The organism is Paenibacillus sp. EKM10P, assembly GCF_011800655.1.
Taxonomy (GTDB): Bacteria; Bacillota; Bacilli; order Paenibacillales; family Paenibacillaceae; genus Paenibacillus; species Paenibacillus polymyxa.
This window is the reverse complement of sequence record NZ_JAALET010000007.1, coordinates 115,344-173,014: the sequence shown is the minus strand read 5'-3', so window position 1 is coordinate 173,014 and position 57,671 is coordinate 115,344. Positions and strand designations below refer to the sequence as shown.

The following is a 57,671-nucleotide window of genomic DNA, read 5'->3' as shown; positions in this document are numbered from 1 at the left end:
TTGTGTGTACGTAATCCCTTGATATATGCTATTTTTTAATAAAAATTTGTAGTTCCTTCTTCTATAATTAGAATGACTCTCTTTTGTTTTTAGTTCAAAATTTATTTAAAAAATTGCTTTTTTCAATTGACAATACTCAGTGATATTCATTATCATTCTCTTATACATAAATGAAAATGATTATCATTATTGTTTAACTTGAAAATTGCAGGAGGAATAACATGAAATCTTATGTGTTGTGGTCGTCCGCAGCGCTTTTATTGGCAGTTACCGGATGTAGTAATGGTACCTCCGCAGATCAGAAACCAGCCAGCGTTTCCGTATCTACCGCTTCAAGCACGACAAGCGGCGCGACGATTCAAGTTACTGATTTTTCAAAACGGACGTTGGCGTTTCAAAAGATCCCTCAACATATCGTTGCGCTCAGCAATGGCGATCTGGATATTATTTACGCATTAGGCGGGACAGCCGTGGGCAGACCCAACTCCAATGGACCTTCCGTCGTACCTGCTGCTGAAAACGTTCAGCAAATAGGCTCCACCCATGAAGTGGATCTGGAGAAAATTACGATGCTCAAACCGGATGTCGTGCTAGGCAATTATCCTATGAATGAAAAAGACATTCCAGCTATTGAAGGAGTCGGTTCACAACTGCTGCTGACTGGGGCCAATTCCGTTCAGGATATCCAGTCACAAATTACGCTGTTCGGACAATTACTGCAAAAGCAGGCCGGGGCCGTAAAGCTGAACCAACAAATTGACCAACAGGTAGTCAAGCTGCAAAAAGAAACAGCCTCTACCTCCAAACCAAAGGTGTTGCTGGTTTACGGAGCCCCGGCCACGTACATGGCGGCGCTGCCGAATTCTCTAGGCGGAAATATTTTGGAAGTTGCAGGTGGCTCCAATATCGCCGCTGATTTTCCGGGCCTGCAAAATTTCCCGCAATATGCGCAGTTGAACACAGAACGCATCGTACAAGCTGACCCTGATTACATTTTCATCATGACCCATGGTAATACGGAAGAGGTTAAAGCCGCATTTATAAAGGAAATGCAGGAAAATGCAGCTTGGAACGGAATCAGGGCAGTCCAAAACAATCAGGTCGAAGTTTTACCTTCAGATTTGTTCGGGACGAATCCGGGGACACGGGTCACTAAAGCGCTGGATTTGATGCACCAAAAGCTGTATCCGGCGAAATAGGCGATGACGATGAACAAACTACAGCGCACCAGAAGACGCACCATCGCCTGGATTACCCTTCCGATCTTACTGCTAGCTGTCTCTGTGTACGGTCTGGCCTACGGTTCGGTGTCGATTCCACTTCAAGAAATCAATCAGGTTTTGCTACATCATGATGAATCCACATATCACACGATCCTAATGGATCTCCGACTACCCAGAGTGTTGGTGGGTTTACTGGTAGGCGCTTGTCTTGCAGCTTCAGGAGCACTTCTTCAAGGCGTCATGAAAAATCCATTGGCTGACCCAGGCATTATTGGTGTATCGGCTGGAGGTGGGCTTGCAGCCGTCATTACGATGGTGATGCTTCCACAGCTTAGTTACCTTCTTCCGGTAACCGCCTTTTTGGGAGCCTTTCTGAGTGCGATCGTCATTTACCTGCTGGCTTGGGACCGAGGGGCTTCCCCTGTCAAAATTGTACTGGCTGGTGTTGCAATCAACGCGTTGCTGGGCGCGCTCACCAACGGAGTAATGGTCATGTACAGTGACCGCGTACAGGCTGTACTTCCTTGGCTATCCGGCGGGTTAAATGGACGAAGCTGGCAACATCTGGAGTTCATGGCTCCTTACGCTATCATTGGCTTAATCGCCTCTTTGTTTGCCATTAAGCCTGCGAATTTGTTGCTATTGGGTGATGATTCAGCACAGTTGCTGGGCCAGCGGGTAGAGCTTCAACGGATGCTCATTATCTTGCTTTCTGCCCTGCTCGCCGGCACGGCGGTCAGTGTAGCCGGGCTGATCGGGTTCGTAGGACTGGTCGTTCCCCATGTTATAAGGCTGCTCATCGGGGAAGATTATCGTTTCCTCCTCCCCCTTTCCATCGTGGGCGGTGGGACACTGGTTGTCCTAGCCGATACAGTGGCACGCTCTTGGTTTGATCCGATTGAATTGCCTGTCGGTATTTTGCTGGCCGTCATTGGGGCACCGTTCTTCTTAATCCTACTCAAGAAACGGGGGAATTTCGGATGACAGCCATTCAGGGTGAGCATCTTTCCTTACAACGCGGATATTTCCAGCTGGACGATGTGAACATTACCTTGCCCGCTGGGCAACTTACTGCCATTGTCGGTCCCAACGGCTCAGGCAAGTCTACACTTTTACGGATTTTGACCCGTCTGCTCAAGCAGGATCAGGGCAAGGTTTCCGTACTGGGCAAGCCCATAAAGGAATACAAACGGCGTGATTTTGCCCAGACGATTACCATGCTGCCGCAAATGAAGGATATGCTGCCGTTATTAACAGTCCGTGAGCTGGTCGCTTACGGAAGATCCCCTCATACCAAGGGTTTGAGGACAAGTCCTACCAGACAAGACCAGCATATTATCGACCATGTCATGGGAATCACAGGCATCAAGCCCTATGCAGATCGGATGTTCCATACTCTATCGGGAGGTGAACAACAAAAAGCGCGAATTGCAATGGCCTTGGCCCAACAAACGGGTATTCTTTTACTCGATGAACCAACCACTTTTCTGGATATCGCCCATCAATTTGAAGTTATGGATATGCTGCGGCGTATCAATCACGAGTCCGGCTTGACGATTGTTATGGTACTGCATGATTTGCAGCAAGCTGCGGCCTATTGTCATCATATGATTGCGCTAAAAAAGGGACGGATCGCCGTTGCTGGCGAACCCCGTCAGATTTTGACGTCTGCTTTTCTTCGCGACATTTATGAAATGAACGCTACCATCAAATTTGAGGATGGCTATCCGGTTATTATACCGACCATACCACATCATTCAGGAGGAATTTAATATGGTTATCGTTACAAATACATCTAAAATTACACCGGGCAATGCCCACCTGCTCATCGAAAGATTTAACAAAGAAGGACAGGTTGAAAAAATGGAAGGCTTCCTCGGTCTGGAAGTGCTGCTGACGGAAAACACGAAGGGTTATGAGGAAGTAACGATTAGCACACGCTGGCAGGAAAAAGAGAACTTCCAAGGCTGGACGAAAAGTGAAGCGTTCCGCGAATCCCACAACCACCGTCAAATTCCAGACTATATTATTGAAAACAAAATCACATTTTATGAGGTTAAAATCGTTCGTCATCCCATCTCGAACAATGATTCCTCTTTGGCGAGTGATATCGAAGCCGTTTAATTCTGAACGGTAGCATAGAACTAAAAAAAGCGGCTCGGCAGACAATATTAATTGTCCGCTGGGCCGCTTATTGGATTTTTGCAAAATCCTCTTATATACGTATTTTATTGAATCCCTCAGATTCTGGTTGAGCAACGGCGCCCAATTTTCAGCGTCTCTCCGTGCCCCAGTACATGGATGCGTTCCTTTGCAATCCCCAAGCGCTCTCGCTCCACTTCAAGACGATCCAGCGCCTCTCTCGGCGTATCGTCCGCCAGCTTAAAGGCTCCATAGTGCATCGGGATCATCTGATCTGCGCCGCAATCCACAAAGCCCTGCAACGCCTCCTCCGGTGTCACATGCTGTGAGGTCATGAACCATTCCGGTTCATACGCACCAATCGGCATAAAGGTCAGATCAATAGCAAAGCGCTCGCCAATCTCCTTAAACCCACGGAAATATCCGGTGTCTCCCACAAAATACAACGTAGGTGCCTCCCCCTCCGCTGAGTCTGATTCTGCGTGAGCATCTGAGCCTGCAACAGACGTGGCAGAAGCGATCATCTGCTGCTCACTTTGAAGAACGTATCCACCCCAATGTGAAGTATTGGTATCAAACGGCGTACGCCGTGTCCAGTGCTGTGCCGGAACAAATGTAATCCGCACTCCACCTACCGTAAAATGCTCCCACCATTGCAGCTCATGGCAGTTGCGAAAGCCTTTGCGGATCATTTTCGACTTTAACCCCGAGGGGACGAGTATCAATGTATCTGCACGATATAACTTCCGCAACGATGCCAAATGTAAATGATCATAATGCGAATGTGACAGCAGAATGATATCCAGCGGTGGCACATCCTGAATGTGAATGCCGGGCGGAGCCAATCTTTTATCAAAAGCCATACGCTCTGCCCACACCGGATCGGTGACTATATTCAGCCCAAGGTACTGAATGAAAAAGGTGGAATGGCCCACCCAGGTCGCCGTCGCCATTTCCCGATTACTATGCAGAAACTCCAGCTCCGGGAGATGGTTGGGCACAACGAACGTGTAATCCTTTATTTTGCTGCGTCTCTCCTGCCGCCATTGTCTGAATTGCTTGATGGTTTTATCGGTATTTACATGATCCATATTGTTAAAACGCACTTTAGGCATGATGCAGCCCCCTCCCTGACAGACCCGTTCTCCAAAAAACACAACGGTTCAATTTAACTATATATTGTCACTCAAATGTGATCATGAAATGATGCAACATCCTGAACTATGTAAAGTATAATTCAATCACATCTGTAAAGGAAATTCTGCGATAATACAGCAAAAACAGACCTCCCGGATCTATCAGAAGGCCTGCTCCACATGTTATTGTCAGTCCTGTGGATTTTTAAAGCGTGCCGAATAAATAAACAAAAACACAATCGCCACCACGATAATGATTGGCGACTCATACATGATCGTAAAATGCTCGAAAGCAACCACTCTAACTCACCCCTTCTTTCCCGCTTGTCCTCGTACATACTTTGCATCGAACAGAAACAATCTCAATATCAGGATCAGCGAAGGAATCAGCACCAGCAGACCCGCAACAAACGCCGTAATCAATGCATACGCCATCGTAGAGTTCGTAAAGCTGTTATATACATTAATGTAGGGATACAGAACATACGGAAGATGTGAGCGGCCATAGCCATACCAGGCAAATGCAAATTGCAGCATCACCAGGATGAAGGAGATACCCAAATGCCGCCGCTGCCAGACCAGATACACTGCTCCCACAAAGCATATGAAGGATGCGACAAACATCCAGGCCATACTAAGCATATTGGCAAAATGGTCTGGATTTTGTTTGTTAATCTGGAAAAATGCGAACAAACTCGCCAAAATCGTAGGAGCACTCCAGAGTAACGCGTACCCTCGTACGATTTCAAAAGCGACCTTGTCCCCTGCCCTTTTGGCATAAAAGGACAAAAACATCGCCGATATATACAATACACTCACCAGCGCCAGAATAATAACTGCCCACGTGTAAGGGTTGCTTAATAGCTGGCCCCATTGCAGATGAACACCTGTGCTGTTCTCTATAATAATGCCGCCTTCTGAAATAGCGAGGACCGTCGACAGTGCTGCGGGAATCAGCAGCCCAGTCGCACCGTACAATGCCATGTAGACGATATTATTTTTACCCGAATGCCCATAGGTATTGTAAGCATAATATACTCCCCGGATCGCGAGCAGCACAATCGCAATACTGCCGGGAACGAGTAACGCCGTACCATAGTAATAAGCCGCATCCGGGAAGAACCCGTTTAATCCCACCACAAAAAAGATGAGAAATACGTTCGTTACCTCCCATACCGGAGACAGATATCGTTGAATGATATTGTGGATTTTATTCTGGTGGCCTGTCAGCACGCTGTAAAAGCTGAAAAAGCCTGCACCAAAATCAATGGACGCCACAAGCAAATATCCAAACAGGAAGGTCCACAATATAGCGATACCTACAATTTCATAGCTCACTTGCCTTCAGCCCCTTCCAGGCCCAGCTGTCTTATCTCTTCCACGGCATCCTTATTACGGAATAGCTTGCTGAGTACCTTGATGGCCGAGAAGCACAACACCAGATACAAAATAACAAACAACACTAGCATCCACCCAACACTTGTAGAAGTGGTTGCTGCTTCGGACACCTTCATATATCCGCGTAAAATCCACGGCTGTCTGCCGACCTCTGCAAACATCCAGCCCAGCTCAATAGCTACCATCGCCATCGGTCCGACCAGAATGAGCGCTAGCAGCAGCCATTTGGGGTAGGGTTTGCGACCTGGCAAACGCTTACGGATCAGATACAGCAGTGGGATGACGAGAATCAGCACTCCTGTGGTGATCTTGAGGTCAAACATATAATGAATAGACAGCGGCGGACGCTCCTCCACCGGATAGTCATTTAACCCCTTAACCTCCGTACTAGGCAAATTACCTGCCAGGATACTAAGTGCATAAGGCACTTTCAGGGCATATTTGATTTCACCGTTTTCGTCCATAAAGCCGCCATATACAAAGGGGGCGTGCGTCATCGTATCAAAATGCCATTCGGCAGCAGCCAGCTTCTCCGGCTGATATTTGGCCAGAAATTTGCCGGATGCGTCTCCAATCAGCACTGTGCTGATGGCAAATACAATGGTACAGGTGGCCGTCAGCTTCAGCGCCTTTTTAAAATAAGGGTGATTACGCCCCCGCAGCATGCTGTAAGCAGCTAGCCCCATCAGCACCCCTGCGCTCAATGTATACGAGGAAGCCAGTACATGGGACACTTTGGTCGGCGTGGCCGGGTTTAGCATAGCCTCGATGGGATGAATATTGGTCATGACTCCATTTTTGAGTGTAAAGCCTTGAGGTTGGTTCATGAACGAGTTCACAGTCGTAATAAAAACCGCTGAGGCAGACGAGGCAATCGCCACCGGGATGAGCAGCATCAAGTGAAAATATTTACTTTTAAACCGATCCCAGGTATACAAATAGATGCCTAGGAATATTGCTTCGATAAAGAAAGCAAACGTCTCTAAAAACAGGGGCAGCGCAATCGCTTGTCCGGCCACCCGCATAAAGGTAGGCCACAGCAAACTGAGCTGTAGACCAATGGAGGTGCCTGTCACGACGCCCACGGCGACAGTAATGACAAATCCCCGAGCCCACCGCCGTGCCAGCAGTGTATAATGCGGATCACCAGTTCGCAGCCCGCGCCATTCTGCAAGTGCAATCATTAAGGGTACGCCAACGCCGATGGATGCAAATACGATATGAACAAACAGGGTAATTCCGGTCAGCATCCGGCTTAGCAATACAGGGTCCAGTGAAGACAAATGGGTTTCACTCCTTCATTTCACGTTTTTAATAGGGAAAACTTCGAATTCACTCATGATTACCAACTAGGGAGTCAAGCGAGCTATGCTTTTAATTACGGCATATAGCATAATGGCCGCAATTACTATACATACAATAATGAGCGTTCTTTCCTGCTTGCGGAACATAGGAACGCCTCCTTCACTTATCTTTTGGGGCATTTTGGTAACCTATTTACAGTTTGGTTCATTCAGCTGATTTTTAACCCTGCTTCTGTATTGAATGTAGCAGTATTTCTTTCTAGATATTGTTTTATTCATGACAATACGTTATATTGATAAATAGTTAGATAACCTAATTATATGAAAAGAGTGAACTTATGCCGCCAAAACAAAGTAAGCGGGACTTCATCCAGCAATCTCTTCCTCGTCTGGGCCCAGAACCTTATCTAAAGTTAATGGATCAAACTGCCCTTGCAGAAACAGACCGGCGACTTGCCCGTATTGGTCTCTTCTTGCTATGGACAGGTGATAATGTGCTCGACGCGGTAGATTTGGATCTAGCTGCTTACGGCCTGACAGAGAGTAAGCTAGATTTATTGTTGCTATTGACATTGCACCAATCCCAGGCTCAGATGAGCCCCTCTATGATTGCTGACCGTCTAGGCATCCGACGTGCATCTGTAACATCCCTCCTGGATTGGACAGAGCAACGAGGCTGGATTATCAGAGAACATAGTTCTACAGATCGGCGCAAAATTCATGTACGCATTACAGAAGCGGGTTCTCACCTTGTACAGCAAGTGCTCCCTGTATTTTGGTCTTCCTGTGCTTCCCTAGCGAGTATTTTGGAGCCCGAGGAACAGATCATTTTTTCGCGGATTATAGAAAAAATCCATCATCATATGGAAGACAAGCTGGGGGTGGGCAGGTAATTTTTTTTTGAACATATAATTAGGTTATCTAATATATTCAATTGTTTGTATTTCAAATTACTTATTTGATGATGAAGGAGTGTTCTATTGATGAGTAAACTACGAACAAAAGATACCGTTATCCAGAAGGAAAATGTTGCTCTCCCTTATGCATGGATGACCGTAATCCTATGCTGGTCAGCGGTTGTCGTCATGTCCAGCCTGTATGTGACGATCCCTTTGGTCCCTCTCTTTGCTAAAGTATTTGGAAAAACGCTAGCTGAAGCAGCTCTGCCGGGAAGTATCTTTTCCTTAGGCTTTGCGGCGGGATGTCTTATTTATGGAGGATTGTCTGATCGCTTTGGACGCAAGCAGATTATCGTCGCTGGATTGCTCGCATTGACGATCCTTTCGTTATCCCTCAGCTTAACCAGTCAGTATTCTGTATTAGTTGCACTACGATTGCTTCAGGGCTTGGCGGCAGCCACCTTTTCCCCCGTTGCTCTCGCATACGCCGTAGATATGTTTCCAACCGAAAAACGGGTAACAGCCATCGGCTTTATCAGCACCGGTTTTCTAGTGGCAGGTATTGCCGGACAGGTATTTAGTATTATCATCAGCGAACAAATCGGATGGAATATGGTATTTCGGATGCTAGGTGTTTTGTACGCAATCACCTTCCTGATCGTTCTTTTTTTCCTGCCTAAAGCTCCCTCCCCGCAACGAGGGGTTCGCATTTGGGCAGCCTTCGGTCAGTTGGGGACCGTTCTGCGTTCGTATCCTTTATGGTTAAGCTACACGATTGCTTTTGTTCTTCTGATGTCATTTGTGAGCATGTATACGGTTTTGGGAAGCTACCTTGGCAGTCCCGAATTTGGCCTGAATAGTAGACAGATGCTATATGTCAGGTCGGCTGGCATCATCGGCATGCTTCTCTCACCCTTCGCCGGAAAATTGGCCCTGAAATTCGATGTACACCTTGTATTACGTACAGCTCTTCTTCTTTCCATCCTTAGCTTGGCGCTGATGGGAATGACACATTCTCTAATAGCTATCGTGGTATTAAGTGTATGTTTTGTCAGCGGCATTGCCCTGAGTGTCCCTTCACTCATTACAATAGTTGGTCAGCTCGGCGGGGCAGCAAGGGCCATAGCGGTCTCACTATATACCTTCATCCTGTTTGCCGGTACGAGTATAGCTCCTATGCTTTCCATTCGTTTGATGGGGAATGGCGGCAATCAGATGACTACATTTATGCTGCTGGCGGCTGTTCTGTCTGTGGGACTTATCGCCTCCCTGCTCATTCGCCGCCGTCAAAACGATCCACTGGAGCGGGATGCATAATACAACATCAAACTAAAATCGAACTTAAAAGTTACCTATAGCGCCACTGCGCAATCGGATGGTACTTCCCATCGCCACCGCCCCCGGATTTCTAGAATAAAACCTATGAAATACTCCTATTTAACAGGTATACTCATCTAAATCATGTGATATATGTCATTGTGTTTTCTCTATAAACGAAAACTCTCTCTTTGGAGACCTACGCAGAATGAGGTACAATACAGATAAGCGATATATGATATATGGAGAACTTTTGAACAGGAGGCTGTACCGAGCTATGAAGATAACATCTATCGAGCCAACTCCCAGTCCTAACACCATGATGCTGCATCTGGATGAGCGACTGGAAGCGGGTATCCGCAGAACATATACACGGGACAATGAGCGTTCAGCTCCCCCATTTATCCGGCGTATGCTGGCCATTGAAGGGGTCAAAAGCGTGTTTCACACGACTGATTTTGTAGCCCTTGACCGTAAAGGAAATGCCGATTGGTCTACTATTCTGGGTCAGGTCCGGGATCAGCTAGGCGAGGAAGGTGCTGACGCTAATTGGGATTTACCAGAGGAAACCTCTGGGGAAGCGTTTGGTGAAGCACAGGTTTTTGTACAATTTTTTCGCGGCCTTCCCATGCAAATTCGAGTTAAAGCGGGTCAGCAGGAGGAACGAATTTCCTTGTCCGACCGCTTCGTGCAAGCCGTTACCCGCGTAGCGAGTGCAACGCTGATCAAAGAACGTAAGCTGAGTGATTACGGCGTCCGCTACGGTGAACTGCCGGATATTGCTCGCGAGGTTGAGCAGGAATTGGAGGCAGCCTTTCCGCAGGATCGGCTGGAACAAATTATCCAGCAGGCGATTGCCCACGGCGCGGACAACAGCGAATTCGTGGAGGAACGCCGCGAGTGGAGCGATGCCGAGCTGAAGCAGGCCCTGCAACACGAGGACTGGCGCACACGCTACGCTGCACTGGATCGGCTGGAGCCGACGCCCGAGCATTTGCCGCTGATCCGGCAAGCGCTGCATGACGACAAAATGCAGCTGCGGCGGCTGGGAGTCGTCTATCTGGGCGATATTCGTACACCGGAGGCGATGGAACTGCTGTTCGAGGCGCTGCGCGATCCTTCAGCGGCAGTCCGCCGCACTGCTGGCGACACGTTGTCGGACATTGGCGATCCCGTCGCTACCAGTGCTATGATCGGAGCCCTATCGGACAGCAGCAAGCTGGTTCGCTGGCGTGCAGCCCGTTTTCTATACGAGGTTGGAACCGAGGATGCGCGTGATGCGCTGGAGAAGGCCGTCGATGACCCCGAATTCGAGGTCAGTCTACAAGCTAAAATGGCGCTGGAGCGCATCGAATCAGGCGAGCAAGCCGCAGGTACGGTTTGGCAGCAGATGGCCAAACGGAACTCCTGATTTAAGAATCGATAAGTGGATTTTCAAAAAATTGTCGATTGTCAGAAGGTGTACAGGTACGATATACTGTAGTTCGCTATACAATATAATATCATGTCATACACCTCATCAACCTGTTTTATGATGAGGTAGAGGTCGCGGATGTAATCAGTACACTGGAGGAGACGCCAAGAGCCGTCTGAGATTCCAGTAGAAAGGTACACCCGCCGAAGTATGCGGAGCTGACTCTTTGTAAATACTCCGTATGCTGGGGCTGCTAACCGAAAGGAGCAGAACTGTCACGCGATGTCCTAACACAGACACGTGTGTTGAGCTATCTTGTTATAGAAGAAGGTATGGTGCGGAATGCATAGACAAGACCGCAGGCGTATTCCCTGCGGTCTTTTGATTTATATACTCCCCCTCCTTCTGGCTCTTGCCCTGACATGAAATACAATTTCATGAAGGAGTGTTTGAACGTGCAACACAAAGCAACACCTGACGCAACCTTGCGTAAAAGTCTCAAAGCCCGCCATATGACGATGATCGCCCTCGGTGGCTCGATCGGAACCGGTCTGTTCCTCGCCAGTGGAGGCGCGGTCGCCGAAGCCGGACCCGGCGGTGCCCTGCTGGCTTATGCAGCAGTTGGCCTTATGGTCTACTTCTTAATGACCAGCCTCGGTGAGTTGGCTACGTTTATGCCTGAATCCGGCTCTTTTAATACCTATGCAGGTCGCTTCGTCGATCCGGCTTTCGGTTTTGCCATGGGCTGGAACTTCTGGTACAACTGGGCAGTAACGATTGCTGCCGAATTGGCAGCAGCAACCGTGCTCATCAAATACTGGTTTCCAGAAAGTCACTCTGCCTGGTGGAGTCTGTTATTCTTGGCCATAATCTTCTTGCTGAACGCGTTGACGGTCAAAGGCTACGGTGAGTCCGAATACTGGTTCGCGATGATTAAAATTGTGACTGTAATCATCTTTTTGGCCGTAGGGGTGCTGATGATTTTCGGCATCATGGGTGGTCCTGCGGTGGGCTTTGCCAACTTCACGGTAGGAGATGCCCCGTTCCATGGTGGATTCTTCGCTGTATTGGGCGTATTTATGGCTGCGGGCTTTTCCTTTCAGGGAACCGAGCTAATTGGGGTAGCCGCTGGCGAAAGCGAAAATCCGCGTGACAATGTGCCACGTGCTATCCGCCAGATCTTCTGGCGTATCTTGTTCTTTTATATTCTCGCGATTCTCGTTATTGGTTTGATCATTCCGTATACGAATCCGAATCTGTTGCGAGGAGATATCAGTGATATCGGAGTCAGTCCGTTCACGCTCGTATTTGAAAAAGCGGGGCTTGCCATTGCTGCCTCAGTCATGAACGCCGTTATTTTGACTTCCGTATTGTCGGCAGGCAACTCGGGTATGTATGCAGCGACTCGGGTACTGTACGCTTTGGCGCGGGAAGGTAAAGCCCCCCGTTTCCTTGGGCGTATCAATCGACGCGGCATTCCTATGAATGCACTTCTGATTACGACTGCTGTTGGTATGCTGGCTTTTCTCGCCTCCCTGTATGGAGACGGTGTAGTCTATAACTGGCTGCTCAATGCCTCTGGAATGTGCGGATTCATTACGTGGGTTGGGATTGCAGTCAGCCACTATCGTTTCCGCCGTGCCTTTACTGCACAGGGTCACAGTCTGAGTGAACTTCCCTACAAAGCCCGCTGGTTCCCGTTTGGACCGTTGTTCGCCTTTGCTCTATGTATCATTGTCATTATTGGGCAAGGGACGGATGCTTTCACCGGACAGGAGATTGACTGGAAAACGATGATCGCTACGTATATGAGTGTGCCGCTGTTCCTTCTGCTGTGGCTTGGCTACAAATGGATTAAACGTACTAAAATCGTTCCATTAAAAGAATGTGATTTGAGTTCAAATCCGCCTTCGGATAAATAATAGAATACCGTGTGTGATAAAAAGCCCGTCTCCACATATCAGGGAAACACGCTGATACACCTGGTCCCAAGACCGTTATCCGCATGTTCCCCTGTATATGCCCGGAGACGGGCTTTTTCTGTTTATTTGGAAGAAGCAGCTACTTCAGCTGATAAAGACATAGATAAGGCACGACGACTAAAAATACCGTATATGACAGCAATCAGTGTCAAGACTGCTGAAAACAAGTACAAATTAACGATACCCAGATGATCTGCAATCCAGCCCATTAAAAGCAGCGAAATACAAAACGTCAGGCTTGTCAGCGTAGCCTGGGCGGACAGCACCTTAGGCAAATCATGTATCGACACACTCATTTGCATCATCGTGCGGCGGGAGACGACCGACATTTCCGCAGGTAGCCCCATCAACAGCACGATAAGCAGCGTTAGTGGCGGTAATGTGTTCAGTGCATACCAAGCTGTCAGCAGTCCATAGCCTGCCATTCCTGCCAGCATGGCGGGCAGCAGTCTGCGCTGCAACAGCTTGACGCAGGCAAGAACTACGATGCCGCCACCAATCGCCCCTGCAAAATACGCGGCATTGATGTATCCCCACCATGCCTCGCTCTTGTGCAAGACCTGCTGAGCGAAGGCAAGCGTGAACGCGCCTACCCAAACCGATCCCCCCAGCAGGTCAATCATATCCATAAAAATAAGAGCCTTCAGTCTGCGACTGGCTCCGATGAGACTCCAACCTTCTCGCAGTATTTCCTTTTTACGTTTAGGAGGCACCGACGGACTCTCTGATTCCGGACCATACAGCTTATCTTCCAACTGTGCGGGAGGCAAGTCATGGTGCCCTTGTCCCGGCTCGGTTACAGCCTCATAAGCTGAGACATCTCCATTTTGCACCCTTGTTCCAGGCTGAAGCAAATAATGGGCTTTGCCTTCTAGGGGATCTCGAATCAAGCTCGTGAAGATCAGCGCTATCATATACAGACCGCCAGCCACCAGCAATGTTTTTTCCGAGCCCAGCATAGCTACGAGCACACCACTAAGCCCCCACCCCGCTAATTGCACCGTCTGATCGCTGACCGATACCAGACTGTTTGCCCGCATGAGCCCTTCCCCCGAAGCAAGGCGGGGAATCAGCGCGTTGCGCGCAGGTGTAGTCCAGCCGTCCAGAAAGGACATGGCTGTCACCAACGCAAACACAATCACCCATACGGGCTCCGTGCCCGCTGACCACAAGTGGCCCAGCAGTACAGCGAAGAAGGCCAGTTGTCCGAACTGGGAAACGAATAAAATAAATGGAAGCTGGAACCGGGCCAAAATGAGCGGTGCCAAAAAGCCGCTGATCATCTGTGCACCCATTCGCAGCAACGGAACGAGCACCGAAGAGAAGATCGAATCCGTTTCATGAAAAACCAGAGACACAAGTGCCATAATGTAAAGAATGTCGGCCGCATTGGACATCGTCTGCGTGCCAAGCAAATAGGTAAAGGAACGCTTGTGCATATAAATTAGAATACTCCTTTGTTAATGTAGCTTTTTACAGCAAAATCATCAGGCCCATTTTAGGGTTACACGAAGATTGCCGGTACTTCCAAGATCCGTAATCTGATAGGAAATGGACTTCAAGCCAAGTTGATATAAGGATTGCAAATCCTCCTTGAGACTTCGTTCCGTCCCCTGATAGCCGAAGGTAAGTGACGTTCCTCCCTTATTTATCACCTTATGAACCTGCTCCTTGATATCGGCGGATGATTTGACCAGCCCCTTGCCGTCTTGCAATGGATACTCCAGGTTATTGTACAGTTTTTGATACACGGTAGCCTTTGATCCTCCAGTAGCTATCAATGCCGATAAGGTTTCCCGATACGATGTATTCGCCTGAGGGTATTGTTTCACCCATGAGTGATCCCGCCGCATTTCTGAATCCGTCAGCAGATAATATGAAGTGCTTACCTCGTTCGCGCGATCGGGGGTCGGGTCATCCCATGTCGTATCCATGTGATACCATCGGCCATCTAATAAAACAAGATTCCATGCATGCAGCTGTCCCCCTGCTCTACCCTCCACAATCCGATTCGTAATCCCTGCTCGTTCGAGCATTTTATAGGCCAACAGCGAATAACCCTGACACACTGTGCTGCCCGTTTTCAGGCCATCGTAGGCTGTGTACTTTTGCTGTGCTTCATCATACTTCAGGCGAACGACGATCCAATCATGAATGGCCTTCACCTTTTCGTGATCCGTCATTCCCTTCGTAATGATATCCCCCAACACAGCTTGAACTGTGCTATCCACATATGCCGTCTGTTCCTTCGTCTCCCGGTAGCTTAAACGAATCGTAACCTGGGCGGAGGTGGTTGTGCCTGTATAGCTGAATGCGTAGCTTTTGATCGTATAATTCACATACGGATCGCTCTCCATCGCCTGTTGGATGGCTGTCTGTAGCTGCTGCTTGAGACCGTTCACTCGCCCTTGATATGTAAAGGTCAGCGTTTCACTCCGCGTAGCCATTGCCTGTAAAAGCTTGTTCTGAAGCTGCTGCGAGGATACGGAGGAAGTCGGCTTGACCGACGACGCATACACATTGCTGCCCCACTCTACAGCCTGCGGCAGCAACACAGCCAGCGCCGCACCTGCAACCAGACATTTTACAAGCCTAACCCCGATTTTTCTGTTCATACAGAGCGTTCCTGCCCTTCTTAGCATAGTTGTAAACAGCTCTATCTTACCATAAAAACAGTTGCCCCAAACGCTCTAGTTTTGTCGGTTGCAGGCGAGTAAGAGTGCATTTAAAGGCAGGTTGTGACACCATGCTCTGCTATATAACAGTTGGGACCTTAGGCAAACATGTCGTTCGCAGAGAATTTTATCACAGCAATCTAGTACTCCTCATGATATGGTACTGGCATCGGAAGTAAATGATATTGATTCTCATTCTAGATCAGAAAGGCTGAGCACCATGCCAGAATGTATCTCGCTCCTTCGTACGCCATTAGGCCAAACTGTGCGTTTGCAATCTCTTGCCCCTCTTCACCCCTCATTGCGCCGACGCTTAACAGACATGGGCATCAACGAAGGCTCCATCATACGCTTAAAAAAGATCAGTCTATTGGGCGGTCCTATTGTTATTGAATGCAACGGACAGCTGGTCGGTCTCCGTCAAAATCAAGTGAAACAACTGGAGGTTGTTCCGACATGGACATGATCGCTCTTTTTGGCAATCCCAATACAGGTAAAACCTCATTATTCAACAAGCTGACTCGTACGTATGCAGAAGTAGGCAACTGGTCCGGCGTCACCGTGGAAAAGAAAACAGGAATTCTGCGTGACAAGTCTGCCGTATTGGTGGATTTGCCGGGGGCCTATTCTTTACTCCCTCTGTCGCTGGATGAAGGCGTCGCTACTCGTTATTTGCTGGAGGAGCCGCCTGCGGCGCTGATTAACATCGTGGATGCCTCCCAGCTCCAGCGCAATCTTTATCTGACTGTACAGCTACTGGAATACGGTCGTCCGCTTGTACTCGGCTTAAACATGACTGATGTAGCCGATGCCACCGGTCTTCGGGTAAACAAGGAACTGTTGGCTGATCAATTGAACGTTCCCATTATTCCTATGGTGGCACGTACAGGTAGCGGAAGTAAGCAAATGCTTGCTTCCCTTCGAGAGGTCAGACATACATCCAATGCTTTTCAACTAGATTACGGCCCTACCGTCGAAGCTGCTATTAAGGATATTTGCAACTTGCTGCCGAATACATCTGTGCCTCAGCTCCGGTGGGCCGCATTACAATGCCTGGAAAACAATCCGGTCGTCATGGAATGGATGACGAATGAGAAACAGCGTGAACAAGTAACGGCACGCATCCAGCGTTGCGAAGAAGAGCTTCTTAGGGAAGGGTATGCCATCCCCCCCGCTCAGCATATTCGTTCTGTACGAACAGCATGGATTGCTGATCTGTGCACCAAGGCAATTGATACATCCAAACTCAGACCTCACAGCCTGACGGATAAGCTGGATGCACTGCTAACTCATCGGTACTTGGGGATACCGATCTTTTTACTGCTGATGTACGCTACTTTCAAGTTTACCTTCGATTGGGCGGGTACAATTCTTTCAGATATGCTAGATGAATTTTTTTCAGGGACACTCAGCAGCTGGATTTCTGAATTACTCGTTCACCTGAACGCGTCCGCTTTTACACAAAGTCTAGTCGTGGACGGCATCGTGGCTGGGGTCGGGGGTGTGCTAGTTTTTCTGCCTCAAATTGCTATTTTATTTCTGATTATCTCGGTGATTGAAGACTCTGGGTATATGGCACGGGTCACGATACTCATGGATCGCTTGATGCAGGCTGTGGGCTTGAACGGGAAAAGCTTCATTCCCTTCATTATTGGATTTGGTTGTAATGTTCCGGCCATTATGGCGGCACGCACCATCGAACAACCAAGAGAACGCCTTATTACAACGTTGCTGGTACCCTTTATGTCATGCTCGGCCCGCTTGCCAGTCTATGCGTTGTTTGCAGGTGTGTTTTTCCCGTCACATGCGGCAAGCATTATCATGCTGATGTATGTGTTAGGGATCACCGTATCGCTTATACTTGCCAAAATTTTTTCCAAAGTATCTATTTTATCAGGTGAGCCTTCCCTCTTCATCGTGGAGCTCCCTCCCTATCGGGTACCGCAGGCTCTTACCTTATTTCGCAGCACATGGGAAAAGGTCAAAGGCTTCGTCCGTAAAGCCGGAACGATTATTCTTGCAGGCTCCGTTGGCATCTGGCTCTTGTCCAATTTCGGTCCGCAGGGCTTCGGCGCAGAAATGGATGACAGCCTGCTCGCTACAATTGGAGGATGGTTTGCACCTCTATTGGCCCCTCTTGGTTTTGGTACCTGGCAAGCAGGCGCGTCCCTGCTCACAGGTTTTATGGCCAAGGAGGTAGTCGTATCGACTATGAATATCATTTACCACGTTCCCGATATGCAGGGATTGGAACTGCAAGTCAGTCATGCTTTTACACCGCTTGCCTCATTTAGCTTTATGGTGTTCATTCTGTTGTATGTGCCGTGTCTGGCCACGGTAGCGGTTATTCGCAAAGAGACACTCTCTTGGCGCTGGACTGCATTTTCTGTGATCTATCCTTTGGCCGTGGCATATATCATCGCCGTCTTGATCTATCAGTGTGGCAGATTATTAGGTTGGGGTTAATTCAGGCCCTACAGTATATAGAAGGAAGTGGATTCCATGATCAATGTAATTATTTTATTGGCGATCCTCGGTTATAGTGCGTGGGTGTTGGTACGATTTTTGCGAAAAAGCCGCCAAGGCGCCTGTGCCGGCTGTTCATCAAGCAAGTCATGTCCGGGCTGTGCCGTGAGCTCAGTGAATGAAGATCATGCGAAAATGAAGAAAAGTATTTAATTCATAACATCATTACATGAAAAGCGGCTTCGGGGATTTCTACACCCGAAGCCGCTTCTCATTTAAGCTCAAAGCTCACCATATTACCGATAGACCGCCAAATGATCACTTAGCTCCCGTGTGTGTAGATACACTTCACGGTATAGCTCGTATAAGCCTTCATATTGTGCCACACGTTCTGGGTTCGGCGAATATCTTGCTGCTTCACGCAGAAAAGCTTCAGCGCACGCTTGCAGCGATTCAAACCACCCGCTACCATAGGCAGCCAGCATAGCTGCTCCCAAGGCAGGTCCCTGCTCACTTTCCAGCTTGACGATATCCGCGTTAAAAATATCGGCCTGCATTTGCAGCCATGCCTCATTACGCGCTCCGCCGCCGATGGAAATCACTTCATTCACCGTTTTTCCCGTGCCTCTAAGAATATCAATGGATTCCTTGAGCGAAAACGTAATTCCCTCCAGTACCGCTCGTGTAAAATGCGCAAGCTTATGCCCTGCATCCATCCCGATAAAGCTGCCTCGAATAGTTGCATCCGGATGAGGCGTACGTTCGCCTACGATATAAGGCGTGAACAGCAGCCCGCGGCTGCCCGGCTCGACCGAGTTCACATCTTCCAACAATGCGTCAAAGGAATGTTCTGGCGCAAAGGTATCCTTAAACCAGGTCAAGCTGTATCCAGCCGCGAGTGTAACTCCCATGATATAATAAGCATCCTGCTCACTATGATTAAAAAAATGGGCTCGCCCCTGAACGTCGATATCCTTGCGTTCCTCATAGGAAAGCACAACTCCTGAGGTGCCGATGCTGCACAAGGTGCGGCCTTCGCTCAAAATGCCAGCGCCAATCGCGCCACATGCGTTGTCTGCTCCACCTGCATAGACCTTGGTCTCAGACGAAAGCCCGCTCTGCTCCGCAATCTCCGGCAATAGTGTACCCGTCTGGTTAAAGGATTCCACCAGTGGCGGGAACAGCGACAGCTGCAGATCAAACGCAGCAGCGATCTCTTCGCTCCACTGCTTGTTCGCGATATCCAGCAGTAATGTGCCCGCCGCATCCGAATACTCCATCGCCAGTTCTCCTGTGAGACAGTAGCGTACATAATCTTTGGGCAGCATAAAATGGGCCGCACGAGCCAGCACGTCTGCCTCATGCTCCTGCACCCACAGCAGCTTGGGCAGCGTGAAGCCTTCCAGCGCGCGGTTGCGCGCGATACTTAGCAGCGCTGGCCCGAGCTGTTCTTCAATACGGCGGCATTGTGCCGTTGTGCGCGTGTCATTCCAAAGAATAGCCGGACGAAGCACTTGGCCTTCCTTGTCAGTCAGCACAAGCCCGTGCATCTGCCCCGAAAAGCTAATGCCGTCCACAGCATCTGTTCCGGCGATTCCGGCCTTCTCCACAAGCTGTTTCAGTGATGCTAACGTGCCACTGACCCAGTCCTCAGGATGCTGTTCGCTATACCCTGCTTTCGGCTGATGGAGAGGATAGGACTGTGAGGTTTCATAAGCCACTTGCCCCTTGCGGTTGACCAGCACCGTTTTAACTGCGCTGGTACCCAAATCCACGCCGATGACATAACGCTCCTGCTCCTGATTTAGCTTCTCCTGCATTGGAGTTCCTCCTTCCCTTTATCGTGAAATCCTTATTTCATATATAAGCTCTGGCATTAATCAGCCAAAATGTATTGATTTAATGTTGCTTTCAGATATTCCTGACGACCGGATACGTTTTTGCGTGGTGTTTCGTTCGCCAGAGCATATTCAGCCAGAGAAGCAAGCGTTGCTTTTCCGGATACAATATCTGCTCCAATGCCTTCCTTAAAGCTGCTGTACCGCTTCTCAATAAAGTCCTCAAACACACGATCCTCGATCAGTTTGGCGGCAACCTTCAACCCCTTCGCATACGTATCCATACCTGCAATGTGCGCAAGGAACAAGTCTTCTGGTTCAAACGATGCTCTGCGCACCTTGGCATCAAAGTTGATACCGCCACGGCCCAGACCTTCATTTTGCAACACTTCATACATGGTTAGTGTGGCATCATACAGATCAACCGGGAATTCATCCGTATCCCAGCCCAGCAGCAAATCGCCTTGGTTGGCATCCAGGGAACCCAGCATGCCGTTAACCCGTGCTACACGTACTTCATGATCAAAAGTATGACCCGCCAAGGTTGCATGGTTAGCTTCCAGATTCAGCTTGAAATGCTGATCCAGATCATATTTTTGCAGGAAGGCAATCGTCGTCGCCGCATCAAAGTCATACTGATGCTTGGTTGGCTCCTTCGGTTTTGGCTCAATCAGGAACTGAGCGTCAAAACCGATTTCACGCGCGTAGTCCACAGCCATATGGAACATCCGTCCCAGATTGTCCTGTTCCAACTTCAAATCTGTATTCAGCAGTGTTTCGTAGCCTTCACGGCCTCCCCAGAATACATAGTTATCTGCGCCCAGACGTTTGCCCACTTCCAGTCCTTTTTTAATTTGAGCAGCTGCGTGTGCGTATACATCTGCATTGCAAGTTGTCGCAGCTCCATGCAAATAACGTGGATGGCTAAACATGTTCGCCGTGTTCCACAGCAGCTTTTTCCCCGTAGCCTTCATGTGCTCCTCAATCAGATCCACGATGGTATCCAGATTGCTGTAAAATTCCTTCAGTGACGCGCCTTCAGGTGCAATATCCACATCGTGGAAGGCGAAATAAGGTAAATTCAGCTTATCCAGCAGTTCAAAGGCAGCTTCCACACGTGCCTTCGCCAAATCTAGTCCAGTAAACTTGGACCATGGACGTTCCGCAGTCTCTACTCCAAAAGGATCAGAGCCACCTGCAACCAGCGTATGCCAATAAGCCATACTAAAACGCAGATGCTCCTCCATCGTTTTTCCCGCTACCATTTCCTGAGGATTATAAAATTTAAATGCAAAAGGATTATCGGATTGCTTGCCCTCGAATTTAATTTTAGATACTTGTTCGAAATAAGCCATTATAAGTTCCTCCTTTATAGTAAACGTTTACAAAAACGATTCTAGCATAGCCAAGAAACTTTGTCTATTGCTTAAACTAAGTTTATTTTTATGATATAATAACGGGAATTACATCAACAGGAAGTGAAAATAACCGTGAATGTTACTGGCGATCAGGCGCTTGTCAAAAAGCTGAATAAATCCATTGTATTGGAGCGAATCCGCCTTCATGCCCCTCTATCCCGGGCACAGTTATCCAGTCAAACCGGATTAAACAAGGCCACCGTTTCCAACCTGGTTGCAGAGCTTATCACCGATGGATTGGTGTATGAGACAGGATTAGGAGAATCCAGCGGTGGGCGTAAACCTTTAATGCTGCTGTTCAACAGCCGTGCAGGCTTTGTACTCGGTATCGAGGTTAGCGTACAGTACATCAAGGGTGCTCTGACCGATCTGGCAGGTACCATTGAAACAGAGCTTACCCTTTCTCTAACCCAGCATGATCCTGACTTTGTCATCGCACAAATCCGTAAGCTCATTCAGAAACTCATGCAGGTCACTCCTCCCTCCCCTCACGGTATTGTTGGCATTGGGTTGGGGGTACCGGGTATGGTGGATGAAACCGGAAATGTTTTATTCGCACCCAATCTGGGCTGGGAAGAGGTTCCGCTGCGTCAACAGCTTGAGACAGAGCTGGGTCTTCCCGTAGTGGTGGATAATGAGGCCAACGTCGGTGCACAAGGTGAATTGTACTATGGTATGGACGCCGATCATCGGCAGCTTGTGCGGGATCTGGTCTACATCAGTGCAGGCTCCGGGATCGGGGCCGGAATTATTATTGATGGCAAGCCGTATCAAGGGGCTTGGGGATACGCGGGCGAGAGTGGACATATGTCCATAGACTGGAACGGGCGCCTCTGCTCGTGCGGCAGCCGAGGCTGCTGGGAGCTGTATGCTTCGGAGAAGGCCTATGTAGCATCCACATTGAAACTGCCCGCACATAATACAGCGGGATTACTCCCGTTTGCCCAGCAAGGTGATGCGAGTACATTAAGCGTCCTTGGTGAAATCGGGCGCTATTTAGGTGTAGGTATTACCAATATTGTGAACAGCCTCAACCCCGGCATGCTTATCATTGGCGGTCCGCTTGCGGAAGCCAGACCTTGGTTGGAGCAAAGTATGCGTACAGTGATCGAAGAGCGGGCCCTGCCCTATCACCGTCGGCAATTACAGATTCGTTTCTCCACGCTTGGCAGCCGTTCGACGATGCTAGGTGCTGCCTATGCTGCAACGGCTCCTTTTCTCGGGCGTGTACGTGTATCTTTGTAAAAGACCAAAAAACAGGCCCCCGTCGCAGTATGCAACTGCGGCGAGGGCCTTGTTTAAACCATATGAAAATCACATGCTGTTAGGCTGGATTAAGCGTTCAACACTTTTTCAAACTTGGTTTTGTTCATACCGGAAATACGTTCTTCCCCAATCAGAGTCAATGGAACGGCACGAATGCCCATATCCCACACCTCTTGAGCAAAGGCTTCATTGGTTTCAATGTTGCGCTCTTCGTATTCGACGCCTTTTTCAGCCAGGTAGCTTTTTACTTGACGACAATGCGGGCAGTTTGTAGATGTGTAAACTATTGCTTTTTCCATGAATATCACCTCATCATTTATTTTGTTACATCATATTTATACACACTTGCAAGTATTACAGGGCCAGTGCACTGTGCTCCAGACTTTCAATGTATTTCTCGCTGTCCATAGCAGCCATACAACCACTACCTGCTGCGGTAATCGCTTGTCTGTAGCGTGTATCCTGTACGTCGCCACAAGCGAATACGCCAGGCACGTTTGTTTCGGAAGTACCCGGATTAACGACGATATAACCGTTCGCATCCGTTGTAATTTGTCCCGCAAGGAAGCCTGTATTCGGATGATGTCCAATCGCCACGAATACGCCGCTCACTGTAATGATTTCCTCTTTACCTGTTGCATTGTTCAGCACTTTCAAGCCAGTTACTCCGTTTTCGTCTGCAACTACTTCTACAGGAGTACGATTGAGCGCCCATTCAATTTTGCTGTTCGCACGAGCACGATCCTGCATAATTTTAGAAGCTCTCAATTCTTCACGACGATGTACCAACGTTACTTTGGAGGCAAAACGAGTCAGGAAATTAGCTTCTTCCAGTGCAGAGTCCCCACCACCGATAACAACGATTTCTTTGCCACGGAAGAAGAACCCGTCACAGGTAGCGCAAGTGCTCACGCCGCGTCCGATGTTATCCTGTTCACCGGGAATCCCCAGGTATTTGGCAGTCGCCCCTGTGGAAATAATCAGCGTATCGGTAACCAGTTCACCTAAACCTTCTACATCCAGTGTAAATGGACGAGCAGTTGTGTCTACCTTGTTCACCCAGCCTGTGCGGAATTCAGCGCCAAAACGCTCCGCTTGCTTACGCATATTATCCATCAAATCGGGTCCCATGATTCCTTCAGGAAAGCCTGGAAAATTCTCAACTTCTGTAGTCGTGGTTAATTGTCCGCCTGGCTGCGGTCCTTCGATCACCAGCGGGTTCATATTAGCACGTGCCAGGTAAATAGCGGCGGTCAAACCGGCAGGGCCGGTACCTATAATAATGGACTTGTACATATCTTGGTTCCTCCTAAAATATCATAAGTATTATATAGCGAGTTTTCGGTACCGGGCGCTGGGCTGCTGCATATACTCTAAAAGTACTGCTGGCAGAAGCTCATCCCAAAAAGTGGACACCGGGTGTTGTAAAAACGAATCACTTGTTTTATAGCTTTTTATGACTTAGACTGATTCTAAATCCTAATTTCATTATGCGGAAAGAGCTGTAAACAGTCAAATGAAGTTTTCATGAAGCGAAGCTTAAAGATAAATGAGGTATGGAGGGATTATCCCGATTATGAATGACGTTTTCGTAGGTAGCTTAATTTCTGCCTTGTCCACTGGACTCGGCGCCGTGCCTATTCTGTTTATGCGTAATATCACGCACCGGCTTCGTGATGTTCTGCTGGCTTATGCCGCAGGAATTATGACCTCTGCATCGGTGTATAACCTGATTCCAGAAGCGATACAGCATTCCAATTGGTTCGTGCTGACTGCGGGAATTTTGCTCGGTTGCCTCGTATTACTGGTGATGGAAATGTATATCCCCCATGCCGATTTGGAGGACCCGGATTCCAAAACTTTTCAATTGGAGTCCAAATCTTTTCTCATCATCGCAGCTATTACGTTGCACAACTTGCCGGAAGGGCTCTCTGTTGGGGTCAGCTACGCGAGTGAGACTCAGAATCTGGGCAATCTCATTGCCTTCTCTATCGGTCTGCAAAATGCCCCGGAAGGCTTTATTGTAGCGTTATTCCTGGTGAATCAAAACATTGGGCGTTTCAAGGCATTGTGCATTGCTACCCTAACCGGGGCTGTGGAAATCATCACCAGTCTGATCGGCTTTTACTTGAGCAGCTGGGTGAACGGACTGGTGCCGTACGGTCTTGCTTTTGCTGCCGGGGCTATGATGTTTATCGTCTACAAGGAACTGATTCCCGAAAGTCACGGGGATGGTAACCAGCGAATCGCCACATTTTCCTTTATTCTTGGCTTGATTACGATGATCGGGCTAACCGAATGGCTATAGCCGTGCAACACAAAAAGGCTGTCTTCTGCCTGTATTCCAGACAGTAAAGCAGCCTTTTTGTCATGTTCAAATGAAGGGATCTCATTTTTTTCGGTTCATGGAACGCAGTGCTTCACGATACTGCTCGTCCTCACTTTTGGAATTCTCCTTCTCTCCATTAGAGAGTCGGGAATGTCCATCCTTTTCTTCGTCCTTTCCAGCAAAACCACGCAAAGCCGCACGATAATCCTGGTCCCCGTAGGCACCTTCTGTATTCTCGCGATCTTTCTCCACCTTTATATCCGTTTGGATATCAGACAATTTGTGCTGCTCCTCTGCACGATGTTCTTCAACGCTCGAATTCTTAGGCTGGATCTCTCCCGTATGCTCCGTCAATTCATGCGCCTTGGGTTCCACCTGCACAGGATATGGACGTTTGCTTCTTTGCCGGGATTCCTCTTGGTTGGGGCGATTCTTGGCCGAGGACTTGCGCGTCATCTTCGTATTAAATACCAGCAAAAAGATAAAGGCAACCACAGCTACTACAATAAAAGCAATGGTCATCGGCGGCCTCCTATTCTCTTTCGGCGTTACGGTACCGTCCCGCCATCTCAGCGACCCGTTTGCCCAAAGAGCGACCTAACGCAAGATCATCCCCCGTTGGAAGGTTGGGCGGCCCATCGGGGTCTGTCTCCACCGGACATGTTACCCCTACGCCGTAGTAGGAGCCGTAGAGCGCATTCTCTGTGATGCTAGCGGGCAGGCCTACAATAATCATACCTTGATGAAGCATAGGAGTAATCAAATTCAACAGCGTTGATTCTAATCCACCATGAACGGTAGCGGTTGTGCAAAACACAGCCCCGATTTTGTCCACTAGCTTGCCCTGCGCCCACAGATACCCCAGCATATCAATCCAACTCTTCAGACCGCTACTGATGGTACCAAAATGACCCGGGCACCCCCATATGATCGCATCTACGCTTACAAGCTCATTCACATCGGCCTCATTCACATGTTTTAGCATCACTTCTGTGTGATCCAGGCGTGCCCCTTCTGCGATCGAGCGAGCAAGACGTTCGGTATGTCCATTTTCACTGTCATATACAATCATAATTCTGGTCGTCATTATGCGCATCATCCTTTGTCAGCAAGATCTTCCTTTTGGCATACGCTCTTAACCTTTCCCAAAACCCATCTGAATATTATGAATCGTTTGACGCATACTTTGAACATCCAAAAATACTAGGGAGGCATGCACAATATGAATTCGCGCGCCATATTAGTTAACCTGCTGGTAATCATCATTATTCTGGCAGGAGGTGGAGCCGCCGCCTATTACTACAATCAGTCCGCCAACTACATAAAAACCGATAATGCCCAAGTGAGCGGACAAGCGGTTACCGTTGCCTCTCCAAGCGCGGGCAAGCTCACAGGTTGGAATGCTGAAGTTGGTAAGACGTACACCGCTGGCAGCACGCTGGGCAGTGTTGAAGGAGGCGGAAGCCGAATTAGCGTTACGATTCCAACTGATGGTACCGTTGTGCAGCAAACGGCTGTTAACAACTCGATAGTCGGGGCGGGTACACCTTTAGCGAAAGCCTTTGATCTGAACAATCTTTGGATTACTGCCAATATAGACGAAACGGCCGTGCAGGATCTCCAGGTAGGTCAGACCGTAGACGTGTATATTGATGCTTACCCGGATACATCCCTGAGCGGTAAGCTCGAAAAGATCGGTCTGGCGACCGCCTCCACCTTTTCACTGCTGCCTACTTCCAATACCACTGCCAACTATACCAAGGTGACGCAGGTCGTGCCTGTTACCATTTCCATTCAAGGTTACAAGGGGCTGGGAATTATCCCGGGAATGAGTGCGACGATCAGAGTTCACAAGTAGGAGGCTGTCATGGATCAAAAAATGTCCGTCGGACGCATTCTGTCCGTGCTGCTGCTAGGCGCCTTCATTTCGATTTTGAATCAAACGTTGCTGAACGTGGCGATTCCGCACTTGATGAATGATTTCAATGTGTCTGCCACAACCGTTCAATGGCTATCCACCGGATATATGCTGACCAACGGGATTTTGATTCCAATCACCGCTTTTCTCATTGAGTCATTCGGGACACGTGCCCTGTTCATATCCGCGATGGGGTTATTTACTGCCGGGTCTGTCGTCTGCGCTGCCAGCACCGGCTTCGCGCCTATGCTGGTTGGACGCGTGATTCAAGCCAGCGGTGCGGGCATCATCATGCCTGTGGTGATGAACGTGTTCCTGACTGTATTTCCTCCCGAAAAACGGGGGGCTGCTATGGGAACCATGGGGATCGCCATGATGTTTGCTCCGGCGGTAGGACCCACTTTATCTGGCTGGATTGTGGAGCACTACAGTTGGCGGCTGCTATTTTTATTAGTAATTCCGCTGGCGATCATTGATATTCTGTTTGCTGTGCGCTGGCTCAAAAATGTGTCCAAGCTGACAAAACCGCATTTTGACCTGCTGGGAACCATTTTTTCCACCCTTGGTTTTGGCCTTTTGTTGTATGGCTTTAGTTCAGCTGGAGACAAGGGCTGGAGCAGCAATACAGTTATACTCTCGCTCGCTTTTGGGATCGTGTTTATTGTGTTTTTTGTCGTGCGTGAGCTGAACATGTTGGAGCCTATGCTGGAATTCCGTGTATTTAAATATGATATTTTTACGGTATCTACGCTGGTTGGGGCTACGGTCAATATGACCATGTTCGGCGGGATGCTGCTACTGCCGATCTATTTGCAAAATATACGCGCCTTTACACCGCTGCAATCCGGTCTGCTGCTGTTGCCGGGTGCACTGCTGATGGGTGTGATGTCACCGATATCAGGGGCAGTATTCGATCGTATTGGCGCGAGGCCGTTGGCGATCATCGGGCTAATCATTACGGCAGTCACGACATGGGAATTCAGTCTGCTGACCGATGCCACCACCTATGGACATATTATGATCATCTATACGATTCGCAGCTTCGGGATGTCACTGCTGATGATGTCCGTCCAGACGGAAGGGCTCAACCAGTTGCCTCCACATCTCGGCAGCCATGGTACTGCCATGTCCAATACAGTACGGCAAATCGCCGGATCTATCGGTACCGCTTGGCTCATTACTGTAATGAGCAGCCGGACTACGGTTCATATGGCAGATTATGCGAATGTAGCTACCACAGCCAATGTCTCTGTAACTGAAGGCGTATCACAACTGGGACAGACCCTCGCACAAACAGCGGGTATTTCTGCGGAAAGCGGCTCTGCACTCGCGATACAACAGGTATACGGAAGGGCTGTTACAGAATCGACGATCCATGGTATTAATGATGCCTTCATCATTGCAACCGGAATTGCACTGGCGGGATTACTGTTTTCCCTGTTCTTGCGGCGGTCTACACCGCGTCGTAGATAGTCGTACAGCAGTCGCGATTAGAAGTATGAGATAAACTTTGCCTTGCATACAAAATAGACTAACACTACTAAAGAAAGAAGGAGCATTCATCCCCCTTGGATGTATGAGGGTTGAATGCTCCTGACTGTTTGTAATCTTGTGATTTGTGAATTAGTTTATAGTCTTATGACCGCAATAAGCGCAGGCCGTTCAAAATGACAAGCAGTGTACTACCTTCATGCCCAATGACCCCAAATGGCAGGGCTATATTTTGCACAAAATTACTGATCACCAGCAGCACAATGACACTTACCGCGAAGATCATATTTTGTTTGACCACTCGCTGCGCCTTGCGCGCCAGTGATATCGTCGGAGCAATCTCCTCAATTCCGTCGTTCATTAGCACCACGTCTGCGACCTCCAGGGCTGCTCCGCTGCCATGCATCCCCATGCCTAGCCCTACGGTTGCTGCGGTCAAAGCCGGAGCATCGTTCACACCGTCGCCGACCATGACGACATGTCCGTATTGCTCCCGCAACATGCGAATATGACTGACTTTGCCCTCCGGCATTAAGCTAGCATATACGGCGTCGACTCCAGCCTGTGCTGCGATCACGGCTGCCGTTTCCGGGCGGTCTCCGGTCAACATGACGACCCGAATCCCCTGTGCTTGCAGGCGTTTCACGGACTCTCGTGCCTTCGGACGCAGCTCATCACGTAGCGCCAGCATCCCGGCAATCCGATCATTCGCGAGAATGATGGATACGGTTTTGCCCTCGGCTTCCAGTCGTGCTCGACTCTCCACCCACTCTGGCTCAGCCAGAAGACCAGGTTCATCCAGCACGTTCGTGCGACCGATTTTCCATTTTACCCCGCCTATGATGCCTTCCATTCCCCACCCGGTAAGGGCCTGCACTTGCTCGGCTGTGAGCAGCTCTCTCTGTCCCAATTCAGCTTCGGCTTTGGCTACAATCGCTCGCGCCAGCGGATGTAAGGAATAGCTCTCGATTGTTGCGACAATGTGCAATAGCTCATCAGCATCGTAATCTGGGGCGATAATCCAATCCGTGACCACAGGTGAGCCCTTCGTTAACGTGCCCGTTTTGTCAAAAGCAACAACGGAAGTTAATGCCATATTTTCCACATGCGCGCCACCTTTGAACAGGATGCCCCGCCGGGCACGATTGGAAATGGCCGATAGCATCACCGGCATAATGGATGACACGAGCGCACAAGGTGAGGCTACGACAAGGAACACCATCGCCTTGTAAAAAGCCGCTGCCCACGTCCAGCCTAATGCTAGGGGTGCACCCACAATGACGATCAGCGTGACAGCAACAACAATTCGGGCGTATACCGATTCAAATGTTTTAATAAACCGCTGCGAATCGGGAACTTCGGTACGGGCCTCTTCTACCATACGAATAATTTTTGAAAATAAAGTATCTTCCGAGGACTGGCTGACCTCTACATATAGCACGCCTTCTCCATTGATGGTGCCTGCATATACTTCGTCACCTGCTACCTTGTTTACCGGAACAGATTCCCCGGTAATGGATGCCTGATTCACCGCCGACACACCCTTGGAGATTCGACCGTCCGCCGGAATTAGTTCGCCGGGCTTAACCAGCAGCAGGTCGCCTGGTAACAGCTGCTCAATGCCAACCGTTTCTGTTCCGTCGTGAGACAAGCGCAAAGCCGTTTCCGGTTTCAACGCCATGAGCTCGGAAATGTCCTTACTACTACGCTCCGTAGTATAGCTCTCCAGCGCACCGCTGAGTGCAAAAATAAAGATCAGCATGGCTCCTTCATTCCAGTAGCCAATGGCCGCAGCTCCTAAAGACGCAGCGATCATAAGTAAATTAACATCCAGATCATGTTCTCGGATCAGGGTTTCAATCCCTTCTCTGGCTTTGGACCAGCCTCCAAGGGCATAAGACACTACATAGAGAATGATGGATAGCCATTGCCACCAATGTGAGACTCCCCATGCCATCAGCATTAGCATTCCACTGCCTAGAGCAGCCTGCATCTCCTTATTTTTCAGCATGCTTTTGAGCTGAAATTGCGGTTTGCGATTGGGACCGGGTCGTCCGCTGCCACTGTTTTTTGAAAGTGTTCGGTTAGAGGGAGACAACGTATCTTGTAATCGTTGAACTGCTTGCATCTTGTCACGTTCCTTTCCATTTTTGGTTCCTTGTACTTGCATCTCATTGAGAATGATATCCATTGTTAAGTGCCCCAAAATAGCACATGCTGCTTCGGGAAGCCCGAAGCAGCATGTTTGGCAATGAGAATGATAATCATTTTTGCATCTATACAATTATTTTGCTTTAGAGAAACTTTTGTTTTATTATATACCCTTCCTTTTCCACTTGTAAACTGCTAATAGCCTAAATAAAAAAGATACCCGCGCAAACAACGCAGGTATCCTCTATATTACAAAGCATTTTATTCAGGATTTGCAAAATTCGATTCCAGTCGCTCCAAAGTGCAATATATAGATGAACTAGACCATTTCGATCTATATATTGTTCATTGAAAGTCGCTTACTGGATTTTTGCAAAATCCTCTATCACATGAATTCAGGTTATCTTCAGGCTATAGTGGAAACTTCCACGCATGAGGGTGTGCAGTTTCTGAAGTGTGTTGACGATTGGCTTGCTGTTGCAGTCTCCAACGCGCAGCCGCAAGACGTACAGCAGGAACTGTTGAATCCGAGCAAATGACCCCCGTCAGTTCGTTCTCCCAGATCCAATTCCCATCCAGGGACTGGTGAATTTCATCTATCGCCACCCATATAGGAAGCTCGGGCTTTACACGCCGAACAGCTTCCATTATGCGTTTTATCGTATCATTAGCATTCTCATGACCGTCAACAACGGATGGAATCAGCGAACCCCCAGCTCTGTTGTCATCAGATGGAACTGGTATGACTTCTAAAATGACCGTATCGGCAAATCGTGCCAAATCTGCGGCTTGAGCCGCCTGCTTGGTCTGTCGTGCGCTCACTTCGAACATGCTATCAGCGTTGGCCGACTTCTCCGACTGTGCGGATTGCTCACTCCATGTATGGCCTGCATTAGGCACCAAACTTGCATCAACCGTCAAAAGTACACCTACCCGATATGGAACGCATCGCAGACGCCCACACAACGTTTGCTCGGCAACGCCGTCAATCCAGTCCCGGATGGTCTGGAACTGGTTGAGGTCAGTCGGATTGCGCACCATAATCTCCAGCCGTGGTTCTCCCCCCTGGCGCATGCTCCGCAACGCTGCACGCAGTAATGCCTCCAGCTGCATATCCTGCAGACTTCCGATGCCCACTGCATTGTTTTGCTCAGTCAAAGCTATAGTCAGCGGCAATCCGTCCAGCAACTCAAACAAGCCCTCGTACTCTGTTTCCAGCAGGCCAATGATTCGTCGGGACAGGTGCTCACACAATCCAGGCAAACCAGATGCTTTATTAAATGATGTGTACGTATCGGATGCACGGGAACCTGGGACAAGGATGGGATCGGGCTCCCCGTCAGGGGCATGAATCTTTTGTCCAGACTCTGCCGCTTCCAAATAGGCATAGCATAATTCCCTCACGCGGCCGGATGCCAGTGACAATGGACCATGCAGCAGACTATAACCGTCAAGACTACCTATTCCTGATGATGCTTCCTCTGTACTTTTATGACTCATACTTGCAGGAGCATCCGCATAAAGCCGTATGGAGGTGTCGCTGTATTCATCGCTCCATTTTAGTAGTGTGTCCATGGCTTGCTCTGTATCATTGCCGTTATTCAGCATCGGCTCTCCAAGTAATTCCGGGTTTGCAGCCAGCAATGCTTCCGTTCGACTGATTGCACCCTGCTCGGCTAAACTAACCAGCCAGCCCAATGGATCTTCCTCCTGTGCAGCAGATACTTGATGGCTTCCTGCTCTTAGCGTCTCCATAGCCAATCTCCGTGTAGTAGACTCCATACCTGGCTCTGGAACGTTGCAATCCCGGCTGTTTATGCCACCCAACAGCTCTGCGAATACCTGCATCAGTTTAGCCTCCATGCTAGTAATCCATCCTTTCTTTCGTCAGCAAGTTGGCACACACGAATTCGAGTACCCCTCCAAATAAAGAAAACGCTTACTAATTACTGACCAACCGAATGTTACATGGGTCTTACTTATAAAGTCCCTACCTTAAACTTATTAGACCCTCCCCACATTTATACATCTCTGCACAACTACGATATATGAGAAAAATAGGTCTCTATACTGCTGAAAGCACATGTCTACACAAAAAAGGCTGCTATAAAAACACCCCCTGTTTTCATAGGATGTCTACATCCAATGTTAACGGGGGTGTTCCCTTTTTATTCGTCAGAACCAACCTTCAGCACACGCATCACATTTAATACGGCTAGCAGTGTTACACCTACGTCGGAGAATACAGCCTCCCACATAGTAGCAATACCAAACGCGCCCAATGTGAGAAATACTGCTTTGACACCTAGCGCAAATATAATGTTTTGCCATACGATACGGCGTGTGCGTTGGGCAATATGAATCGCCGTCACCAGCCTTGAAGGCTCGTCGTTCATGATTACGATATCTGCTGCTTCAATCGCAGCGTCCGAACCCAAACCGCCCATCGCTACACCAACATCTGCCAAGGCAAGTACAGGTGTATCATTAATTCCATCGCCTACAAACAAGATTTTATCGCTCGGTTTTTTACTTGCAGACAACTGCTCAATGGCTTCGGCTTTATGCTGAGGCAACAGTTCTGCCCGTACTTCATCCAGACCTAACTGACGTCCTACAGCCTCGGCAACTGTCCGATTGTCACCTGTTAGCATGATGGTTTTGACCACCCCCAGCTTTTTCAGCGAAGCAATCGTTTTGGCCGCATCCTCCTTAACCTCATCCGATATCAGAATGCAGCCAGCATACGTTCCGTCTACAGCCACATGTACGACCGTTCCTTCATCCATTGGCCCTGCTTGCTGCGTCACATTAAAAGCAATACGCTCCCGCTCCATCAGCTTAGCGTTTCCGGCCAATACCTTGTGCCCATCGATCTGGGCCTGAATCCCGTGGCCGGATATTTCGCTATATTGCTGCACTCGCTCCGTTTGAAGTTCATTGCCATAAGCTTCACGCAAGGAAGCTGCGATAGGATGCGTGGAGTGCATCTCGGCCAATGCAGCAGTCTCCAGCAGACTTTCCTTCGTAAAAGCTTCGGCAGGATAAATCCCGGTCACGTGGAACACACCTTTGGTGAGCGTACCTGTTTTATCAAAAACAGCGTATTTTACATGATTCAGGGCTTCAAGATAATTACCGCCCTTGATCAGCACACCTGAACGGGAGGCTGCCCCGATTCCGCCAAAGAAGCCCAGTGGAATGGACACCACCAGCGCACACGGACAAGAAATAACGAGGAAGACAAGCGCACGATATAACCAATCTGCAAACTGTGCACCCGGCACAACAAGCGGAGGAACAACTGCCAACAACAACGCTACAATAACTACTACAGGAGTATAATATCTGGAAAATTTCGTGATAAACTTTTCAGTCGGCGCTTTTTTGGCACTCGCATTTTGCACCAGTTCCAAAATTTTGGAGACCGCAGATTCACTAAATTCCTTGCTGACCTCTACCGTCAGAAGTCCATTCGTGTTCACAAATCCACTCATCACACTGCTTCCCGGCTCAACGGTACGAGGCACAGATTCACCGGTCAACGCCGAGGTATCGACATGCGACTTGCCTTCTACAACCTTACCATCCAGCGGAATCTTCTCACCCGGCTTGATTACGATCAAATCTCCAACGCGAATCTCTTCTGGAGACACCCTCCGTACGGACTCAGCGGTCTTCAGGTTGGCATAGTCTGGCCTAATATCCATCAGATCACTGATGGACTTGCGTGAACGGTTAACTGCAATGCCTTGGAATAGCTCTCCGATTTGATAAAAGAACATGACAGCTACGCCTTCGGGGTATTCCCCAATAGCAAATGCACCCACCGTAGCCAGCGTCATCAGGAAATACTCGTCAAAGGCCATTCCACGCACCAAGCTACGTGCAGCCTGCAAGACAACATCACCGCCAACGATGATATATGCCACTAAAAATAGAGCCAGCTTGCCCACACCTTCAACAGGTAACCACCAGGCAACAGCTGCAATAACCGCTCCTATGGACAGACGCGCAATCATACGGCGCATACCGTCCGTACCATGATCATGCGTATGCCCGGCATGGCTATCATCATTATGCGAGTGCGAATGTGAGTGAGCATGGGTAGCTTCACCATGATCGTGCACTGCATGGTGATTGTGATGTACGTGTGTATGATTACCGTGGTCGTGCCCATCGTGCGCGCCATGCGCTTCATGGCTGTGGCCACCATGACTGTGAGCACCATGCTGTCCATCATTGTGATTATGTCCTTTACCATCATGCTCATGACCACATGCGCAATCCTCTGTGCAGCTTGCCTGTGCGGCACCAACGCTGCTTCGGCTGTCTTCGCGCAGGCGTCCACCGGCACTTTTGGCAACCATCCGAACATGAGGCTCAAGTCTATGAACCTTCCGTTCCGTTTGGCGAAAAACCTCTTCTTTTTGATCCGAAGTTGTGGTCATCGTCAACGTTTTTGTTACAAAATTGACCGAGCAATCCAAGACCCCTTCTATTTTACTGACTCCATTTTCAATTTTGAGAGCACAGTTGGCGCAATCCAAACCTTCCAAAATCCATTCATGCCGTTCATTTCTTTTTAGAGCATCCATAATAATTGGCCTCCAATTATCTATATATGAGCAACTGTTCATATATTATTTGTTAAGGTCATTATATTCAGGTTTAGGGGTAAAAGTCAATGATCATAGCCCTTATTAACAAAAAAATCGACTTCAATGGACAAGCAACAGCAGGGCGCCAATTGCTTGGCGCCCTGCTGTTGGTTTGTCAAAAATCATTGATGTGATATGTGCTGATGGGTTTGCAAAAAAATCTGCTCCACATGATTATCATCCAGTGAATAAAACACTGTCTTGCCTTCCTTGCGTCGTTTGACAATACGCAGGTTGCGCAAATAACGAAGCTGGTGGGATACCGCAGATTGGCCCATGTTCAACACCTGTGTTAAATCATGAACACACAGTTCCTTTTGGGCCAGGGCATAAATCAGCTTAATCCGTGTCGGGTCACCCAGCGCCTTAAACAGCTCCGACATTTTGTATGCGATGGAATCCTCAACAAGGGAAGATTTTATGCGCTCAATTTCCTGATCTGAACCGTGACAAGCCGGCTCGCAATCCAAAGCTTCCGTTTCAGAATTCATCCTTTTCACCCCGTGTATTTCGACTTGATGCTTCTATTATAGCAAATTCGTAGAATTTACGAATAGCTTATATTACAGCTTGCCCTGTAACGGAAATTTTCTTATTTCAACGTTTTTAATACTTCATCACTGTAAGGAATTATTTCTTTTATCTGTTGATCACGCAATTTTACTGCAAATGCCGGATCAACCAGCAATGCACGTCCAACTGCAACCAAATCAAATTCCTCTCGTTCTAGTAACTCCACGAGCTGCTCTAATCTGGCCTCTACATTACTGGATTGCTCAGTCTGACGATTATCATTTTTCTCCAAATCACTTAAAAAGGCCTTCTCCAAGCCAATTGATCCCACTGTAATCACTGGCTTGCCTGTTATCTTTTTCGTCCAAGCTGCCAAATTTAGATCTGAGCCTTCAAATTCCGGTTCCCAGAAACGGCGACTTGAACAATGGAATACATCCACTCCGGCCTTCACCAATGGAGCAAGAAACTGTTCAAGTTCCTGTGGTGTCTGTGCCAGCTTTTCTCCATAATGGTACATCTTCCACTGGGAGAATCGCAGTACAATTGGAAAATCCGGACCCACTGCACGGCGACAAGCTTCAATAACCTCGACCGCAAACCGGGTCCGCTGAACCAAATCGCCTCCATATTGATCGGTACGCTTATTGGTTTTATCCCAAAAAAATTGATCTATTAAATAGCCATGCGCTCCATGAAGTTCAATGCCGTCAAACCCCACCTGCTTGGCATCGGTAGCGGCCTGAGCAAAGGCTGCGATGATATCCGCAATTTCCGCCTCCGTCAATGGCTCAACTACCTTTTCTCCGGCGGGAGAAATACCCGAAGGACCGACAGGCAATGCCTCGGGATTCGGTTGGTTATCCGCACCTATTTTCCGGGCCGTACCCACATGCCAAAGCTGCGGTATAATTTTGCCACCTGCCGCATGGACCTCCTCTACTACCTTGGCCCACCCCTTTAACCCTTCACCATAAAAGTTAGGGATGCCTGTGTGCTCCACAGCTGCGGGATGATTGATAGCCGTTCCCTCCGTAATAATCAATCCAACAGCATTTTCCGCACGACGACGATAATACGCAGCAACCTCAGGTCCTGGAACACCTTGGGGAGAAAAATTTCGTGTCATGGGAGCCATAACGATCCGATTGGGAAGCGATAAGTTACCTATCTTAAAAGGTTTAAACAATATTTCGGTGTTCATGACGTTTTCCTCACTCTCCATTAGTATTATCTTTTTCACTCTTCTGTTATACAATTCCATTTTACACACATGCAAACTTGAGTTCAAGAAGCCACAGTTTAATTTCAGCAGGCCCTTTACAAAAAAAGAAGAAGCGGCATAGAGCCGCTTCCTCTTATCAAAATTAGTGTGTTATTTATTAGTGTGCTACCATGTTGTATTCCATAATCCATACAGAACCGCCAACGACGGTCAACAGGATCACTATACCAAAGATTAAAGTCATCACATTCCAACGTGGTCCATTGCTTTCACGAATGTGCATGAAGAAGAATAGCTGAACCAGAAATTGCAGCACTGCCGCGGCTAAAATAACAACCATCGTCGAAGTGCGGCTCAACATATGATTCATAACCACGCCGAGAGGAATGATGGTCAGTACGATGGACAGAATAAATCCGATAACATAGGATTTCACTGAACCGTGAGAATCATCATGACCATGCGAACCTGCTCCTGATTGATGCTGTGCCATCTACATCACCCCCATCAAATAGACAACTGTCAGCAAGAAGATCCAGACAGCGTCCAAAAAGTGCCAGTACAAGCTCAATGCCGAAACTTTGCCCTTCGTCTCTGGAGTAAGTCCGCGTTTTTTCAACTGGAACATAAGTCCAATCATCCAAACCAGACCTAACGAAACGTGAAGTCCGTGTGTTCCGACCAAGGTGAAGAATGCCGACAAGAACGCACTGGTTCCAAAATTAGCACCTTCATGTACGATTTCAACAAACTCGTAAACTTCAAAACCGATAAAACCAAGACCCAGGATTGCCGTCACGATTAACCAGTTGATTAATCCCTTCATGCTTCCTTTGTTCATAGCCAACACAGCCAGACCACTTGTGAAGCTGCTTGTGAGCAAGAGGAACGTTTCAATAATAACGCCCGTCATGTTAAACAGCTCTGCGCCACCTGGTCCTCCGGCTGTGTTGTTCCGAAGGACAACGAAGGTTGCGAACAAGGTACTGAACAGGATTACGTCCGTTACGAGGAAGATCCAAAAACCAAGCATCTTCAATTCTTGCGGATCGTGATGCCCGTGGTCATGATCATGGCTGTGATGTGCTGCTGCTTGTGCCATTATACAGACCCCCTTATTGCCGCTTCCGTGCGTTTTACTTCATCCGCAGGGATATAGTAGTCGCCATCATAAGAGAAGAACGAACGGCAAATCATACAAATTGCTACGCCGATCAGCCCTGGAATATAGAAGAACGACCATCCAAATACGAAACCGAAACCTGCAATGAAAAAGAATACCGACATAATGAATGGAATCGCCGAGTTTTTCGGCATATGAATCGCTTCAATTGGCGGTTGCTTTCTGAAGATACCTTTTGCACGTTTATCTTTTTCTGCCCACCAGTCATCGCGTTCTTCTACTTGCGGAATGGTAGCAAAATTGTATTCCGGTGCAGGTGAAGGAATTGACCATTCCAACGTGTGACCACCCCAAGGGTCGCCAGTTGTATCCTTCAGCTTGCGGTAATTTTTGATACCCAGAAGAATTTGAAGAACCTGGAACAAGAAACCAATCCCCATCAGGAATGCCCCAACGGTTGACACCATGTTAAGCGGCTGCCAGCCAGTATCCCAGCCGTAAGTGCTCAGACGACGTGTCATACCCATCAGACCGAGGGAATATTGCGGAATGAAACATACATAGAACCCGATATTCCAGAACCAGAAAGCCCATTTACCAGGCGTTTCAGGCAATGTGAAACCGAACATTTTGGGCCACCAGTAGTACAGACCTGCCAGGTAACCGAACACTACCCCACCAATCAGAGCAGAGTGAAAGTGAGCGATCAGGAAGTAACTGTTATGGAACTGGAAGTCCGCAGGCGCTACAGATAACATGACGCCCGTCAAACCTGCAATCAGGAAGTTCGGAATAAATGCAATAGACCACATCATCGGAGTTTTAAATTCGAGTTTACCCCGGTACATCGTGAACAGCCAGTTAAATACTTTAACCCCTGTCGGTATTGCGATAACCATCGTCGAAATCGCAAAGAATGCATTAACATCTGCGCCTGATCCCATTGTGAAGAAGTGATGCGCCCACGTGAAGAAGGACAGGATCGCAATAATGAACATGGCGTAAACCATGGATTTGTAACCAAACAATTTCTTTTTAGAGAATACGCTGATAACCTCGGAATAAATACCGAAGGCTGGCAATACTACAATGTATACCTCAGGGTGACCCCACATCCAGATCAAGTTGATATACATCATCGGGTTACCGCCGAAATCAAGGGTAAAGAAGTGTCCTCCTCCAAAGCGGTCAAGGAATAGCAAAGCTAAAGTAACCGTCAGAATCGGGAACGCGAAAATGATAATAACACATGATGAAAATACGGACCACGTAAAGACAGGCATTTTCATCCAAGTCATACCAGGTGCACGCATTTTAATGATGGTAACAATAAAGTTGATCCCTGTAGCCAATGAACCTATACCGGAAATCTGAATACCCCAGATATAGAAGTTCTGACCGACGCCAGGACTAAACTGCAGTTCTGAGAGCGGTGGATAACTCAACCAGCCTGCATCTGGCGAACCGCCAATAACGAAGGACAAGTTGAACAACATCGCACCCATAAAGAAAAGCCAGAAGCTCAATGCGTTCAGGAAAGGAAACGCAACGTCGCGCGCACCAATTTGAAGGGGTACGGCGATGTTAAACAAACCAAACATCAACGGCATCGCCATAAACAAGATCATGATTGTGCCGTGAGTTGTAAAAATCTGGTTGTAATGCTCAGGATGTAAGAGTGTCACATCAGGTGTAGCAAGTTGAATACGCATCAATAATGCATCCACGCCTCCGCGGAATAACATCAAGATGGCCGCAAGAATATACATAATACCGACTTTTTTATGGTCAACCGTAGTCAACCAGTTTTTCCAAAGCCAGCCCCATTTTTTGAAATAAGTGAGCACAAACACGATCCCGATCGTTGCTAGTGCGATGGAAACGTCCGCTCCATAGATCATCGGGTCTCCAGTAACGAAGAAAGTGGATGCAAACTCTTTTATTTTGTCAAGCATTGGGGGCCTCCTTCCCTATAATCATTTTAATTGTGTCCGCTCATATTCATATGACTCATATCCATTTCGGCATGCTCTTCTGTGCCGGTCTTGGATGAATCTTCTGTGGATGTAGCTTCACCATGTCCAGCATGGGGGTTAGAAGAGCCTTCCACTACATACTTGTTGACAATCTCTTTGAACAAGCCGTCTGGAATCGAAGAATACTCATCAGGCTGGGACAAACCTGGTTTTGCAAGCGCCAAATAGCCGTCTTTCGTCAGCGGCTTAGACTGCTTCTTGATGTCAGCGACCCAGTTTTTATACTCTTCATCCGACTGGACTTCTACATCAAAACGCATTTGTCCAAAATGCTCACCGCTAAAGTTTGCACCCGAGCCAAAGTAAGTTCCTTCGTGATCGGCCTGCAAATGCAGTTTCATGGCCATGCCTGACATGGTGTAGATTTGACCGCCCAATTGCGGAATCCAGAACGAGTTCATCGGTGCGTCAGCAGTCAGTTCAAAACGGACTGGAACACCTTTAGGAATGTGAACTTGGTTAACTGTAGCTATACCTTCCTCTGGGTACATAAAGAGCCATTTCCAGTCCAATGAGGTTACTTGAATCGTTACTGGCTTTTGCGTGCTTGCAATCGGCTTGGAAGGCTCCAGCATGTAGGTATATCTCGCAGTGATGACCGCAATAATACAGATAACGATAATCGGAATAGCCCACCATGTGGTTTCCAGCTTTTTGCTGTCATCCCAATGGGGTTGATACTTCACCTTGTTTGTTGGGGTATCGCGATACCGCCAAACGATGAAGAAGGTCAAAATCATAACCGGTACAATTATAAGCGCAGACAATGCAGTTGTAAGAATGATCAGCTCTTTTTGTGCTTGCCCAATTGGTCCTTTCGGATCGAAAACAACGTATTTTCCGCCAGCATAAAAACACGTCCAGATGAGCAATGCTACCGTGAGCACGGTCAAAACCAACGCAATAATCGCTTTTGGTTTTTTGTTCATGTTGTTCCCCTCTCCTTAAAATAGTAAATTACTCAAAACTAACGAACTCCTGTAATGTTGCCCTTATATAAGATAGCAGAAAAGCGGCCACTTTTTTTATTGTTAACAGAATTGTCGATTATTTGTCCGATTTTTGTGAAAAACCTCTCTAAAAATAAAATTTCTCTTGCAAATTCAAAATTTCTTTTTAATTCAAAAATGACATATAAAAACGTTAATTATGCATCTTGAAGTATCTTAAAAAAGCTATACTAAAGCAAAAATCGGGACTCCTTACAGTTATCATCCTACACTGCTCGAAGCCCCGCGCTGTTGTTTTCATTATCAGTTTTACATCATCTTTTCAATTGTATTAACGATGTCCGTTCTCTTGGTCTTCCTTCTTGCGGGCAATGACAAATGATTTCCCGATTAGAAAAATGAAAATTCCGGCAGCAAAGGCGCCAATGCCTGTCATTAGATAGATATTACGATCGGTTAAATTCCCTATATCAAGCAAAATAAGAATAATACCTACAATGCAAGCGATCAAAGAAATAACAGATACCGTGCGGCTCATTTGGTTATCCCTTGATCCTGATTTTCTAAAATTCGAAGCCATACCCTCCACTCCCTCTAGTTTAAAATGGTTAAAAAGTGCCCTCGCCAGGTATTTTTTTCAGTATGCACATTTTTTATTTTTTTATTCCTGCCGGTCTCTATATACTAGAACCATCTGTATTCATCTTGGTTATTATTACCCCAGAGGACCTCCTATTTAAACAAACGGGAGCGGAGGCAGACCTAAATTTGCTTTATATTCAGATCATTTCTCTTTGTTTAGCGTCTAGTCTCCAACCAGTTATTACTTACTACATTTCGATACCAATAGTAACTTTCCTTGGGGGTGCGGACCTGTGTGCGAAAATCGACATGAATCATGCCAAATCTCATATTATACCCCTCTGCCCACTCAAAATTGTCCAAAAGTGACCATGCCATATAGCCTTTAACATGAAGACCATCATGAATTGCCCGGTGCACCTGCACCAAATGCTGCTGCATGTAGGAAATTCGACGATCATCTTGCACCTTTCCGTTTACGACCTCATCATTGATACAAGCCCCGTTCTCTGTGATGTAAATATCGATGTTACCGTATTTTTGCAAATAATGTAGTACCTCATACAGCCCACGTGACTCCACCGGCCAGCCGATATCTGTTACAGGTAGTCCCATATTGATTTCTTCAGATTGAAGAAATCCTGCCTCCGGATTAAATCGATTAACCGACATACTATAATAATTGATACCAATCATATCAATTGGCTCACCGATAATGTCCATATCTCCATCTTGTATAGGTACGGTGGCTCCCTGTTCCGCAAACCAGTCTACCAAAAACTGAGGATACGAGCCTTGATAAATAGGCTGGAGAAACCAGTCACTGTGCAGGGAAATCGTGCGTGCACAAGCCGCTTTATCTTCCTCAGAAGTGCTGTAAGGAACAGCCCAGGAGACATTTGGGGCGATACCGATCTGGCCACTGGTGCCAAGCTCGCGGAATCGGCGTACAGATAAACCATGTGCAACCAGCAGATGATGTCCTACATCAATCGCAGTCTGAAGATTCGTCAGACCCGGGGCATGAACTCCCAGCATATTGGATAAAAAGGCGATACACCACGGTTCATTGAATGTCAGCCAATGCTGTATTTTACCGTGAAACTCACGGAACATCGTTTCCGCAAACTGGACAAATGCCTGAATTGTGCGACGATTTCCCCACCCTCCGGCATCCTGTAGCGCCTGAGGCAGGTCCCAGTGATACAGTGTACAAAACGGTTCAATTCCGTTGTCATTCAACAAATCAACTACACGATGATAATAGTCCAATCCCTCTTGATTGACTTCACCATCACCATTAGGGAATATACGTGACCAGGACACCGAGAAACGATATGTACGAATGCCCAGTTCCTTCATGAGACGGATATCTTCTTCGTAACGATGATAGCTGTCACAAGCTACATTGCCGTTATCACCGTTGAACACTTTGCCAGGCGTATGGGCAAAGGTATCCCAGATCGACAACCCTCTTCCATCCTCCTGGTAAGCCCCCTCGATTTGGTAGGCGGCCGTTGCGGTACCCCACATAAAGTCCTGCGGAAATTGAAAAATAGTCATTGTGTCTCTTCCTCTCCCTCAATTATAATCGTATATTCATTCGTTGTTTCCTGCTTTTTGGTAAAAGTCCATGACAAAATAAATCCTCCGTGCTTGGGATCAGGCTGAGCCCGACGATCATCAACGCTAAACGGATGTGCACTGCGAATCGTACAGCTTCCCGTCTGGACCGATGTGGTAAGCTCCGCACGGACGAGCCGCGAACCGGACCATTCCATGCTGACCGTAATTCCGCCACGCCCTTTCAAGCCGCTGACCCGTCCCTCCGGCCATGCCGATGGCAGGGCAGGCAATAGCGTCAGCTCGCCCGGGCGGCTTTGCAGCAGCATTTCTGCGATGCCTGCCGTCGCACCAAAGTTACCGTCGATCTGAAAAGGCGGGTGAGCGTCGAATAAATTAGGGTAGATCGACCGCGACAGCAACGTGCGAACATACCGATGCGCAGTGTCGCCATCTTCCAGCCGGGCGTACAGGTTAATCAACCAGGCACAGCTCCACCCGGTATGACCGCCACCATGATCGAGCCGGCGGCGTAGCGATATGCGAGCCGCCTCAGCCAGCTCTGGAGTATAGCGGATATGGATCTGTCGGCCGGGGTAAAGCCCGAAAAGATGCGAAACATGTCGATGCCCAGGCTCCGCTTCCTCAAAATCGACCATCCATTCCTGTAACTGACCGTGACGGCCGATTTGATAGGGTATTAATCGTTCCCGTGTCTCTTCGCAGCGTCTACGGAACTCATCGTCTAACTCCAACAGTTCCGCGGCCTGAATACAGTTGCTCAATAGCTCCCGAATCAGCGTCATGTCCATCGTAGAGCCCATGGATATGCTGCAATCCTCGCCTTCGGGCGTGATGAATTTATTTTCAGGCGAAGTGGAGGGGGACGTTACAAGCCGACCATCCGGGCCCTCCACAAGCCAGTCTAAGCAAAAGGCCGCCGCCCCCTTCATAAGCGGATAAGCCTGTTCTGCCAAATAGGTTGTATCCAAGGTGAACAGATAACGCTCCCATAGGTGAGCGGTTAGCCATACACCCCCAAGCGGCCAAAATGCCCAACTGGCATGGCCACCTGACGGTCCGGCGTTTCGCCACACATCAATATTGTGGTGAGCTGTCCATCCTTGAGCCCCATAATTGATGGAAGCGACCCTGCGTCCCGTACGACCGACTTCTCCAATCATGTGCAGCAATGGCTCATGGCACTCGGCAAGATTACACACCTCTGCGGGCCAATAGTTCATCTGTGTATTAATATTGGTTGTATAGTTACTGTTCCACGGCGGCTGTACCCGGTCATTCCAGATGCCCTGAAGATTGGCGGGCTGACTGCCCGGACGTGAACTGCCCATTAGCAAATAACGGCCATATTGGAATAACAGCACTTCCAGCCCCCGGTCTGCCTGACCTTTCTGATAGCGTTCTAATCGCAGATCCGTCGGGAGAACGAACTCGTCAGTTAGCGTGTCACTTCCCAGTTCTAATGCAACACGGTCAAACAGCTTCCGGTGATCCTGCTCATGGCGTTGCCGCACCTGCTCACTTCCTAGCGAAATCGCTCCGTCTAGAATGACTTTGCATGCTTCTGCCGACTCTGTTGCATCACTATTCGGCATAGCCTGAAATCCCCGAAATCCGGTAGCCGCTGCCAAATACACCGTGATTTTATCCGCGTCCGAGATGATTAACGCTCCGTCATCCCTCGTCGTCAAGGTTCCTCCCTCGGGAATAACCCTCGCCTGAACTGCAAAAGCCATCCCCAAATCATTTTCGTAAACGACAGACTGTGGATGATCACCGTGATAATTAGATTCCACATGACTGGGCGCTCGTCCAGTCAACGTAATGAAGTCCCTGGTCGGTTCCTCGGATGGATCGTTATCGTTGGCTCCTTTGCAGGAATCACCAAGCGCATCCTCTCCAACTTCATCCTCACAAGGATGGGGGGTAGTCATACGCACAGATGCATGGATTTTTCCGACCTTATTCGCAGTCAGTGACACCATAATGACTCCATCAGGTGCACTGGCGATAACTTCGCGAGTATAGTGGACTCCATCACTCTGAAAAGTGACCACTGCCGTTCCGGTCTGCATATCCAGTTCCCGTTCATAATGCGCAATCTCCCCTAGGTTCTCCTGTGTAATCCACAAATCTCCTAAAGGCTGGTAGGCTTCTGTATCTCGACCCAGCATGTTCGAATTAATCAGTTGCTCTGCTTCCTTGTATTTTCCATCTGCAATCAGCTTTCTGGCAGGCTCTAAATATCGCAATGCATCATACTGAACGCCATCTCTGGGAAATCCGGACCAGAGCGTATCCTCGTTTAATTGCAAATGCTCCTCTCTGATCCCGCCAAATACCATAGCTCCCAGCCGTCCATTGCCGACTGGCAATGCTTCCTCCCATACCTCAGCAGGCTGGCGATACCATAACCGTAGGGACTGTGGTCTTTCGCCTTTCGTCAACTCAAACCCTCCCTCATCAAGGTCAGACAAAGCGCTGAACCCATATTGCCCATGGCGCATGCGCTCTGTCACTCCGAGATTTCAAAGTTTGGAAAATATGGACTCGTTATTTAGCAGCCTTCCCACTCCATAACTCCACTCTGTCCTTCACCAGTTGCGTGTATTGCTGTTCCATTTGGACAGCTCCGGCGGCATCCAGTTCTTTAATCATGTTGTCGTATACCGTATCAAAATTGGAAACTGGTGTTAAAATGGCTTCCGGTATACGTTTGCGGATTATGTCTGTCGTCTTTTTAAATGTAACGTTATAGTTGGATTCATTGTCTGTCGTCAGGTTATAGGCTGCGCCCCAAGGCTTCACATCAAATTCTTCTTTTCCTGGAAACAGTTCCTTCCACGTTTTTACGCCATACGCTTTCAGTGATTCTTTCTCCGGCTTCGAATAAGCCGCGATAATTTGTTCTGGGAATTTGGCAGTGTAGTAGTTACCCGTAGAGTCCTTCACTCCGTCCCCATAGTGTCCGCTCATTAATGTGTACAAGTCTATTCCAGTGGATTTATTGAAGCTGGTTGTATTGTTCGTTTTTTGATCCAATACATCGGCAGGAATGACGCGTTTGCCGTCTTTGATTTCATAGTGCTTGCCTTCGATCCCCCAGTTCACTAGCACCTGTCCTTCATCGGAAGCTAAATAATCCAGAAATTTAATAGCCCGCACCGGGTCCTTGCAACTTTCCGTAATCCCTACACCATAACCGGACGCAAAACCTGTATCCTGAAAGGAACGATCCTTATATTCCTCCGAAAGTGTAACTGGAAAATGTGCATAGCTGGCATCAGCCTTGCCTGACGCTTTTAATGCATTTTCGGCATCCTGATAACCCCACTCTTGGTCGATCAGACCCAGGACACGGCCGCTGGCAATTTTGGATTTGTATTGGTCACTTTTTTGTACAAACGAATCTTTATCGAGCAGCCCTTCATTGTACATGTGGTTTAACCAACGGAAATATTCTTTTTCTTCCGGACGTTTGTAATGAAGCTTGGCTTCAAAAGTTTTGGGATCAATAAAATATTCACCATCATCCGGCGCCCCAGTTGTCTGGAAAGCAGGGTTCGTTACGGTAATCATAATTCTCCAGTCGTCTGCATCCAGCGTGAGAGGGATCGTTTTTTTGCCATTAATCGTCGGATGTTTGGCTACATAGGTTTTGAGCACGTTTTCAAAATCCTGCAATGTTCTTACCTTGGGATATCCCAGTTCCTTGAGCACCTTATGCTGAATTTCAAATCCCCCCGTCGCGTCAAAACTCTCCTGTCCCACCCCTGCATACGTAGGAATAACATAGATGGCTTGATCCTTATTGCTGTATTTCAGCCGATCCATATAGGGGCCGTATAGCTTTTTGAGATTGGGTGCGTGATCGTTGATCAGATCGGTCAGATCAATCATAGCCCCCGCATCCACAAGCTTGCTAATATTTGCTTTAGGAGAGACCAGGTCTGGGTATTCCCCACTTGCTGCCATCAAAGCAATCCGGTCATCCCCACCTCCGCCGCTGACATCAAATTCCGCATTCAAGGTTACACCTGTTTTCTTGGTGATTTCCTTGCCTATTTCATCTTTCATTCCATTCCATTGCGGGCTTGTATCTGCTCCGAAGAAGCTAAACGTAATTGGGTCTGTGCCGCTGGATGAGCCTTCTTTCGCTGTTTTATCGCTTCCACCGCAACCTGCAAGTGCGGCAAGCGATACGGCGAGCAAGGGAATTAGTGCAAATCTGGACCAGTGTTTTTTCATGTTCAAAACCTCCTGCATTTCTAGGATTTTATCGTTGTGGATTGACTGCTACGATTGGATTGTTATGATTTAACAGCTCCCAGTGTCATACCGCCTACAAAATATTTTTGTAGGAATGGATATACGAGCAAAATCGGAAGCGTGACGGTAATCGTGATTGCCATTTTAATCGACTCTGGCGAAATCTGAGCCATTTGCTTAGCCATATCGTTGCTATTCGCCATATTGGCGCCGCCTTGCTGCGTACTTTGCAGTATCTTCATCAGCTCAAATTGCAGCGTTGTCCACTGCGCGGCGGTTCCATTGTACAAGTACGTATCAAACCATGCGTTCCATTGATTTACCGCTAAAAAAAGGGCAATTGTCGCCAGTACAGGCTTGCACAGCGGTAAAATAATCTTCCAATATATCGTAAAGTCATTGGCTCCATCCAGCTTGGCAGACTCTTGTAGCGCATACGGCAAACCATCCATAAAGGAACGAATGACAAAAACATTAAACGCGCTGATCAGCCCCGGAAAAATATACACCCAGAACGTGCCCAGCAAATGTAAATCACGCATCAAAATAAACACAGGCACCATTCCGCCGGAAAAATACATCGTCAACGCCAGAAACGTGGATATGAACTTGCGCGCGCGGAAATCGACCCGACTCAGCGTAAATGCAAGCATAGAAGCACAGATGAGTCCCAGCACCGTTCCAACTACTGTACGTAAAATCGATACCTGCAGACCCCGAAGCAGGCCATCGTACTGGAAAATCGTTTTGTAATTTTCGAGTGTAAACTGACGAGGCCATATATAAATACCGCCACGAACCGTGTCCGTCGAATTGTTCAGGGAAATCGCTAGTACGTTCAGAAACGGGTACAGCGTCAACACCACGATCAGAGCCATGAGGATATAGTTGAACAGGTCAAACAGCTTTTCTGACCGTGTAGCATTAAATGCCTTATTCGTCATTTCGCTTCTCCCTCCCTACATGATGCTTTCTTTGGTCAGTTTTTTGAATATACCGTTCGCCGTAAACAACAACAGAATGCTAACCAGTGAGTTGAAAATGCCTATTGCCGTCCCGTAAGAGAAGCGGCCCAGATTAATCCCGTAATTCAGTGCATACAAATCCAGCACTTCCGAATAATCCGTTACGAGACTGTTGCCAAGTAAGAACTGCTTTTCAAAACCATTGCTGACCAGATGTCCAATCGCCATAATAAACAGAATGGCGATGGTCGAGCGGATACCTGGCAATGTAATATGCCACATCTGTCTCCAGCGGCTGGCCCCATCCACACGTGAAGCTTCATATTGTTCCTGGTCAATTCCGGTGATGGCAGCTAAATAAATAATCGTATTCCAACCTGTCTCTTTCCATATGTCGGAAGCGGTTACAATGTACCAAAACCAACTCCCCTTAGCCATAAACTGAATCGGTTCATCCACAATATGAAGCGCTACCAAAATATCGTTAACAATTCCACCGTCAATGGACAGCATTTTCGTCACCAATCCGGCCACAACTACCCAGGATACAAAATGCGGGAGGTAGGATACTGTCTGCACAACTCGCTTGAACAGCATACCACGCAACTCATTTAGCAGAATTGCAAAAAAGATCGGTACAACAAAACCAAAAACAATACCCATCAGGCTCATTGTCAGCGTATTTCGTAATACCAGATAAAAACGTTCATCCTGAAAAAGCTCAATAAAGTTGTCTAACCCTACCCACTTTTGATCCCAAAACGATTTGGCTGGCTTATATTTTTGAAACGCCATTGTCCATCCCCATAGTGGAAAATAACTGAAAACAAACACCCATATGACGAAAGGAATGGACATAAAATAAAGGTACTTTTGCTGTTTCACACTGTTCCACAGGCCTTTTTCACCGCGTTCGGGCTTCGATCCGCGAGCCTTACGTGGTCTTCCCCGATTGGATTCAGGAATCACAGCATCAGCGTTGGAAGCGGTTTCAGTTGAAGATCCCATAACAAGCTCCTCCTCATCTCTAGATACTATTATCATACTTTGCTGGCTCAAAAGCGGGTACCCGACGAATTAGGAGAAAAATCAGTTCAAAATTAGATATATGGGGAGTGGATTAAGATTTACATTCGTGCCACTACACATGCGGATGGTGCTTCCCATCGCTGTTGTCCCCGGATTTCTTGAATAAGCAGACAAAGGTAGAAATTCAGGGACAAAGGCGACCGCTATCGCTTGTCCAGCACCATTCCGCCTGCTCCGTTTTCATGTAAATTCTCTGAGAGAAGTCTTGTAAAAAACAAAAGATCAGCAATGTAAGCTGATCAGAGGTAAAGGATAATGCTTATTGCACCACAGGTGGGTGATGGTATATATACTTACTGTCGCAATTCACCTAGTTGGAAGAAAAAAACTTTCTAGCATCCATGGGGTCAGTCCCCATGTGCCAGAAAGCTTTTTTGATTTATTTTACCGTGATCGTCCCGTAGTACATGTACATACCGCAATTGTACTCATATACCCCCGGTTTTAAATCCTTGACGGTAAAATAATTATTTTCGTGATCCAGGTAAACGTCCATTCCGATCTTCAACGACTGTACTTCATCGATGCAAGTAAAGGATGTAATTTTTTTGAAATTGATCTTGGTTGGAACGCCGGCTTTCACTTCAATATTTTTAGGATAGAAACCGTCCCCTTTTACACCCACTGTAACAATCTCGTATTTGGTTTTATCTGGCTCTTCCTGAGCTTGTTGAGATTGATTGGCCGGAAACGACGACACGCTACCTTGAAAATAAAACAAGACAAACCCGCCCATGATCAGGGCTACAAAACCAATCAGCATCCAATGCCAATGTTTAGAGATGAGTGTTTTCATTTCTTTCAGCCCCCTCCAGTTGAATGTCTAATGAGCATGTGACGTATCAACTCTAACCAGTATATAAAAGTTAATCGAAATTTTAAATACCTTGTTTCAAAGCTTACAGCAGATGAATCATATTATCCGACACGGTGATCATTACTGTTTTTCCAGACCGGGATGATCCAGCTTATACAGATTACGGTATCGGGTATGATCACACCACAGCTCATCATGACTGCCTCGCATGGAGATGGTGCCTTGCTCCATAAAGATCACCTCATCCATATGCTTCATTCCTGTGAGATGATGAGTGATCCAGATCAATGTTTTGCCTTCCAGCACGCGAAACATTGTCTGCATAAGTTCATGCTCCGTCAGCGGATCAAGCCCCACGGTCGGCTCATCCAGCAAAACAATTGGGTGATTTTGCAACAAAATCCGCGCCAGTGCAATGCGCTGTCTTTCTCCACCGGAAAAGCGAAGACCCGTCTCCTGCATTCTTGTATCGTAACCCTCTGGTAAAGAATCAATCAGGGTTCCAAGCCCTACCTGCTCCGTCACTGCACGAACCTCATCCAGCGTTGCGTCAGGTCGTCCCAATCGAATATTGTTCGCTACCGTTGTATCGAACAAATAAGGTTGCTGGTTTAGCACCGCAAATAGACTGGAGTATGCTCCACCTGTAAATACAGGCACTCCTGCGACAGTGACGCTGCCTTCATCAGGCTGCAATGCTCCTTGAATCAGATTCAGCAGCGTAGACTTACCCGCACCACTGCGGCCAAGCAATGCAACCTTGCCCCCCTGCGGTACGTGTAGGGAGATATTACGCACACTCCATTCCTGCGTTGCCGCATAGCGGTAGCTTACGTTGTTCAGCAGAAGGTCTCCCCCATGGCTTAATTGCTGAGCGGCAGCCTGTTCCTTTTTAGTATCTGCTGCATCGTCTGCTGCTGGTTGTCCTGCATCTGATCGTACTGCAAGTGCAGATGTACCTTTCTCGGAATCCTTTAGCCGTCGAAGTGAATCCTGATACTCCGGCGCATGAACCACCGCTTCCCCAGCGCGAACGAAAGCATCCAGCAACGGAAAAGTTACTAGCGCAAAGGATGCCAGCCATGTCGCTTCAATGCGACCCTGTGCTACCAGTCCTCCGGCCCACACAGTCATAATTACAATCCCTCCACCTACAAAGCATTGTGCGATCCAATGAGAACGCCACTCGTTCCGGCGAAGTGAATTTTCCACTATGGCAGCCCTCTTGTGCCGTTGTGTAAAGGTGCTAAGGAAATGCCCAGTTCGTCCGCTCAGCACCAGATCACTCATGCCGAACAAAGCATCCGTCAGTTCCTGATAAGATTTACTCCGTTCCTGCTTGAACGTACGCCGTTTGGCGAGTGAGGTCCAAAGTGAGATAGCTGGGGCGATAAAAAGCAAAAATCCCCCATATAGCGCCATCAGCAAGGCAAATGTTCCATCCATCCAGCCAAGCGCCAAGATGCCTGTTGCATATATCAGCAAAGCCGATAACGCAGGCAGAACCAGCTTCAGATAGATATTTTGAAGCTGCTCAATATCCTCTGCCAGCAATCCCAATAGATCCCCTGTACGAAATTTGCTGCGAATCATCAGCGCCTGCGGTTCCACTGCCCGATACAAGCGTACCCGCATACGAGACACAAGCCGCAGCGCAGCATCATGACCTACCAAGCGTTCCAAATACTGAATGACGGCTTTACTAAAACCAAACGTTCGCACAAGCACAATGGGCACATACACCATTAATATATTTTCAGGCTTTAAGGCCGAACGAGTAATCAGATGACCGGACGTAAAGAGCAGCGCGCCTGCACATCCAATGGACAGCGCGCCCAAAAGAGCAGCTGCCAGAAAGGCCCAAAAGTATTGTTTTAGATAAAGCAAAAACCAGCCTTGGCTACTATTGTCCGTTGCTCTCATATCGCCCGCCCCCTCCTTCCGACATTCCCGTCAGCAATCGATAATATTCTCCCTTTTGTGCAACCAGTTGCTGATGGGAACCTACCTCTTCCAGACGACCTTGATTCATCATCCAGACACAGTCCATATCCGGCATCCAATGCAGTCGATGGGTGGCAAGAAACATCCTCTTGTGTTTCAATACGGACAAAATGGTCTGTTTTAATTCCCATTCTGTCTCAATATCCAAATGTGCCGTAGGCTCATCCAATAAAATAATCGGACGGTCACTGAGCAAAGCGCGCGCCAAGGCAATCCGCTGCGCCTGTCCTCCGCTCAATGTCCGGCCTGCTTCACCAATAGGCTCATTCAACCCACTTGGAAGACCGTCCACCAGCTCACGCAGTCCAACCGCGTCAATCGCCCACTCTACCTGCTGGTTGGATGCCTCCGGCTCATAAAAGCGAATATTATCTGCCAAAGTAGCGCTAAACAGGTAAGGATGCTGTGGAATATAGGCAATATGCCGCTGCCATTCAGCTTTGGTATCCGCAGATAATCGGCATCCATTAAGGATCACCTCACCTGAAGTCGGGTCAGAAAAGCCGCCAAGCAGACTAAGCAATGTCGTTTTGCCTGCACCACTCGCTCCGACGATGCCGATCATGTTCATGTGCGGTTCAACACTTGCAGACACATGTTCAAGCCGGGTAGAGCCGTCTTCATTCAGTAAACACACATCAGACAGCATAAGGATGTCCTGCCCCGTGATGTCTAATCCTTTATCATTAGCTGTCTGTGCATTCGTCTCCGTCACTTCTTTTTCTGCACCGAGAATCGAGCGAATCGCTCCCCAAGCCTCTTTACCATCCAATGAGGCGTGATAGTCTGATCCCAACTGGCGTATAGGCATAAAATATTCCGGTGCCAGAATAAGCACCGCAAGCGCTGCCTCCAGTCCCACTGAACCACTAATCAGACGCAGACCCAAGCCTACCGCTACAAAAGCGACCGACAGCATACTGAAAAAATCGAGGGCAAATGAAGAAAGAAACGCTACCCGCAGCGTACGCATCGTGGCTGTACGATACTGGTCGCTGACCTTCCCTACGCTTTCCCCATGCGCCCGACTGCGCCCCAAAAACCTTAATGTCTGTAGCCCACGCAATGAATCCGTGAAATGGTGTGATAACAGACGATAGGAACGCCACTGCTTGTCTGCCTGCTTGCGCGCCGCCAAGCCGAGCAAAATAAAGAAGCCCACCAAAATCGGCATCGTAGTCGTCAAAATCACACCTGAAATCAGATCTAATGTGAAAACATACACAAGCACAAGTAAGGTTACAGCCATCATGTCTATCATACGAGGAATGGATATTTCCAAATAATTGCGAACCCGATCCACGCCATCCAGCGCTAGCGTCACCAACTTGCCGCTTCCTTCCCGCGCAGCAAAACCCGGGCCTCGCTCAAACAAACGCGCAAGCAGACGCTCCCGTAAGGAAGCGCCTGCTGCTTCGGCGAAACGACCGGCTGTCCGGCGTTGCAGCCAGATCATCGTATGCCTCACTGCAAAAGCCGCGAAAAACAACGCCAGCGATGGCCAAGCCATTATTAGCGGATTTTGTTTAAATAAAATCGTAACAGCCTTTGCCAAAAAGATGGCTTGTGCAATTACCGCTGCTCCCTGGAGCAGGGAAAGGGCGGCCAGCAGCAGCATTACTGGCCGAATGCCCTTTAATTCAAACCAGGCCTTATCCATTAGTATTCCAGATGATCCTTCTCACTGAGACGCTTATGGAAAACAAAATAGCTCCACGCCTGATAAGCCAACACAAAGGGTAAAAGCGTTGCTGCAACAATCGTCATGGCTTTCAGTGTGTAATGACTGGAGCTTGCATTATATATCGTCAAATCAAAAGCACTGTTGATCGAGCTCACCATAAATCTTGGGAACAAGCCAACGAATAACGAAACGAAGCTTAGCAAAATGATGACACCGGTCATCCCGAAAGCCCATCCTTCACGGCGCTGCTTCAGGAAATACCATGTTAGCACATAGGCAACCATCCCCACTGCAACCGCAACATACATAAAGGGACCGCGACGTGCAAATAAATCCGTTGCAAAATAAGTCCATACCACCATACCAGCAAGCAAAATCCCCAACACCGGAAGAAATTTGGACGCGATCACACGAGCACGATCCCTTACTTCACCAATCGTCCGCAGAGAAATGAACGTCAGCCCGTGCATAAGGCACATTCCGACCACGGTCAGTCCAATCCATACGGTGTATCCATTGAACACATCCAAGAATCCGGCTTTCAAATCCATATTTTGCTGAATAGGTACACCCTTCACCAAAGCCGCAAAGGCCATGCCAAACAGCATCGGCGGCAGGAAGCTGCCAATCAGAATGCAAGCATCCCACGTTCCTGTCCACCCTTTCCCTTCGGCCTTGCCCCGGAACTCAAAGGAGACTCCTCGCAAGATCAAACCTAGCAAAATAAACACAAATACCAGATAATATCCGCTAAACATCGTTGCATAAAAATGCGGAAAAGCGGCAAACATCGCACCTGCTGCTGTAATCAGCCACACTTCGTTGGCATCCCAGAATGGACCAATCGTATTGATCATCAAACGTTTTTGTTGGTCATTACGCGGCACTAATCCCGTAGCCATCCCTACGCCAAAATCAAAGCCCTCTAGAAAAAAGAAGCCTGTAAACAGCACAGCGATCAATAAGAACCATAAATCATTTAACGACAATGCTGTCACCCCCTTGAGCAAATGGATCATGAATTACCGTATGCTGATGCGGCTCCATATCTGGGCCTTTACGAGCGGTACGAGCAAACAGGAATGCCAATACACCCGTTAAAATGAGATACAACGTCGTAAATGCAATCAGTGAGAACAACACTTCTCCTGCTACAACGGTAGGTGAAACAGAATCTTTTGTTTGCAGCAAACCAAATACAGTCCACGGCTGACGTCCCATTTCTGTCATGATCCAGCCCGCGGTATTGCCAATGAATGGGAGCGATATCCCCCACAGCATAAGACGGAAGAACCAACGATGGGAGCCCTCCAATTTTTGTCGAAAACTCAGATAAGCTCCGTACAGAGCAAGTGCAATCATGGCACAGCCTGCCGCAATCATAATGCGGAAGCTCCAGAAGGTCGTACGGACAGGCGGAATATAATCACCCGGACCGTAGGTCTTTTCATACTGTGCTTGAAGCTCCTTCATACCAGGCACAGAGCCGGAAAACTTGCTATACGACAGAAAGCTCAGTGCAAACGGAACCTTAATCTCAAAGGTATTTTCCTGCTTATCAGGATCAATATTGGCAATAATCGTCCAAGGCGCTGGATCGCCACTGTCTCCCCACAGAGCTTCACTGGCTGCCATCTTCATGGGCTGTGTTTTGATCAAATATTGAGCCTGTCCATGACCAAACAAAGGAATAGCAATGGCACAGATTAATGCAACAATAATGCTCAATTTAAAAGAAGGTTTAAAGAAGTCCATATTCTTTTTATGCATCAGCTTCCAAGCACTAATCCCAGCTACGAGGAAAGCTCCAGTTGCAATAGCAGCAAAGATGGTGTGAGGATACTCCCACAAAAGCTGCTCGTTCGTTAACAAAGCAGCAAAATCTTGCATTTCTGCACGGCCATTTACAACCCCATATCCTACGGGACGTTGCATGAATGAATTAGCAGCCAAAATCCACAAAGCCGAGAGCATCGTACCAATCGCTACTAGCCACATGCAAACTAAATGGACAGTTTTGGATAGTCTTTCCCAGCCGAATACCCATAGGCCGATAAAGGTTGATTCCAGAAAAAATGCAAGCAATGCTTCAATCGCTAGCGGTGTACCAAATACATCACCGACAAAACGGGAAAAGTCCGACCAATTCATTCCGAACTGGAACTCCTGCAAAATTCCGGTAACTACGCCCAGCGCAAAGTTAATCAGCAGAAACGTTCCCCAGAATTGAGCCATTTTTTTGTACAAGTCTTTTTTCTTGATAACATACATAGTCTCCATAATTGCCACCAACAATGACAATCCAATGGAGATTGGCACATAAACAAAATGAAGAATCGTAGTGGTTGCAAACTGCAACCGTGCCAAATCCAATACGTCCATGATGCTGCTCCTCCTCTGTACTTCCCTTAACAATGATTTAATGTTTGTGATCTGAAGTCTTTTATATTTGTGATTGTATTCACATTGTTACATATGAAACCGTCACTTTTTTAGGAAATGACTCACTTAGCTAACTTCCCCATGGTTGCCATAACCGGGCTTCAGATTATCCCCATTATATAGAATAAATTTAAATGAAATAGAATCAAAAATGTGAACATCGTGTCAAAGTTGTGTCATAACGATGGCATTTTTATGAAAATGCCCTAAAATCCATAATCAATGTGACATTTTCTATTGATTCGTCTTTTTTCAATATATAAAAAAAGAGCCTCTCTTCATGCGGAGGATATACCTCCGACATCTGCAAGAGAGACTTCATAACGTTAAACCTAGGGAATCGATCAACAGCCATCTGTTCCTCCGTTCTTTTGGACCTGATTACGGTAGGAGGAAGGTGACATTCCAACATACTTTTTAAATTTACTATGAAAATAATCTGCATTCGCATATCCCACACGGCCCGCCACTTGGTGTACCTTAATCCCCTGTGCAAGCAATTCCCTTGCTCGCTCAATCCTTACCTTATCCAGGTAGGCATTAAAAGCCTCGCCTGTATGACTTTTGAACAGTTTGCCCAAATACCCACTATTGTAATTGAACATATCTGCCAGTAACTCCAGTCGCAAATTTTCATCATAATGACCATGTATAAAGTCAATCATTTGCTTCATGATGATCTCCTTGCCACCCGTATCAGTCTGGCCAATCCACTGCAACACATGTTCGAGCGAGTGATCCACCAGCTCGCCCAATGTTGAATAGGCATATACATTGGTAATCAAGTTGGAATGCTCCTCCAGCACGGTCCGGCTGTGTTCCTGTCCAGCTGCATATTTGTTCAGTGCGAGTGTGAACGTCTGAGCGAAGGCCGCCTTAATTGCAGATTCTGTACGATAAATCTGGGGAAATTGGACTTCCATGTCCTTAATGACACGGGTCGCCGCTTTACCATTAGCCATATCCAGCGCGTAGTACAGCTTTTCTGCATAACGCATGGGATCATCTGATGCTCTGTCAGACGCTTCATCCATTTCAGCAGGGACTGTCTCCCATTCATGTAGGTCGCCGGGAAGCATGACTCTTTCTGCCCGGAACAAAAACGTACGCTCCAATAATCGTAACGCCTGCTCAAAAGATTTGGGGATCTCCTTAAGAATGTCTACCGGAGCGCCGGCAGCCCCATAGATTTCATTTACCCACGGTTTTAGCTCCTGTCGCCATGCAGCCAGCAACTGAACAGCATCTTTTTCCGTTTTTAACATGGCGGGAAGCAATAGGCCCGTATATATTCCAGCCTCAAACACAATGCCTCTACCCTGCTCACGACACAATTCGGCCAGCCGCTGCTTTGCTGCCA

The 57,671-nt window shown here is 47.9% G+C and carries 48 protein-coding genes and 1 riboswitch (1 of these 49 only partly in view); of the genes, 15 read left to right on the top strand and 33 right to left on the bottom strand.

What is annotated here, in order from left to right; genetic code table 11:
* Nucleotides 1-221: 221 nt before the first annotated feature.
* Genes HFE01_RS17535 through isdG form a run of 4 tightly spaced genes read left to right on the top strand, consistent with a single transcriptional unit; the run spans nucleotide 222 to nucleotide 3,347 of the window.
* The gene (locus HFE01_RS17535) at nucleotides 222-1,199 is read left to right on the top strand and encodes an ABC transporter substrate-binding protein (protein WP_025365837.1); all 978 of its coding nucleotides are present in this window, start codon (nucleotides 222-224) and stop codon (nucleotides 1,197-1,199) included.
* Between the two features lie 9 nt (nucleotides 1,200-1,208).
* Nucleotides 1,209-2,207 (top strand): FecCD family ABC transporter permease, encoded by a 999-nt coding sequence (locus tag HFE01_RS17530; RefSeq protein WP_181955932.1) that lies wholly within the window; start codon nucleotides 1,209-1,211, stop codon nucleotides 2,205-2,207.
* Nucleotides 2,204-2,995 carry an ABC transporter ATP-binding protein gene (locus HFE01_RS17525; RefSeq protein WP_167438588.1) on the top strand — a complete coding sequence of 264 codons (792 nt, stop codon included), beginning with the start codon at nucleotides 2,204-2,206 and terminating at the stop codon, nucleotides 2,993-2,995. Before HFE01_RS17530 ends, HFE01_RS17525 begins: the two co-directional genes overlap by 4 nt.
* Before the next feature lies 1 nt (nucleotide 2,996).
* Complete coding sequence (isdG, locus tag HFE01_RS17520; RefSeq protein WP_167438587.1) at nucleotides 2,997-3,347, top strand: heme oxygenase; 351 nt, start codon at nucleotides 2,997-2,999, stop codon at nucleotides 3,345-3,347.
* A gap of 116 nt (nucleotides 3,348-3,463) precedes the next feature.
* On the opposite strand, the gene HFE01_RS17515 is transcribed toward isdG, so the two are convergent.
* From HFE01_RS17515 to HFE01_RS17505, 4 genes are all read right to left on the bottom strand, one after another.
* Nucleotides 3,464-4,480, bottom strand: a complete 1,017-nt coding sequence (locus HFE01_RS17515) for an MBL fold metallo-hydrolase (protein WP_167438586.1) — start codon at nucleotides 4,478-4,480, stop codon at nucleotides 3,464-3,466.
* 210 nt (nucleotides 4,481-4,690) lie between these two features.
* A complete protein-coding gene (gene cydS / locus HFE01_RS27775) occupies nucleotides 4,691-4,801 on the bottom strand; it encodes a cytochrome bd oxidase small subunit CydS family protein (protein ID WP_014278118.1) in 111 nt (36 codons plus the stop codon).
* 6 nt (nucleotides 4,802-4,807) lie between these two features.
* Nucleotides 4,808-5,839 (bottom strand): cytochrome d ubiquinol oxidase subunit II, encoded by a 1,032-nt coding sequence (locus HFE01_RS17510; RefSeq protein ID WP_017425966.1) that lies wholly within the window; start codon nucleotides 5,837-5,839, stop codon nucleotides 4,808-4,810.
* Nucleotides 5,836-7,182, bottom strand: coding sequence for a cytochrome ubiquinol oxidase subunit I (locus HFE01_RS17505; RefSeq protein WP_016820302.1), 1,347 nt, complete (start codon nucleotides 7,180-7,182; stop codon nucleotides 5,836-5,838). The genes HFE01_RS17510 and HFE01_RS17505 overlap by 4 nt, the downstream gene beginning before the upstream one ends.
* Before the next feature lie 359 nt (nucleotides 7,183-7,541).
* On the opposite strand from HFE01_RS17505, the gene HFE01_RS17500 reads away from it, so the two are divergent.
* The 4 genes from HFE01_RS17500 to HFE01_RS17485 all read left to right on the top strand — a co-directional run bounded on the left by HFE01_RS17500 (nucleotide 7,542) and on the right by HFE01_RS17485 (nucleotide 12,755).
* On the top strand, nucleotides 7,542-8,096 hold the full coding sequence (locus HFE01_RS17500; RefSeq protein WP_102997636.1) for a MarR family winged helix-turn-helix transcriptional regulator: 555 nt from the start codon (nucleotides 7,542-7,544) through the stop codon (nucleotides 8,094-8,096).
* Between the two features lie 90 nt (nucleotides 8,097-8,186).
* Entirely contained in the window at nucleotides 8,187-9,419 is a 1,233-nt protein-coding gene (locus HFE01_RS17495; RefSeq protein ID WP_167438585.1) for an MFS transporter, read from the top strand.
* A 277-nt stretch (nucleotides 9,420-9,696) separates the two neighbouring features.
* Nucleotides 9,697-10,830: a virulence factor gene (locus tag HFE01_RS17490; RefSeq protein WP_016820305.1), complete on the top strand. Its 1,134-nt coding sequence runs from the start codon at nucleotides 9,697-9,699 to the stop codon at nucleotides 10,828-10,830.
* A gap of 121 nt (nucleotides 10,831-10,951) precedes the next feature.
* A riboswitch (Lysine riboswitch) is annotated at nucleotides 10,952-11,154 on the top strand.
* A gap of 134 nt (nucleotides 11,155-11,288) precedes the next feature.
* The gene (locus HFE01_RS17485; protein ID WP_016820306.1) at nucleotides 11,289-12,755 is read left to right on the top strand and encodes an amino acid permease; all 1,467 of its coding nucleotides are present in this window, start codon (nucleotides 11,289-11,291) and stop codon (nucleotides 12,753-12,755) included.
* Nucleotides 12,756-12,877: 122 nt separating this feature from the next.
* Here the strand turns inward: HFE01_RS17485 and HFE01_RS17480 are convergent, their stop codons facing one another.
* Together HFE01_RS17480 and HFE01_RS17475 are read right to left on the bottom strand one after the other, a co-directional pair.
* Nucleotides 12,878-14,254: an MFS transporter gene (locus tag HFE01_RS17480; RefSeq protein ID WP_025365843.1), complete on the bottom strand. Its 1,377-nt coding sequence runs from the start codon at nucleotides 14,252-14,254 to the stop codon at nucleotides 12,878-12,880.
* A gap of 48 nt (nucleotides 14,255-14,302) precedes the next feature.
* A complete protein-coding gene (locus HFE01_RS17475) occupies nucleotides 14,303-15,430 on the bottom strand; it encodes a transglutaminase domain-containing protein (protein ID WP_019688614.1) in 1,128 nt (375 codons plus the stop codon).
* Nucleotides 15,431-15,710: 280 nt separating this feature from the next.
* On the opposite strand from HFE01_RS17475, the gene HFE01_RS17470 reads away from it, so the two are divergent.
* Genes HFE01_RS17470 through HFE01_RS17460 form a run of 3 tightly spaced genes read left to right on the top strand, consistent with a single transcriptional unit; the run spans nucleotide 15,711 to nucleotide 18,169 of the window.
* On the top strand, nucleotides 15,711-15,956 hold the full coding sequence (locus tag HFE01_RS17470; protein WP_016820309.1) for a FeoA family protein: 246 nt from the start codon (nucleotides 15,711-15,713) through the stop codon (nucleotides 15,954-15,956).
* Entirely contained in the window at nucleotides 15,947-17,956 is a 2,010-nt protein-coding gene (gene feoB / locus HFE01_RS17465) for a ferrous iron transport protein B (RefSeq protein WP_167438584.1), read from the top strand. The genes HFE01_RS17470 and feoB overlap by 10 nt, the downstream gene beginning before the upstream one ends.
* A gap of 36 nt (nucleotides 17,957-17,992) precedes the next feature.
* Nucleotides 17,993-18,169 carry a FeoB-associated Cys-rich membrane protein gene (locus HFE01_RS17460; protein WP_016820311.1) on the top strand — a complete coding sequence of 59 codons (177 nt, stop codon included), beginning with the start codon at nucleotides 17,993-17,995 and terminating at the stop codon, nucleotides 18,167-18,169.
* 83 nt (nucleotides 18,170-18,252) lie between these two features.
* Here the strand turns inward: HFE01_RS17460 and xylB are convergent, their stop codons facing one another.
* Nucleotides 18,253-19,776: a xylulokinase gene (gene xylB, locus HFE01_RS17455; protein WP_167438583.1), complete on the bottom strand. Its 1,524-nt coding sequence runs from the start codon at nucleotides 19,774-19,776 to the stop codon at nucleotides 18,253-18,255.
* 56 nt (nucleotides 19,777-19,832) lie between these two features.
* Complete coding sequence (gene xylA / locus HFE01_RS17450) at nucleotides 19,833-21,149, bottom strand: xylose isomerase (RefSeq protein ID WP_016820313.1); 1,317 nt, start codon at nucleotides 21,147-21,149, stop codon at nucleotides 19,833-19,835.
* A 135-nt stretch (nucleotides 21,150-21,284) separates the two neighbouring features.
* Between xylA and HFE01_RS17445 the strand changes: the two genes are divergently transcribed.
* Entirely contained in the window at nucleotides 21,285-22,457 is a 1,173-nt protein-coding gene (locus HFE01_RS17445) for an ROK family transcriptional regulator (protein WP_167438582.1), read from the top strand.
* Nucleotides 22,458-22,546: 89 nt separating this feature from the next.
* Here the strand turns inward: HFE01_RS17445 and HFE01_RS17440 are convergent, their stop codons facing one another.
* Nucleotides 22,547-22,777 (bottom strand): glutaredoxin family protein, encoded by a 231-nt coding sequence (locus HFE01_RS17440; RefSeq protein ID WP_013373091.1) that lies wholly within the window; start codon nucleotides 22,775-22,777, stop codon nucleotides 22,547-22,549.
* Between the two features lie 55 nt (nucleotides 22,778-22,832).
* Nucleotides 22,833-23,774, bottom strand: coding sequence for a thioredoxin-disulfide reductase (trxB, locus tag HFE01_RS17435; protein WP_167438581.1), 942 nt, complete (start codon nucleotides 23,772-23,774; stop codon nucleotides 22,833-22,835).
* A 280-nt stretch (nucleotides 23,775-24,054) separates the two neighbouring features.
* On the opposite strand from trxB, the gene HFE01_RS17430 reads away from it, so the two are divergent.
* Nucleotides 24,055-24,786 carry a ZIP family metal transporter gene (locus HFE01_RS17430; RefSeq protein WP_167438580.1) on the top strand — a complete coding sequence of 244 codons (732 nt, stop codon included), beginning with the start codon at nucleotides 24,055-24,057 and terminating at the stop codon, nucleotides 24,784-24,786.
* 81 nt (nucleotides 24,787-24,867) lie between these two features.
* Here HFE01_RS17430 and HFE01_RS17425 read toward each other — a convergent pair whose 3' ends face one another.
* A complete protein-coding gene (locus tag HFE01_RS17425; protein ID WP_167438579.1) occupies nucleotides 24,868-25,329 on the bottom strand; it encodes a hypothetical protein in 462 nt (153 codons plus the stop codon).
* A gap of 10 nt (nucleotides 25,330-25,339) precedes the next feature.
* Nucleotides 25,340-25,894 carry an NAD(P)H-dependent oxidoreductase gene (locus tag HFE01_RS17420; RefSeq protein ID WP_167438578.1) on the bottom strand — a complete coding sequence of 185 codons (555 nt, stop codon included), beginning with the start codon at nucleotides 25,892-25,894 and terminating at the stop codon, nucleotides 25,340-25,342.
* 135 nt (nucleotides 25,895-26,029) lie between these two features.
* Between HFE01_RS17420 and HFE01_RS17415 the strand changes: the two genes are divergently transcribed.
* Together HFE01_RS17415 and HFE01_RS17410 are read left to right on the top strand one after the other, a co-directional pair.
* A complete protein-coding gene (locus tag HFE01_RS17415; protein WP_016820318.1) occupies nucleotides 26,030-26,665 on the top strand; it encodes an HlyD family secretion protein in 636 nt (211 codons plus the stop codon).
* 9 nt (nucleotides 26,666-26,674) lie between these two features.
* Entirely contained in the window at nucleotides 26,675-28,198 is a 1,524-nt protein-coding gene (locus tag HFE01_RS17410) for a DHA2 family efflux MFS transporter permease subunit (RefSeq protein ID WP_017425977.1), read from the top strand.
* Between the two features lie 163 nt (nucleotides 28,199-28,361).
* Here the strand turns inward: HFE01_RS17410 and HFE01_RS17405 are convergent, their stop codons facing one another.
* The 21 genes from HFE01_RS17405 to HFE01_RS17305 all read right to left on the bottom strand — a co-directional run.
* Entirely contained in the window at nucleotides 28,362-30,344 is a 1,983-nt protein-coding gene (locus HFE01_RS17405; RefSeq protein WP_049789366.1) for a heavy metal translocating P-type ATPase, read from the bottom strand.
* A 434-nt stretch (nucleotides 30,345-30,778) separates the two neighbouring features.
* Nucleotides 30,779-32,230, bottom strand: coding sequence for a PEP-utilizing protein (locus tag HFE01_RS17400; protein WP_167438577.1), 1,452 nt, complete (start codon nucleotides 32,228-32,230; stop codon nucleotides 30,779-30,781).
* Nucleotides 32,231-32,535: 305 nt separating this feature from the next.
* Nucleotides 32,536-34,965: a heavy metal translocating P-type ATPase gene (locus HFE01_RS17395; RefSeq protein ID WP_167438576.1), complete on the bottom strand. Its 2,430-nt coding sequence runs from the start codon at nucleotides 34,963-34,965 to the stop codon at nucleotides 32,536-32,538.
* A 185-nt stretch (nucleotides 34,966-35,150) separates the two neighbouring features.
* Complete coding sequence (locus HFE01_RS17390; protein ID WP_007432172.1) at nucleotides 35,151-35,519, bottom strand: ArsR/SmtB family transcription factor; 369 nt, start codon at nucleotides 35,517-35,519, stop codon at nucleotides 35,151-35,153.
* Nucleotides 35,520-35,620: 101 nt separating this feature from the next.
* Entirely contained in the window at nucleotides 35,621-36,745 is a 1,125-nt protein-coding gene (locus HFE01_RS17385; RefSeq protein WP_180361614.1) for an NADH:flavin oxidoreductase, read from the bottom strand.
* A 178-nt stretch (nucleotides 36,746-36,923) separates the two neighbouring features.
* Entirely contained in the window at nucleotides 36,924-37,259 is a 336-nt protein-coding gene (gene cyoD, locus HFE01_RS17380; protein ID WP_016820324.1) for a cytochrome o ubiquinol oxidase subunit IV, read from the bottom strand.
* Nucleotides 37,260-37,868 (bottom strand): cytochrome o ubiquinol oxidase subunit III, encoded by a 609-nt coding sequence (gene cyoC / locus HFE01_RS17375; RefSeq protein WP_016820325.1) that lies wholly within the window; start codon nucleotides 37,866-37,868, stop codon nucleotides 37,260-37,262.
* Nucleotides 37,868-39,844, bottom strand: a complete 1,977-nt coding sequence (locus tag HFE01_RS17370) for a cbb3-type cytochrome c oxidase subunit I (RefSeq protein ID WP_013373105.1) — start codon at nucleotides 39,842-39,844, stop codon at nucleotides 37,868-37,870. The genes cyoC and HFE01_RS17370 overlap by 1 nt, the downstream gene beginning before the upstream one ends.
* Before the next feature lie 26 nt (nucleotides 39,845-39,870).
* Nucleotides 39,871-40,854, bottom strand: coding sequence for a ubiquinol oxidase subunit II (gene cyoA / locus HFE01_RS17365; protein WP_016820326.1), 984 nt, complete (start codon nucleotides 40,852-40,854; stop codon nucleotides 39,871-39,873).
* A gap of 352 nt (nucleotides 40,855-41,206) precedes the next feature.
* Complete coding sequence (locus HFE01_RS17360; RefSeq protein WP_016820327.1) at nucleotides 41,207-41,455, bottom strand: hypothetical protein; 249 nt, start codon at nucleotides 41,453-41,455, stop codon at nucleotides 41,207-41,209.
* A gap of 218 nt (nucleotides 41,456-41,673) precedes the next feature.
* Nucleotides 41,674-43,020 carry a GH1 family beta-glucosidase gene (locus HFE01_RS17355; protein ID WP_107734541.1) on the bottom strand — a complete coding sequence of 449 codons (1,347 nt, stop codon included), beginning with the start codon at nucleotides 43,018-43,020 and terminating at the stop codon, nucleotides 41,674-41,676.
* The gene (locus tag HFE01_RS17350) at nucleotides 43,017-45,488 is read right to left on the bottom strand and encodes a glycoside hydrolase family 95 protein (RefSeq protein ID WP_107734567.1); all 2,472 of its coding nucleotides are present in this window, start codon (nucleotides 45,486-45,488) and stop codon (nucleotides 43,017-43,019) included. The genes HFE01_RS17355 and HFE01_RS17350 overlap by 4 nt, the downstream gene beginning before the upstream one ends.
* A 106-nt stretch (nucleotides 45,489-45,594) precedes the next feature.
* Nucleotides 45,595-47,289, bottom strand: a complete 1,695-nt coding sequence (locus HFE01_RS17345) for an ABC transporter substrate-binding protein (protein ID WP_031462250.1) — start codon at nucleotides 47,287-47,289, stop codon at nucleotides 45,595-45,597.
* 62 nt (nucleotides 47,290-47,351) lie between these two features.
* A complete protein-coding gene (locus HFE01_RS17340) occupies nucleotides 47,352-48,254 on the bottom strand; it encodes a carbohydrate ABC transporter permease (RefSeq protein ID WP_016820331.1) in 903 nt (300 codons plus the stop codon).
* Between the two features lie 15 nt (nucleotides 48,255-48,269).
* Nucleotides 48,270-49,283, bottom strand: a complete 1,014-nt coding sequence (locus tag HFE01_RS17335) for an ABC transporter permease (protein ID WP_107734540.1) — start codon at nucleotides 49,281-49,283, stop codon at nucleotides 48,270-48,272.
* Nucleotides 49,284-49,743: 460 nt separating this feature from the next.
* The gene (locus tag HFE01_RS17330; RefSeq protein ID WP_017425537.1) at nucleotides 49,744-50,160 is read right to left on the bottom strand and encodes a cupredoxin domain-containing protein; all 417 of its coding nucleotides are present in this window, start codon (nucleotides 50,158-50,160) and stop codon (nucleotides 49,744-49,746) included.
* 141 nt (nucleotides 50,161-50,301) lie between these two features.
* The gene (gene cydC, locus HFE01_RS17325) at nucleotides 50,302-52,104 is read right to left on the bottom strand and encodes a thiol reductant ABC exporter subunit CydC (RefSeq protein ID WP_107734539.1); all 1,803 of its coding nucleotides are present in this window, start codon (nucleotides 52,102-52,104) and stop codon (nucleotides 50,302-50,304) included.
* Nucleotides 52,085-53,845, bottom strand: a complete 1,761-nt coding sequence (gene cydD / locus HFE01_RS17320; protein WP_167438575.1) for a thiol reductant ABC exporter subunit CydD — start codon at nucleotides 53,843-53,845, stop codon at nucleotides 52,085-52,087. The genes cydC and cydD overlap by 20 nt, the downstream gene beginning before the upstream one ends.
* A complete protein-coding gene (gene cydB, locus HFE01_RS17315) occupies nucleotides 53,845-54,858 on the bottom strand; it encodes a cytochrome d ubiquinol oxidase subunit II (protein ID WP_016820336.1) in 1,014 nt (337 codons plus the stop codon). The genes cydD and cydB overlap by 1 nt, the downstream gene beginning before the upstream one ends.
* Nucleotides 54,845-56,251 (bottom strand): cytochrome ubiquinol oxidase subunit I, encoded by a 1,407-nt coding sequence (locus tag HFE01_RS17310; protein WP_019688632.1) that lies wholly within the window; start codon nucleotides 56,249-56,251, stop codon nucleotides 54,845-54,847. Before HFE01_RS17310 ends, cydB begins: the two co-directional genes overlap by 14 nt.
* Before the next feature lie 404 nt (nucleotides 56,252-56,655).
* Nucleotides 56,656-57,671, bottom strand: partial view of a response regulator transcription factor gene (locus HFE01_RS17305; RefSeq protein WP_153794459.1) — the 3' portion only. 634 nt of this gene lie beyond the right edge of the window; 1,016 of the gene's 1,650 nt are visible here — the last part of the coding sequence; its start codon lies off the right edge, out of view; it ends in the stop codon at nucleotides 56,656-56,658.

Bases quoted from the DNA above. Each gene is read 5' to 3' on its own strand.
- feoB (WP_167438584.1), top strand. From the start codon at position 15,947: ATGGACATGATCGCTCTTTTTGGCAATCCCAATACAGGTAAAACCTCA.
- HFE01_RS17460 (WP_016820311.1), top strand. From the start codon at position 17,993: ATGATCAATGTAATTATTTTATTGGCGATCCTCGGTTATAGTGCGTGG.
- HFE01_RS17335 (WP_107734540.1), bottom strand. From the start codon at position 49,283: ATGGGATCTTCAACTGAAACCGCTTCCAACGCTGATGCTGTGATTCCT.
- cyoA (WP_016820326.1), bottom strand. From the start codon at position 40,854: ATGAACAAAAAACCAAAAGCGATTATTGCGTTGGTTTTGACCGTGCTC.
- HFE01_RS17405 (WP_049789366.1), bottom strand. From the start codon at position 30,344: ATGCAAGCAGTTCAACGATTACAAGATACGTTGTCTCCCTCTAACCGA.
- HFE01_RS17440 (WP_013373091.1), bottom strand. From the start codon at position 22,777: ATGGAAAAAGCAATAGTTTACACATCTACAAACTGCCCGCATTGTCGT.
- HFE01_RS17515 (WP_167438586.1), bottom strand. From the start codon at position 4,480: ATGCCTAAAGTGCGTTTTAACAATATGGATCATGTAAATACCGATAAA.
- HFE01_RS17355 (WP_107734541.1), bottom strand. From the start codon at position 43,020: ATGACTATTTTTCAATTTCCGCAGGACTTTATGTGGGGTACCGCAACG.
- cydD (WP_167438575.1), bottom strand. From the start codon at position 53,845: ATGGATAAGGCCTGGTTTGAATTAAAGGGCATTCGGCCAGTAATGCTG.
- cyoC (WP_016820325.1), bottom strand. From the start codon at position 37,868: ATGGCACAAGCAGCAGCACATCACAGCCATGATCATGACCACGGGCAT.
- HFE01_RS17360 (WP_016820327.1), bottom strand. From the start codon at position 41,455: ATGGCTTCGAATTTTAGAAAATCAGGATCAAGGGATAACCAAATGAGC.
- HFE01_RS17395 (WP_167438576.1), bottom strand. From the start codon at position 34,965: ATGGATGCTCTAAAAAGAAATGAACGGCATGAATGGATTTTGGAAGGT.
- HFE01_RS17310 (WP_019688632.1), bottom strand. From the start codon at position 56,251: ATGGACGTATTGGATTTGGCACGGTTGCAGTTTGCAACCACTACGATT.
- HFE01_RS17480 (WP_025365843.1), bottom strand. From the start codon at position 14,254: ATGCACAAGCGTTCCTTTACCTATTTGCTTGGCACGCAGACGATGTCC.
- xylA (WP_016820313.1), bottom strand. From the start codon at position 21,149: ATGGCTTATTTCGAACAAGTATCTAAAATTAAATTCGAGGGCAAGCAA.
- HFE01_RS17390 (WP_007432172.1), bottom strand. From the start codon at position 35,519: ATGAATTCTGAAACGGAAGCTTTGGATTGCGAGCCGGCTTGTCACGGT.
- HFE01_RS17470 (WP_016820309.1), top strand. From the start codon at position 15,711: ATGCCAGAATGTATCTCGCTCCTTCGTACGCCATTAGGCCAAACTGTG.
- HFE01_RS17500 (WP_102997636.1), top strand. From the start codon at position 7,542: ATGCCGCCAAAACAAAGTAAGCGGGACTTCATCCAGCAATCTCTTCCT.
- HFE01_RS17420 (WP_167438578.1), bottom strand. From the start codon at position 25,894: ATGACGACCAGAATTATGATTGTATATGACAGTGAAAATGGACATACC.
- HFE01_RS17495 (WP_167438585.1), top strand. From the start codon at position 8,187: ATGAGTAAACTACGAACAAAAGATACCGTTATCCAGAAGGAAAATGTT.
- HFE01_RS17475 (WP_019688614.1), bottom strand. From the start codon at position 15,430: ATGAACAGAAAAATCGGGGTTAGGCTTGTAAAATGTCTGGTTGCAGGT.
- HFE01_RS17345 (WP_031462250.1), bottom strand. From the start codon at position 47,289: ATGAAAAAACACTGGTCCAGATTTGCACTAATTCCCTTGCTCGCCGTA.
- HFE01_RS17535 (WP_025365837.1), top strand. From the start codon at position 222: ATGAAATCTTATGTGTTGTGGTCGTCCGCAGCGCTTTTATTGGCAGTT.
- isdG (WP_167438587.1), top strand. From the start codon at position 2,997: ATGGTTATCGTTACAAATACATCTAAAATTACACCGGGCAATGCCCAC.
- HFE01_RS17370 (WP_013373105.1), bottom strand. From the start codon at position 39,844: ATGCTTGACAAAATAAAAGAGTTTGCATCCACTTTCTTCGTTACTGGA.
- HFE01_RS17425 (WP_167438579.1), bottom strand. From the start codon at position 25,329: ATGACCATTGCTTTTATTGTAGTAGCTGTGGTTGCCTTTATCTTTTTG.
- HFE01_RS17490 (WP_016820305.1), top strand. From the start codon at position 9,697: ATGAAGATAACATCTATCGAGCCAACTCCCAGTCCTAACACCATGATG.
- HFE01_RS17430 (WP_167438580.1), top strand. From the start codon at position 24,055: ATGAATGACGTTTTCGTAGGTAGCTTAATTTCTGCCTTGTCCACTGGA.
- HFE01_RS17415 (WP_016820318.1), top strand. From the start codon at position 26,030: ATGAATTCGCGCGCCATATTAGTTAACCTGCTGGTAATCATCATTATT.
- trxB (WP_167438581.1), bottom strand. From the start codon at position 23,774: ATGTACAAGTCCATTATTATAGGTACCGGCCCTGCCGGTTTGACCGCC.
- HFE01_RS17330 (WP_017425537.1), bottom strand. From the start codon at position 50,160: ATGAAAACACTCATCTCTAAACATTGGCATTGGATGCTGATTGGTTTT.
- HFE01_RS17530 (WP_181955932.1), top strand. From the start codon at position 1,209: ATGAACAAACTACAGCGCACCAGAAGACGCACCATCGCCTGGATTACC.
- xylB (WP_167438583.1), bottom strand. From the start codon at position 19,776: ATGCAGGAGAAGCTAAATCAGGAGCAGGAGCGTTATGTCATCGGCGTG.
- cyoD (WP_016820324.1), bottom strand. From the start codon at position 37,259: ATGGCACAGCATCAATCAGGAGCAGGTTCGCATGGTCATGATGATTCT.
- HFE01_RS17525 (WP_167438588.1), top strand. From the start codon at position 2,204: ATGACAGCCATTCAGGGTGAGCATCTTTCCTTACAACGCGGATATTTC.
- HFE01_RS17340 (WP_016820331.1), bottom strand. From the start codon at position 48,254: ATGACGAATAAGGCATTTAATGCTACACGGTCAGAAAAGCTGTTTGAC.
- HFE01_RS17385 (WP_180361614.1), bottom strand. From the start codon at position 36,745: ATGAACACCGAAATATTGTTTAAACCTTTTAAGATAGGTAACTTATCG.
- HFE01_RS17410 (WP_017425977.1), top strand. From the start codon at position 26,675: ATGGATCAAAAAATGTCCGTCGGACGCATTCTGTCCGTGCTGCTGCTA.
- HFE01_RS17400 (WP_167438577.1), bottom strand. From the start codon at position 32,230: ATGGAGGCTAAACTGATGCAGGTATTCGCAGAGCTGTTGGGTGGCATA.
- cydC (WP_107734539.1), bottom strand. From the start codon at position 52,104: ATGAGAGCAACGGACAATAGTAGCCAAGGCTGGTTTTTGCTTTATCTA.